Annotated in this window: 45 protein-coding genes and 1 pseudogene (2 of these 46 cut by a window edge); 22 read left to right on the plus strand and 24 right to left on the minus strand. The window is 38.1% G+C overall.

Annotated elements, in window-relative coordinates; all coding sequences use genetic code 11:
• The 4 genes from OLW01_RS18175 to OLW01_RS18190 all read right to left on the minus strand — a co-directional run.
• Positions 1–291 carry the beginning of a family 16 glycosylhydrolase gene (locus OLW01_RS18175; RefSeq protein ID WP_268076919.1) on the minus strand. The gene continues 1017 nt to the left of window position 1, outside the view, so only the first 291 of its 1308 coding nucleotides appear in the window; the start codon lies at positions 289–291; its stop codon lies off the left edge, out of view.
• A gap of 480 nt (positions 292–771) precedes the next feature.
• Entirely contained in the window at positions 772–1809 is a 1038-nt protein-coding gene (locus OLW01_RS18180; protein WP_268076920.1) for a hypothetical protein, read from the minus strand.
• Positions 1810–2191: 382 nt separating this feature from the next.
• Positions 2192–3601: a hypothetical protein gene (locus tag OLW01_RS18185; protein WP_268076921.1), complete on the minus strand. Its 1410-nt coding sequence runs from the start codon at positions 3599–3601 to the stop codon at positions 2192–2194.
• Positions 3602–3718: 117 nt separating this feature from the next.
• Complete coding sequence (locus tag OLW01_RS18190; RefSeq protein WP_268076922.1) at positions 3719–4570, minus strand: DUF2971 domain-containing protein; 852 nt, start codon at positions 4568–4570, stop codon at positions 3719–3721.
• A gap of 602 nt (positions 4571–5172) precedes the next feature.
• Here OLW01_RS18190 and OLW01_RS18195 point away from each other — a divergent pair.
• A pseudogene (locus OLW01_RS18195) lies at positions 5173–5337 on the plus strand (type II toxin-antitoxin system Phd/YefM family antitoxin); the annotation flags it as partial.
• Between the two features lie 66 nt (positions 5338–5403).
• Here the strand turns inward: OLW01_RS18195 and OLW01_RS18200 are convergent.
• The 4 genes from OLW01_RS18200 to OLW01_RS18215 form a co-directional block, all read right to left on the minus strand.
• Positions 5404–7368 carry a sulfatase-like hydrolase/transferase gene (locus tag OLW01_RS18200; RefSeq protein WP_268076923.1) on the minus strand — a complete coding sequence of 655 codons (1965 nt, stop codon included), beginning with the start codon at positions 7366–7368 and terminating at the stop codon, positions 5404–5406.
• Positions 7369–7921: 553 nt separating this feature from the next.
• Entirely contained in the window at positions 7922–10186 is a 2265-nt protein-coding gene (locus OLW01_RS18205) for a right-handed parallel beta-helix repeat-containing protein (RefSeq protein WP_268076924.1), read from the minus strand.
• Positions 10187–10440: 254 nt separating this feature from the next.
• A complete protein-coding gene (locus tag OLW01_RS18210) occupies positions 10441–10992 on the minus strand; it encodes a sugar O-acetyltransferase (RefSeq protein ID WP_326498613.1) in 552 nt (183 codons plus the stop codon).
• A 163-nt stretch (positions 10993–11155) separates the two neighbouring features.
• On the minus strand, positions 11156–12427 hold the full coding sequence (locus tag OLW01_RS18215) for a hypothetical protein (RefSeq protein ID WP_268076925.1): 1272 nt from the start codon (positions 12425–12427) through the stop codon (positions 11156–11158).
• Between the two features lie 542 nt (positions 12428–12969).
• Between OLW01_RS18215 and OLW01_RS18220 the strand changes: the two genes are divergently transcribed.
• From OLW01_RS18220 to msrB, 11 genes are all read left to right on the plus strand, one after another.
• Complete coding sequence (locus OLW01_RS18220; RefSeq protein ID WP_268076926.1) at positions 12970–13641, plus strand: HAD family hydrolase; 672 nt, start codon at positions 12970–12972, stop codon at positions 13639–13641.
• Positions 13642–13716: 75 nt separating this feature from the next.
• A complete protein-coding gene (locus OLW01_RS18225) occupies positions 13717–14673 on the plus strand; it encodes a sugar-binding transcriptional regulator (protein ID WP_268076927.1) in 957 nt (318 codons plus the stop codon).
• A gap of 177 nt (positions 14674–14850) precedes the next feature.
• Positions 14851–16620, plus strand: coding sequence for a purine-cytosine permease family protein (locus tag OLW01_RS18230; protein WP_268076928.1), 1770 nt, complete (start codon positions 14851–14853; stop codon positions 16618–16620).
• 61 nt (positions 16621–16681) lie between these two features.
• Complete coding sequence (locus tag OLW01_RS18235; protein WP_268076929.1) at positions 16682–18223, plus strand: mannitol dehydrogenase family protein; 1542 nt, start codon at positions 16682–16684, stop codon at positions 18221–18223.
• On the plus strand, positions 18223–19149 hold the full coding sequence (locus OLW01_RS18240) for a carbohydrate kinase family protein (protein ID WP_268076930.1): 927 nt from the start codon (positions 18223–18225) through the stop codon (positions 19147–19149). Before OLW01_RS18235 ends, OLW01_RS18240 begins: the two co-directional genes overlap by 1 nt.
• A 288-nt stretch (positions 19150–19437) precedes the next feature.
• The gene (locus OLW01_RS18245; RefSeq protein WP_268076931.1) at positions 19438–20286 is read left to right on the plus strand and encodes a type 2 periplasmic-binding domain-containing protein; all 849 of its coding nucleotides are present in this window, start codon (positions 19438–19440) and stop codon (positions 20284–20286) included.
• A 124-nt stretch (positions 20287–20410) separates the two neighbouring features.
• Positions 20411–21451, plus strand: coding sequence for an XdhC family protein (locus tag OLW01_RS18250; protein WP_268076932.1), 1041 nt, complete (start codon positions 20411–20413; stop codon positions 21449–21451).
• Positions 21451–22041 (plus strand): nucleotidyltransferase family protein, encoded by a 591-nt coding sequence (locus OLW01_RS18255; protein WP_268076933.1) that lies wholly within the window; start codon positions 21451–21453, stop codon positions 22039–22041. The genes OLW01_RS18250 and OLW01_RS18255 overlap by 1 nt, the downstream gene beginning before the upstream one ends.
• A 210-nt stretch (positions 22042–22251) precedes the next feature.
• Positions 22252–23202: an acetoacetate decarboxylase family protein gene (locus OLW01_RS18260; protein ID WP_268076934.1), complete on the plus strand. Its 951-nt coding sequence runs from the start codon at positions 22252–22254 to the stop codon at positions 23200–23202.
• A 17-nt stretch (positions 23203–23219) separates the two neighbouring features.
• The gene (locus OLW01_RS18265) at positions 23220–25409 is read left to right on the plus strand and encodes an NAD(P)-binding protein (RefSeq protein WP_268076935.1); all 2190 of its coding nucleotides are present in this window, start codon (positions 23220–23222) and stop codon (positions 25407–25409) included.
• Between the two features lie 168 nt (positions 25410–25577).
• Positions 25578–26021, plus strand: coding sequence for a peptide-methionine (R)-S-oxide reductase MsrB (gene msrB, locus OLW01_RS18270; RefSeq protein WP_268076936.1), 444 nt, complete (start codon positions 25578–25580; stop codon positions 26019–26021).
• A 142-nt stretch (positions 26022–26163) separates the two neighbouring features.
• Here the strand turns inward: msrB and OLW01_RS18275 are convergent, their stop codons facing one another.
• Both OLW01_RS18275 and proB read right to left on the minus strand, forming a co-directional pair.
• On the minus strand, positions 26164–27414 hold the full coding sequence (locus tag OLW01_RS18275; protein WP_268076937.1) for a glutamate-5-semialdehyde dehydrogenase: 1251 nt from the start codon (positions 27412–27414) through the stop codon (positions 26164–26166).
• 13 nt (positions 27415–27427) lie between these two features.
• Positions 27428–28528 (minus strand): glutamate 5-kinase, encoded by a 1101-nt coding sequence (gene proB, locus OLW01_RS18280; RefSeq protein ID WP_268076938.1) that lies wholly within the window; start codon positions 28526–28528, stop codon positions 27428–27430.
• A 288-nt stretch (positions 28529–28816) separates the two neighbouring features.
• Between proB and OLW01_RS18285 the strand changes: the two genes are divergently transcribed.
• Positions 28817–29971 carry a GAK system CofD-like protein gene (locus OLW01_RS18285; protein WP_268076939.1) on the plus strand — a complete coding sequence of 385 codons (1155 nt, stop codon included), beginning with the start codon at positions 28817–28819 and terminating at the stop codon, positions 29969–29971.
• Positions 29972–30109: 138 nt separating this feature from the next.
• Here OLW01_RS18285 and OLW01_RS18290 read toward each other — a convergent pair whose 3' ends face one another.
• From OLW01_RS18290 to OLW01_RS18325, 8 genes are all read right to left on the minus strand, one after another.
• Entirely contained in the window at positions 30110–30745 is a 636-nt protein-coding gene (locus tag OLW01_RS18290) for a response regulator transcription factor (RefSeq protein WP_268076940.1), read from the minus strand.
• A 9-nt stretch (positions 30746–30754) separates the two neighbouring features.
• Positions 30755–32854: a sensor histidine kinase gene (locus OLW01_RS18295; protein ID WP_268076941.1), complete on the minus strand. Its 2100-nt coding sequence runs from the start codon at positions 32852–32854 to the stop codon at positions 30755–30757.
• 96 nt (positions 32855–32950) lie between these two features.
• On the minus strand, positions 32951–34036 hold the full coding sequence (locus tag OLW01_RS18300) for a glycoside hydrolase family protein (RefSeq protein WP_268076942.1): 1086 nt from the start codon (positions 34034–34036) through the stop codon (positions 32951–32953).
• Between the two features lie 18 nt (positions 34037–34054).
• Positions 34055–35338: an NTP/NDP exchange transporter gene (locus OLW01_RS18305; RefSeq protein ID WP_268076943.1), complete on the minus strand. Its 1284-nt coding sequence runs from the start codon at positions 35336–35338 to the stop codon at positions 34055–34057.
• Between the two features lie 5 nt (positions 35339–35343).
• Entirely contained in the window at positions 35344–36117 is a 774-nt protein-coding gene (locus tag OLW01_RS18310; protein WP_268076944.1) for an SDR family oxidoreductase, read from the minus strand.
• Between the two features lie 709 nt (positions 36118–36826).
• Positions 36827–37738, minus strand: coding sequence for a sensor domain-containing diguanylate cyclase (locus OLW01_RS18315; protein WP_268076945.1), 912 nt, complete (start codon positions 37736–37738; stop codon positions 36827–36829).
• Positions 37739–38844: 1106 nt separating this feature from the next.
• Positions 38845–39537 (minus strand): VIT1/CCC1 transporter family protein, encoded by a 693-nt coding sequence (locus tag OLW01_RS18320; protein WP_268076946.1) that lies wholly within the window; start codon positions 39535–39537, stop codon positions 38845–38847.
• A gap of 325 nt (positions 39538–39862) precedes the next feature.
• Positions 39863–40231, minus strand: a complete 369-nt coding sequence (locus OLW01_RS18325) for a hypothetical protein (RefSeq protein ID WP_268076947.1) — start codon at positions 40229–40231, stop codon at positions 39863–39865.
• A 672-nt stretch (positions 40232–40903) separates the two neighbouring features.
• Between OLW01_RS18325 and OLW01_RS18330 the strand changes: the two genes are divergently transcribed.
• Complete coding sequence (locus OLW01_RS18330) at positions 40904–41449, plus strand: hypothetical protein (protein ID WP_268076948.1); 546 nt, start codon at positions 40904–40906, stop codon at positions 41447–41449.
• Between the two features lie 198 nt (positions 41450–41647).
• On the opposite strand, the gene OLW01_RS18335 is transcribed toward OLW01_RS18330, so the two are convergent.
• The 3 genes from OLW01_RS18335 to speE form a co-directional block, all read right to left on the minus strand.
• Positions 41648–42271: a hypothetical protein gene (locus OLW01_RS18335; protein ID WP_268076949.1), complete on the minus strand. Its 624-nt coding sequence runs from the start codon at positions 42269–42271 to the stop codon at positions 41648–41650.
• 126 nt (positions 42272–42397) lie between these two features.
• Positions 42398–42625: a DUF6429 family protein gene (locus OLW01_RS18340; RefSeq protein WP_268076950.1), complete on the minus strand. Its 228-nt coding sequence runs from the start codon at positions 42623–42625 to the stop codon at positions 42398–42400.
• Between the two features lie 116 nt (positions 42626–42741).
• Positions 42742–43602 carry a polyamine aminopropyltransferase gene (gene speE, locus OLW01_RS18345; RefSeq protein WP_268076951.1) on the minus strand — a complete coding sequence of 287 codons (861 nt, stop codon included), beginning with the start codon at positions 43600–43602 and terminating at the stop codon, positions 42742–42744.
• A 163-nt stretch (positions 43603–43765) separates the two neighbouring features.
• On the opposite strand from speE, the gene speA reads away from it, so the two are divergent.
• The 5 genes from speA (at position 43766) to gloA2 (ending at position 48849) form a co-directional block, all read left to right on the plus strand.
• Complete coding sequence (speA, locus tag OLW01_RS18350; protein ID WP_268077306.1) at positions 43766–45664, plus strand: biosynthetic arginine decarboxylase; 1899 nt, start codon at positions 43766–43768, stop codon at positions 45662–45664.
• Positions 45665–45928: 264 nt separating this feature from the next.
• A complete protein-coding gene (gene rpoH, locus OLW01_RS18355) occupies positions 45929–46792 on the plus strand; it encodes an RNA polymerase sigma factor RpoH (protein ID WP_428980210.1) in 864 nt (287 codons plus the stop codon).
• Positions 46793–46909: 117 nt separating this feature from the next.
• Complete coding sequence (locus OLW01_RS18360) at positions 46910–47155, plus strand: YkgJ family cysteine cluster protein (RefSeq protein WP_268076952.1); 246 nt, start codon at positions 46910–46912, stop codon at positions 47153–47155.
• A gap of 52 nt (positions 47156–47207) precedes the next feature.
• Positions 47208–48386 carry a formate-dependent phosphoribosylglycinamide formyltransferase gene (purT, locus tag OLW01_RS18365; protein ID WP_268076953.1) on the plus strand — a complete coding sequence of 393 codons (1179 nt, stop codon included), beginning with the start codon at positions 47208–47210 and terminating at the stop codon, positions 48384–48386.
• Positions 48387–48459: 73 nt separating this feature from the next.
• Positions 48460–48849 carry an SMU1112c/YaeR family gloxylase I-like metalloprotein gene (gloA2, locus tag OLW01_RS18370; protein WP_268076954.1) on the plus strand — a complete coding sequence of 130 codons (390 nt, stop codon included), beginning with the start codon at positions 48460–48462 and terminating at the stop codon, positions 48847–48849.
• An 8-nt stretch (positions 48850–48857) separates the two neighbouring features.
• Here the strand turns inward: gloA2 and OLW01_RS18375 are convergent, their stop codons facing one another.
• Positions 48858–50816: a sensor domain-containing diguanylate cyclase gene (locus tag OLW01_RS18375; RefSeq protein WP_268076955.1), complete on the minus strand. Its 1959-nt coding sequence runs from the start codon at positions 50814–50816 to the stop codon at positions 48858–48860.
• Positions 50817–51144: 328 nt separating this feature from the next.
• Here OLW01_RS18375 and hpf point away from each other — a divergent pair, with 328 nt between their 5' ends.
• Positions 51145–51501 carry a ribosome hibernation-promoting factor, HPF/YfiA family gene (gene hpf / locus OLW01_RS18380; protein WP_268076956.1) on the plus strand — a complete coding sequence of 119 codons (357 nt, stop codon included), beginning with the start codon at positions 51145–51147 and terminating at the stop codon, positions 51499–51501.
• 191 nt (positions 51502–51692) lie between these two features.
• Positions 51693–52835: an N-acetylglucosamine-6-phosphate deacetylase gene (gene nagA / locus OLW01_RS18385; RefSeq protein ID WP_268076957.1), complete on the plus strand. Its 1143-nt coding sequence runs from the start codon at positions 51693–51695 to the stop codon at positions 52833–52835.
• Positions 52836–52908: 73 nt separating this feature from the next.
• On the opposite strand, the gene OLW01_RS18390 is transcribed toward nagA, so the two are convergent.
• Both OLW01_RS18390 and OLW01_RS18395 read right to left on the minus strand, forming a co-directional pair.
• Positions 52909–53904 (minus strand): SMP-30/gluconolactonase/LRE family protein, encoded by a 996-nt coding sequence (locus OLW01_RS18390; protein WP_268076958.1) that lies wholly within the window; start codon positions 53902–53904, stop codon positions 52909–52911.
• The gene (locus OLW01_RS18395; RefSeq protein WP_268076959.1) at positions 53891–56215 is read right to left on the minus strand and encodes a beta-galactosidase; all 2325 of its coding nucleotides are present in this window, start codon (positions 56213–56215) and stop codon (positions 53891–53893) included. The genes OLW01_RS18390 and OLW01_RS18395 overlap by 14 nt, the downstream gene beginning before the upstream one ends.
• Positions 56216–56521: 306 nt before the next feature.
• On the opposite strand from OLW01_RS18395, the gene OLW01_RS18400 reads away from it, so the two are divergent.
• Positions 56522–57671, plus strand: the 5' end (the start) of a protein-coding gene (locus OLW01_RS18400; protein WP_268076960.1) for a TonB-dependent receptor. It continues 1628 nt past the right edge of the window; the window shows 1150 of its 2778 coding nt (coding positions 1–1150); it begins with the start codon at positions 56522–56524; the stop codon falls past the right edge of the window.

A 57671-nucleotide genomic window follows, 5' to 3' on the forward strand; every position in this document is an offset into this window, starting at 1 on the left:
GCTTTTTAAGTGTAAAACATCCTCTTTCACTTGCGCATTTTCACGCCAGCGACTACTGTAAACCCAAGGGTTTTCCGTTGGGCCATTTTGTGAAATCCAATTTTTATCTAGCTGTTTATCTGGGTAGTTAAATTCGTCCTGCCAAACGAGTTGCCACTTGGACAAATCGATACTTTTTTTACCTTTAAATTCGGTCGAACTAGCCGATTGATTGCCTTGCGTATCTGCATATGTGTTAAATCCAGAGCCAGCGATAACAACAGCAAACGCCATCTTTAAATAAAATTTCATATTTTTCTCGTTCTCATTAGCCAGTAAATTTATTTATATGTTGTTCATTGTGTTTAACTGCTCAAAGTGACACATAAAAATTTTCGTATTTCTGATAAACCTAAACAGGTAAAAATTGAATGGATAAAAATGGTGATAGGTACCGGGCTAAATAGGGCTTGATTGAATTAAAATTGGAGAGAGGAGATTTCATTTGGCTGATGACTACATACCAGCTCCGTTCCGGTAACCTTTCACAAATACCTTAGCATGCGTAGAACTAACGAAACCGACCGTTCAGAGCGTTAACGTCTATTCTTCAAGCACATCATGGTCGGTGTCAGCTTTGAGAGAAAAGCAGATGGTCGATCTAGCTCATTTCTGGACAGAAATGAGTCAGTGAAACTTCTAAATTAGCAAATAATGAATTATCTTAGGTATGGCAATTTATACAGAAGACACAACGAGTGAATACTACATCGGTAGCTTAGTTGTAATAGCCTAATCAACAGGTCGTACTGACACAGGATCGATATTAAGCTTCTTTAGATCAAATGGCCTTATCCTGCTTTCTTCAAATAATTCTATTGCCTTTTTGATTATATACATCTTCCTTTCGTGCTCTAATTGAAACGGACGATTTTTCATGAACAAAGCACACACGATAGACATCACCGTAGAACCAAACTCGATTAATTGCTGTTCACTATAATCTTTCATGTAACGGTTTTTTCTGTAGTTTGCCTCAATTAGCTCCTGACCATTAGGTTGACAAGGTAATTCTTTCATAATTTTCTCTATAGAAAAAAATTCTTCTGAAGCTAACCTATGCTTGAAACCATTGAACTTTGAGTATTGCCCAATTAATTGCTCAAGAACACGGTTCAATAGGCCTTCGACCATTGATAGTTCTAGATTGTCATTCTTAATATTATAGATTGGAATATCAGTACCACTCGCGACTGAGTTCGGTTTTGCCACCATATGTGTATCTTGTAAAAGAATAACCCTATGTATGTTCTTGAACCTTAGCGTATCTCCTGATTTGGCACCTAAAAGTCCACTGATATAGTTGATAAGAATGTCAGGCTCCAGCATCTCAGCAGCTTCATTGATCAAGACAAGCACCCCAGCCGTATCTGGACTCATCGATAAATACTCAATGGTAGAGTTAACCTGCTTGTCAGCCTTGCTGACAACACTCTCTATCTGACGAAAGGCCTTGTTTTCAAATTTTCGAATTAATCGCTCACCATCATCCATTAAGCCAACAACCTTACGAAAATTCAGCTCGCCATAGATACCAGGAAAGTCTGGGCGTTTCATTATCTCATGGAAGTAACTTTCTAACTTTTCTCCTGGATCGCTCTTGATCGTTTTTAGTTCGAGTACGGCTACATCTCTTAATACGTAGTCTGCAATCTGTACTCCTGAAGGAATTTGAACTGTTATATCGTCCAGATCCTTGAAGACTCCGTATTGCTGCATGAAAGACTTGAAGTTAGCTTCACTTGCGAATTTCATGCCTTCTTTTGCCACGATTGTCTCCTTATTCTGAATGCTGAATCGACCAATAATCATTAAACACTATATTGATTAGGGAAGTTTAGTCAAATGATTCTTAGATGAAGTAATATCTCAAATAGCCGAGGGACATAATGGGGCAAAGGCTAGTTATATGTATAAATCGTCGATGGACAACATCGATTCAGAACGAAAACGTGCCTTGTACCAGAAGCGGAAATTGACTGTTGAATTTTAAACGTCGGCTGCCAGGTGAAAAGCTGACGTTTAACCAGCTCAAATTCTGCATATTTTGTAGGTTGGCATGAGCCTTGGCCAATTCCAAAATTTTGTATATTAAATGCCCGACCCAAATTATAGAGCTTGCCTAATAATTATCACTCCTGCGGTTTATTCTTTAAATCAGAATAAGATCTTCAAATACATTAATATTTACTTTGTCTAATAATAAATCAATGTTCATTATATCAGTCGCAAAAAAGTTAGAAAAAATATGCGATTTCTTAGACAATTTACACTCTAATGCACATGATAGTTTTATTTTTAAAGGCCTACTGCTGTTTATTTTATTATAGTGTTTCAAAAGGAATTGATTAAGTTCGTCAGTATTATCGATTTCAGGGTGAAGCAACGCAAATTTTAAAAGGTCATAATCTTTAATCTGTGATGATTTTATTTGACTGATTTTAACCAATTCATTGAGAAATTTAATTGCAAAGCTAGCCTTTTTCTCAGTAGTTATCGCTGTTTTTACAATCCGTCTTTCAATATATTTAAACGTGTCTTGACTATTTTTTTGAGTTTCATGATTTAATTCTAACTGTGGTAGATCAGTCCAACACATTTGCTTTGGTAACAATGAATGAATTAATTCATCATCTATACTTTGAAGCCACAATTTATAACTTTTAAAGCTATTTATTAATGGGTTTGCACGTAAAAAAGTAATAAAATTGCAACGTGCAATATAAGGCCTATTTTCTTCATCTCTTTCAACTGAATTGAAAAGTAAGTGTTCTGAAAGTTGGCTTTGGAAAGCCACTGTGTCGGAATTATCCATGCTCCTAGATACTTCCAACCTTATTTTTTTCCAAGTCGTAGGGTATGATTCTTCTGGATTGCTCGGTAGATCTAACATCTCAAAGCGGCTATGGTGAGCGTCAACCCAAATACGGTAACTGTCTTGGCTCGTAATTCTCAAACCTGCCATGTTCTCATCAATTAAGAATTCTATAAATTCGTCAAATGTGCAAACAATAGATTCTATATCTTCTGTTTGATTTTCTTTGGTCGATACTGACTGCTCTGGATCATTTTTTTCGTCATCTTCATCATCTTCATGGGGCCAACCATATAAATAACCAATTAATACGTCGGATATTCTTTGTTTCTTTTTATTTTTCAGGTTTAATATAGGGCTTTCTATTTGATCAACAGTTTTTATTCCAAAACCTATCATCCTGAGTACTTCTTCATAATTATAATCAATATTATTCAGGTAAGCTTTTAAGTCTCCATCTTCAACGTTATCTTTATCCCCGTTGTAATTTAGTAGTATTCTCTTGTACCTTCGGAGATAAGCGGCTTTCAACCAGAAGTGCCTTTCCAAATAGTCAGCGTGAGGTTTATCTGAAGCAATCCCGTTGCATTCGCTACAAGCTCTTATTAGCGTCTTTTTTACTACTCTGTGTAGGCCATCTTCAAATTTACAATTCAGCGGTGGAACATGATCATCCGTCATTTCAAGGCCCATACGAGCATGCCTGCCACAATATTGGCAAATTGTATTATCTTCGGCTAGAGTCATTGGATAAATCCGCTTATATCCAACGTTGTTTATTTGTCTATAACTCATTAATTAAACTCAAACTCAGTTTTAAATATTTTCATCCCAAAAGTACATAATATGCTTAAACGAATTCACTCATGGATCGTGTTTTATAAAATCTAAACTAAAGCTATCTTTGCAAATGCGAGTGTCCCAGTAATTAGGATTGAAAGGTCCAGCTTCAACTAGTTCAATTATTTTTGTTTTGTCCTCTTCCTTCATATTCATTCCAAAATATATGTCTGATATGTCATCATTTCGAAGAGATAATGAACTCCCATTGTTCTCAAGTTGAAGAGGCCAATTAGGACTGAACATACTCCGGTACTCATCTTCATATTCCCAATTCTTCGCTTTTTTCAAAATAATTGAAAGCAAACTAACAAGATTGGAAAAGACAGGAAATTTAATTGTTGGATAATCATTTGAATAATGGATTTTTCTAGTATTGGTGAAAATACTTTTAGGGTTATCATTAACTTTAAATTTAATGCAGTAACCTGTATGAGAATTAGCATAGTGGGCCCAAAATAAAATATTTTTGTGACTTGTCGTAAAACAACAAACCCTTGTTTGAGAATAAGACTGTTTTAAAGCTGCTTCTAACTTAATTTTGAGTGAGTCATCACCTAGCAAACTTTGAATTGAACTCAATTTTTCATTAAATAAGTTTCCCGATAACGATCTCATGAGTTTTATGTCTTCAATAAACCCGCTTATTTCATCCCAATCGTCCAACCCAGGCCACTTGAGCTTAAACTTAATGTCATGGGGATCATTTAATGATTCAGGAGTTGTATGATATAGCCAGCCATCAGTTAGCATAGCTTTGTGTTTATCTATCGATTCAGGAGTATTTGAAAAAGATAAAAACCGAAAAAGACCATCAAACCCTGATTCATGAGCTGATATGTGGCGTTCTGTAAACTCAATAATTTTGTTATCCATTCTGTCACTGCTAAAACTTTCAACATTAAATTAATGTATCATAATAGCCAACAACACATAATATTATCTTAATCACAAAAGCAGAAACCCAACCACCCAATATTCATCAAAATGCGAAAGATACAAAATATTTCCTAATCGCTCAAAGCGAAGATTTACACCTTACCTTTAGGTTACCACGCAGAGCGTGGGAACCCGCAGCATATGGGGATATATAGGTTGCGTAAATGTCTCCAATTCGCTCATTTGCGACGCTCGACTAAACTCATTTGGGGGCAAAAATGAGCACGCGTAGGTTGGGTCGAGCGAAGCGAATCCCAACACTTTTATTAAATACGCCACAATGTTGGGTGCGCCTCTGGCTTACCACAACCTACAATATATGCAAAATCTGAGTCGCGTAAATGTCTGCTTATCGCCTAACAGCTGACATTGAAAATTAATGAGTAAATTTCCGCAATTGGCACTTTTTTAAAATAAAAATGATGGCTGTTTTTTGTTGTAAATAAAGCTGATAACACATCAACACATGTTCAACCTACTGTACAATTTTGTTTGTTAAAGCTATACATGTCCCATTGAATTTGCAGGTAGAGGTTCTCATGAGAATCGTATCTTTTACCGAAGCAAGAAATAGCCTAAAAGCGGTTTTGGACGGTGTCGTTAATGATGATGATACAACGGTCATTACACGCCGAGATTCTGAAGATGCAGTGGTTATGTCTTTAGACTACTACAACAGCCTTATGGAGACAGTTCACTTAGTTGCGTTGGCAGGTTTGATTGAGTTTTATCAATCAAACCTGCACGTTAGGGTTATTGCATATTTATTTTTAGTGCTTGCAACTAGGGATCTCAAGATTGGCTAATTCTGGTAATTTGCGATCATGAGCGCCTACTGCAAAATCAGAAACATGTGATACGTTAGCTTTCTTCCAATTCACTTCTAACCGGTTATCACCTAAAAAGATATTTTGGGCTTTAATTCTTAACGCGTTCGCAATCTTTGCATAAGCCGGATCGTAAGCAACATTATTACGCTCTTTTGGATCACATTTCATATCGTATAGCGCTAGCTCAACATCTTTTGCTGAAGCGTTAACGGCCCACATAATATTCTCACCGGCGGCATGAGTTACGCCTGGTTTGCCGTTAAACGGACGAATTTTCATTGAAAAGCCAAAACGCTTTGAACGCAAATATACGCGATCTCCCGCAATCTGGTTCAACTCACCTAATACATAATCACGTTTTAGGTCTGGCTGGCGAATCACTTTAGCTAAATCGAACCCATCTAAATAGGGCGTTTGTTTTTCAACATCTATACCCGCTGCTGAATAAATGGTGGGCGCAATATCAACATATTCTACAAAGTCGGTATGTACGGTATTTTTTGGAAAGTGCTCACCTGAAGAGTCGGCCACAATCATAGCGCCATGACCTGATTTATTCCAAGGTGCAAATTTTGCAGAAATCCCTTGTTCACCTAAATGCCAGCCATGATCGCCCACAGTTGCAATAATTATGTATGGGCGATTTGTTTTTTCACTAAATGCTTTAAAATCTTTGATGGCTTTACCAATTAACGAGTCACCATAAGCCGTATACGCATAATAATCTTGAATAATTCTTAACTTTTCTGCTTTGGTTAAATCGTCGACTTTCATTGAGTTATAAAGACTCACCAATTGTTTGGGTAATTTTTCAAGCTCGTCTTTTGAAAACTCCGGAATTTTATACGGGAATTGCTCAAAACGGTCCTGATATGTTTTAGGTGGCAAAACAGGCGTATGCGGAAAATGAAAACTTAAACTGACCATCACGGGTTTTTCATCTTTAGGGCCAATAATTTTATCACCTAACATAGAGGTATATTCTTGGTTCGCATTGCCTAAATAGTTTTGATACGCTTCTAAAATTCGGCCATCTAGGGTTTTATCTTCGGGCATTGGGCTTTCACCCGCCATGATTAAGGTTTTTGAACCACGGGTATAAGAGCGAATAATATCTAACTTTTTATCAACTGGGTTTGGCGCTGAAATATATTTTCCGTTTTTATGATAAAGGAATGAGTCCACCGTTCCGTCGGGAAAATACAAATGTTCGGTGATTGAGATCGGCCGATTACTTTTTGCCCAATTATATTCTGCGGTTTTCCCCCAATCACCAATACCCGCTTTTTCTAGTGCGTAACGTTCAACTTCAAAATCGTAAATTAACGGTGTGCCGCCTTTATCCGGCGAGTTTTTAGTCCGTAAACCCGCTTTGCCTGCTAACATGGTTTGGTAACCATGAGCTCGTAATACTTCTGGAATCATAGGTTTGGCGGTCTGATTTTCACGATGCGCGTATTCAAAACCGTATCGACCACTGTGGTGCGGATATTGACCTGTCGCCATTGAATAACGTGACGGTGAACAACCCGGAGACTGATTATAAGCCAGTGGAAATAACACACCTTCTTTCGCAAGCGCGTCTAAATTAGGTGACTCAACATAACCTAATTCACTTTCTTTTTTGCCGGTTAACGCTTGGTTAACTGCAGCAATTGAGTCGGCGCGTTGGTCATCTGTTAAAATCCATAAAATATTTGGTTTAACTTTAGTATTTTGTGAGGCGTTATTCGGCAGCGCTTTAGCGACATTCATCGCTACTCGGTTAGCCGGAATACGATGCTCGTTAGCTTGCTGAGCGTTTACAGCCACTTGTGGTGAATTTATCGCGGTGCAGCCTAACAGACCGAAAAAGGTGCTCGCTGTAAAACTCCACTTTAATCTCGTTTTTAGTGTTTTATTCATTTTTAATTCAACTCTATTTTTTGATAACTGTTTTTTTAGTTTGTTTTAATCACTGTCGTTAAAAGTTGGACTTATCACCGAGTTTTATTATTTTTTGGGTTGGTAATAACGAATCGAGTTAACGTTCATGCTAGCGACTGCTGTATAATTAAAGCTTGAGGCGTTTTGTGACTACCAAGTGTTATCAAGATCATTATTTAGGTAATCAAATTCATCGTGCCAAACCAATTGCCACCAGCTTAGATCAATTGTTTTTTTCAGTTTTGTCCTTAGAACTGTTTGCATAAGCGTTAAAACCTGAAACAAAAAGAAGGGCTACTCTCGAAATAGCTTTAGGTATGGGGTCATATGCTGTCGCCTTTATTAAAAACGTATTGATATATTAGGTTGTTACCAACAGTTAAAGCTGACACTTAGTTTGAATAATAAAATTATAAAAACTGTTGCGTCCATACACAGCGATGAAAGCAAACATAAAACTGAACATTGTATAAACAGCCAATAAAATAGCATAAGCAGGTGAAGCCATTTACCTCACCTGCCAACAACTATTTTATTGCTCGTCGATAATTGCGTTAACGCCAGCTGTCCATTGCACTGAGCCTCGCTCATAGGCACCTACATCAGGGGCTTCACCCACCACATTTTTATCAAAACCACTAATATCTGCCGCGGCATCAATTAACGCGCTGTCTGGCTTGGGCATAAAATTACCGCCATCAGCATCCATAAAAGGTGATTCACTTGCGATAATATTATTTTTTAAATCATAGGCGGCTGTTTTTAACCAATCAGGTTTGCTTGAATAATTGTTCCACACCCGATTATCTTTTTGCTCATAACCATTCACCCAGGCATCCATCGCATTGCCCGGATTCCATAAGGTGTTGTGATACATATCGTTTTGCCAAGTTGCCCAATTTAATTGCAATCCAGACCAGGTGACATTCCATACTACATTATGGTGTACTAAGTAGCCTTTACTGTTGTTATCTAGGTAAATGCCAGCGGCGCGGCCATCGGCATAATCTGGGCCATAAGCATCATGAAACCAGTTGTGGTGAATACGGGTGTTTTTTAAATCAGCATTGCCAACTGTGTAAAAAACACCACCATCGTTATTGATTAACATGCCGTTTGACACATCGTTATAGGCAACTTCACCGTTTTGACCCGAGTAATAAATGCCGTCTCGGCCAAAATGTGAAATGGTATTTTTTAGGATCTTAACGTTATCCGCACCAGTTCGAATGGCTGATGCATGAATACCGACAGAGTTAAAATAACGCATAACATTGTTTTCAACGATAGAGCCTTCGCCACGTCCACCCCAACCTAAAAGATTAACCGCAACCAATGAACCCTGTTCTAATATATTGCCTTTAATGGTTGCATGATGCGCACTGACCAAAATAGCGCCATCACCCACTTGAGCATCACTATTATCTAATTCATCTAGTCGTTCACGGCCATGCGTTATAATATTGTCAGTCACTTTGGCGTAATGCCCATTAATAACCACACCTGCGCCAAATATGTCAAACGCTCGAACTTCTACATGTTCACCATTAATAATAATGGCATCTTTATGTGTGGCAACTTCCACCGTGTTGTCTGCTGGTTTTTCACCATTAGGGGTTTGTAAATACAAGGTTTCTGTATTGTCGTCGTAGTACCATTCTCTGGCATGATCTAATAAATTTAGTTTGCCAAATACGTACAAACGGCCATAGTTATCGTTACGATATACGCTTGGGTTGTGCGGTGAAAAAGGCCATTTATTAATATCAATTGATTGGTACTGAATTTGACCCGGCTGCTGATCGGTTATTTTACGTGTCCAACTGGTGCCTGAATGCGCGCCTAAATACCATACATAACCACCCGTTAAATCATCGGGTAAGTCAGTTGCTTCTATCACAGAGCCATCACCGCCCTCAATAGGGTGGGCATCAATTGTGAATCTGTCGTTGTCAGTATTGTTTGGCCATCTGGCTAAATCCATTAATTTACTTTGGTAATAAACTTGATTATGAGTATCACCTAAATTCATTTTTATGTTGGCTTTGTAAATATCGCCTTGATGTTGTTCCCAGTTATTAACATATTGAGTGCCTTTTAAATAAACTTTTTCACCATTCGCGGCTTTAAATAAAATAGGCGCTTGTTCAGTACCGTTAGCATCAATTTTTAAAACTTCGTTATAAACCCCACCTCTTACAATACAGGTGTCGCCAGGCTGCATAACCGACTGTGCTTTAGCAAAGGTTTTAAAAGGGTTTTCTTTTGAACCGTCGTTTGTATCATCGCCTTGCAATGAAACATAAAACGCGTTTTCAGGGGCAGGTGCCGGGCAACCTTGCTGTGCTACGATGCCTTTTTCTTGCGGACAAAGATCGTCGGCATTTACAATACCGTCATAATCATCATCTTTTGGATAAGGGCAACCTGCTAATACTTCGGGGCCTTTTTGCTCAATACAGTCGTCGTTATCGTCGATTATGCCGTCTAAATCTGTATCTTTTTGTGCAATAACGGGACAACCATTGTTGTCGGCACTGCCGACTTGTTCTGGGCAGTCATCTAGCCTATCGACCACTTCATCTTGATCGGTATCTTTGTCTGGACACCCATTGTTGGCAGCAATGCCAGCTTCATCAGGGCAAAGATCGTCTGGGTTAGCAATGCCATCATTGTCGTTATCAGTTACGGTTACAGGTGTATCATCCGTTGAATCACTTCCGGAGCCTGAGCCACCACATCCCATTAAAATCATCATGCTGAATAAACCCAGCGCGATTTGCTTTTTATATAACAAAACCCTTCCCCTTTAATTAAAAATAACCAACAATACAATGAAAACTGTTAACAATATATCAAATTTACTTATAGTTAACAATTTTCATATTCGATGGTTGTATTCACAATTAAAGGGAAGCGTTATAACAAAGAGGCTGTGAAAAAAATATATCGCTTCTCCATCACATTTTTAACCTCAACTCGAGTTAAGGTTTAAGATTAAAAATTAAAAGTTAAGTAAAAATGTTTCATTAAAAACCGATCACCTACTCGTCACACCCTTTTAATAACTTTGGCTGGATTACCTGCAATAACCACATTGTCACCAAAACTTTTTGTGACCACAGCACCTGCGCCTACCACAACATTATTACCCAAACTAACACCCGGATTAATCACAGCGTTACCGCCTATCCAGCAATTATTGCCTATATTAACGGGTTTCGCTGATTCAATGCCTTTAGCTCGCTCAACTGGATCAATAGGATGTGTTGCTGTGTAAATCCCAACTTGAGGTGCAATAAAACAATTATCTCCAATACGAACTTCGGCTACGTCCAAAATCACACAGTTAAAATTCGCATAGAAATGATTGCCTACGTGAATGTTACTGCCGTAGTCGCAATTAAAGGTGGGTTCAATGTATAAATCTTTGCCTGTACTACCGAATAGATTTTTAAGCAGTTTTTTACGTGCACCTAATTTGCGGACACTCGTTTGGTTGAAGGTTTCTAATAAAATTCGAGCATCAAAACGCATTTTAATCAAGGTTTTATCCATAGGATTATAAGATTGCCCGGATAACATTTTTTCTAATTCAGTCATGATACCTCACTCAAATAAATTCAATTTTTTTGATGATAAAGCAAATTAAATTTAATACCAGTCGACATACCATAGCCCATTTACACAACCCACTTAGCAAATTAACGTTACCGCTTTACTTTTACTAAATGGGCTTAATGTGTGTGGGCTTAATCCAACAACATTAGTCAAATAAAACAGATATTTCTGCGGTGATACCATTCCAATCAGAACCGATCTGGCCTGCCGAAGACGCACCTTCTGTTTGCTTAACATATTCTGTTTTCAATAAAGTATTATCCGCAACCCACCAGCCAAGCCCCAGCTGTAAACGATTTAAGTCTTTATCACCTGAAATATTATCGCTTTTATTGGTAATTGAGCTGTAACGAGTCGCCAAATAAACACTATTTGGCGTTAAGTAATGTGTCGCTTCTATTGCGTAATATTGAATTTGGCTTTCTATCTCTTGATAAGCAACCGCTTGGCTAGCAACGGTTTGTTTACCGGTATTATCAACAAAACTATAATCGTCTTTGGCAACGCCTGCCCAAGCTCTTAATAAGGTATCGTCGCTTATTTGATATTGCGCATTTATTTGTAAAATATTGGCGTTAAGTCCCGGTAATAAACCTGCATGCGTATCACGAGAATTTGCACCTGATGCTGCAAAATTATAGTTGTCGCCATCACCCTGAATAAGTCCGGCCGTTTGGATTTCTGTAAATGGACGATTTGATACCTGATCACCTAAATCGCTTGCAAACCAACCTATCCCTAAATCTAATCCAAAATTGGTATTAAACGAGCCGCGGCCAAATACGTTATAACCCCGGTCATTTGCATAATCTTCAAAAAAAGTAGGAACTGAAATACCTACATCGGCATTAATTTGAGTAATAACCGAGTTTGATATTTTTTGTGACCATAAGGTTTGAATGCCAGACTCAGCCGTTACAAAATCGATTGGTGAATTGCCAATTAACGGGTTTGTTTGGACGGCTGCCCCATCTGAATATCCTCGGTAATCAAATACAGTTGAAACAATATTACCTGCTCTGAAAAGCCATTTAGTATCTTCTGTTTCCTGGCCTGCTAACCCCAATATATCAAGGTCGATGTAACCTAAATCTTGTGAAATTTCAAATTGGTCATCTGATCCAAAGTCATTGGGTTCTTCCCCTAAATCGACATAAGCGGTTACATAATCATTAATTTTAACCGCCAACTCTAGATTAAACCTAAGCCGCTGAAAACCTGAATCCATTGCTACATTATCACTTGCAAAGGCGCCAGCATCGGCCTCTATCGATTGGAAACCTTGCATCAGCATCACTTTAGCATCCACTCTACCATCAAAAAATTCTGCGGCGTTTAGCTGACTCGTTAGCCCTATCGCAACAAGACTGGCTGAAAATAATGTACGGGTTGATTGAATTAATTTAATTGTGGTCATCATTGTATCCTAATATTTATCGGCGATTATTTAGCAATTGATAGCTAAGGCGTTTAGCTCAACTTGTTGCTCAACCTCAACATGAGCATAAGCCCAAAACGTGAGCATATTCCCAAACAAAATAAGAATCGTCAACACTTATTATTCACAAAAATTTTACACAATGATAAATAAACATGATTTTTTAAAATTAATTCATATAGTTATCAGCGAAAAATTATTTCAAATTATTTTTTGCTTTAACTCTCCCTCAATACAAAGCTAAGTCGGCGATCAGCGTCCACACTTAGATCAACAACAAACAAAGTCGTCAGACAGCAGATCATATTTATCACATTTTATATAAGGGTAAGGCATTGATCAGTAATATTTTTTATTACGTTTGTTGCTTGTAGGTATCTTTTTTGTTTAAAAAATGCACGTTAAAGATTGACATCTCAAAGCGGAGGTGGGATTATGCTCACATCATGAGCTTGTGCTCAAATATTGGCAAATACCAAAAGGGTGTTGTTTAATTAAAATTTTCAGTAAAAGGTAACCGAATGAACAACAATATTGATTTAATTATTTTTGATTGCGATGGCGTGTTAATTGACAGTGAAATCATTAGCGCCACTGTATTAATTGATAAATTATTAACCGTAGGTATTACAATTGATATTGACTATGTTCAACGACACTTTTTAGGTTGTAGCTTTAGCTCTGTTAAAGACATGATACATGATCAGTTTAATGTAACGCTCGCTAATTCATTTGAATACGAATATCGAATTGCACTATTAGAAGAGTTTGATAAGAGCTTACAAACAACTGAAGGTATTAAAACAATATTAAATCAATTAACAGTACCTTTTTGTTTAGCCACCAGCAGTAGCCCCAAACGCACTGAAACGGCGTTAAATATTGTGGGTTTAACCTCTTACTTTTCACAACGCATTTTTACTGCAGCAGAAGTGATTAACGGCAAACCAGCACCCGATTTATTTTTGCACGCAGCTAACAAAATGAAAGTAAAACCTGAAAACTGCTTAGTTATTGAAGACAGTATGGCCGGCGTAACAGCCGCTTTAGCAGCTGGCATGAAAGTAATTCATTACAAAGGCGGGCTGCATATGAGTGATGAAGAACATGCTGTATCAAAGGCTTATCCTGAGGTTGAAGTTATGCGCCACTGGAACGAATTCACAAAATTACAGCCGACTTTAAGCAACTAAAATTTTCAACAAATTGATCGTTAATACGGCTAAATATAACTCGAAAGCCACCACATTATTGAGATAGGCATTCAAATGGATAATAAATCAAATTCAGAATTAAAACGTTTAGAAAGTGCGGCTCGTGCTGCTTGGCTCTATTACGTTGCTAAAAATACCCAAGACGAAATAGCTCAAAAATTAGAAGTTTCTCGTCAATCAGCTCAGCGTTTAGTCGCCCTAGCTGTGAGTGAGGGGTTAATTAAAGTGCGTTTAGATCACCCAATTACTCAATGTATGGAATTAGCACAACAACTAAAAGAAAAATTCAATTTGCTTGAATGTGAAGTTGTGCCCAGTGATCCGGCAGATCCCAGCTCCAACCATGGTTTAGCCCAATCGGGTGCCGCGGTATTAGAACGCTATTTAAAATCAGAAACCCCAAAAACCTTGGCTTTTGGGACCGGCAGAGCATTAAAAGCTTGTATTGATGAGTTGCCTACAATGCAATGCTCTCAACACAAACTTATTTCGCTTTTAGGAAATATGATGGCTGATGGCTCAGCTTCGGCTTTTGATATTGTGGTGACTATGGCAAATAGAGTCAACGCAAAACATTATCCTATGCCTTTACCTGTCATTGCATCATCGGTTGATGAAAAGCAAATATTACACAGCTTACAACCCGTAAAAAGCATTTTCAGTCTCATTGACCAAGCTGACGCAACCTTTGTTGGAATTGGTCAAATCACAGAGCAGTCACCCTTATTATTAGACGGTTTTATTAGTGATTCAGACCTGAAGACGGTTAAAAATGATGGTGCTGTGGGCGAAATTACAAGTTGGTTATATGACGAACATGGTCAACTTCTTAATAACGAAACCAACGATAAAGTAGTGAGTTATCCACTAAGCAATAATGCGACAAAACCAGTGTACGGCATTGCAGCAGGTACAGACAAAGTGGCAGCCATTAATGCTGCTTTAAAAGGTAAGTTAATAAATTCTTTGATTACAAACGAGTATACCGCTAAAGCTATCCTCAATATGTGATCAGATTAAACGCAAACAGGCACTAAATAACTTAAATCTTGTGAGTAGTAGATTAAGTTAAATACCTGTTTTTAAATTAATTTAAATTGTTAACTTTTAACTACTATCAATTTATTATATTTAAGACAATCACCTTAACACTATTTTATTGTGTTAGTGAGAGTAAGGAAGGCAAACATGGCCGATATACAAAGTAATACATCATTCAATCAAATTAACGAAGAGCAAATGCCAGTCGCAAAAAATAAATTGCATGGCTGGAAACATTTTGCTGGCTTATATGCTGGTGAACATGTTGCCGCAACTGAGTTTGTCATTGGCGCAACGTTTGTTGCTTTAGGCGCTGCGACCAAAGATATTTTATTGGGTTTACTCATTGGTAACTTATTGGCCATGTGCTCTTGGTGGCTTTTAACGGCGCCGATTGCCGTTGAAACTCGCTTAAGTTTATATAATTACCTCAATAAAATTGCAGGTAACTCAATGACTAAACTTTATAACTGGGCAAATGTGATCATTTTTTCAGTTATATCGGCGGCCATGATCACAGTGTCTTCCACGGCTGTCAGGTTTTTGTTTGATATACCCGCACAGCTTAACTGGTACCCCAATAGTTTATGGTTTGTCGCTATCGTACTGGCGGTTGGATCAATTGTGGTGTTAGTGGCTATGTTTGGTTTTTCTACTGTGGCTGATTTTTCTAAAGTTTGTGCACCTTGGCTATTTGTCATTTTTATTGCGGGTTCTTTCACCTTATTTCCAGCGTTGTCAAACCATGTATTAGGGTCAACTACATTAACAGGCTGGAGCGATTTTATAACCATAGGCGATAGTTCCATTTGGACAGGGATAAACGGCGATGGTGAAAAAGGCATAGGTTTATTAGAAGTCATTGGCTTTGCTTGGGCTGCTAACTCTATCACCCATTTTGGCTTAATTGATATGGCTATATTCCGTTTTGCTAAACGTAAAAGCTATGGTTTGTTTTCTGGCGTTGGTATGTTTTTTGGACATTATTTAGCTTGGATTTCAGCTGGTATTATGGGGGCAGGTGTAGCAGTACTACTTAAAACAACCATTACCCAATTAGATCCGGGCGATGTCGCTTATCACGCCTTAGGTTTAACTGGCTTTGTCATCATTATTATTGCTGGCTGGACAACCGCTAATGCAAATTTATACCGTGCTGGTTTAGCGGCACAATCAATTTTTGTAAATCATTCGCGTGAAAAAACCACAGCGGTAGTGGGTGTCGTTACGGTTATTATTGCTTGTTTCCCGTTTGTATTTTCACAAATGCTGCCATTATTAACTTATGCTGGTTTATTAGTGGTTCCTGTAGGCGGTATTGTATTTGCTGAACATGTTTTATTTCCAAAAATTGGGCTAACTCGCTACTGGGCTAAATATCAAAATATTTCGCGTAGTGTGCCTGCAATTGCGTCTTGGGCATTGGCTTTAATATTTGGTTTTGGTTTAAACGCATTAGATGTTATGTCGTTTTATTACTTATTTATACCGACTTGGTTCTTCACTATTGTTGTTTACACACTATTAGCGAAAAAATATGGTGCAGACAAAGATTACACCCGCGAAATTGCAGCTGAAGAGCTAGAACACCAAAAAATTATCGCGTTTCAAACTGAGCAAGCCCGCCACGATACAGTTGCGGTAGCTGACACCAGCGTATTCAGCAAAGTATTAAACGCAGTCTCAACTCTTTCTTTATTAGTGATTACAGCGTTTGCTTGTCAGGTCATGTTTTTTAGCTCAAGCATGCAAATGTATGACGAGAATAAAGCACAGTTTGAGTTTTACTGTTTCATATTCACCATTATTTATTTTGCCAGTTCGTATGTTGCTTTAAAGCGTCAAAAAGCACTTAACAATGATTCAGCAAAACCTGTATTAAATAATGATGAAACCAATACTCGTGCAACCGACTAGTCAGCCACACAGGCTAGTCCAGTATAACCTTTAGGTAACCCTATTTTGTAAGGCCAAAAACATGACTATTTCAAATTACGATACGCAAAGCCAACGCTTAAACCAATTAACCTTGGCTAATTTACCTAGCGAGATTGATGTGCCAACTTATGATCGCAGCCAATTAAAAGCGGGTATTGTTCACATTGGCGTAGGTGGTTTCCATCGCGCGCACCAAGCGGTCTACATTAACGAATTGCTAAAAACACCAGGCTCTGAGCAATGGGCAATTTGTGGTGTTGGTTTGTTTGAAAATAACCGAGCGCTCAATGATATTTTAGCCGAGCAAGACTATTTATACTCGCTTGTAGTGCGCCATCCAAATGGCCAAATTGATAATAAAGTGATAGGCTCTATGATCGATTTTATCTTGGCGCCGGACAATCAGCAAAGCGTAATCGACAAGCTAGCGCATCCAGATACCAAAATTGTCTCGTTAACGATTACTGAAGGCGGTTACAATTTACACCCTGCAACTGGCGAGTTTGATTTTGAAAACCAAGATATTTTACATGATATTCAAAATCCAAATATGCCAAAAACGGCATTTGGTTATATAACGGCCGGCTTAAAGCAACGTAAAAATGCAGGTTTACCTGCATTTACGGTGCAATCTTGCGACAATATTCAGCACAATGGCGCCGTTGCCCGTAAGATGCTACTGACATTTGCAAAACAGCAAGATCCAGACTTAAGCCAATGGATTGCCGATAATGTTGCGTTTCCTAACGCAATGGTTGACCGTATTACCCCTATTACGACAGATGCAGATAAAGCACATGTTGCCACTACATTTAACTTAAATGATGAATGGCCAATTACCTGTGAATCCTTTGCACAATGGGTAATTGAAGATAACTTTAGCAATGGCCGACCTAATTGGAATTTAGTCGGGGCTCAATTTGTAAAAGATGTCACCCCATTTGAAAAAATGAAAATTCGCTTATTAAATGCGGGTCATTCAGTGTTAGGTTTGTTGGGGTCTATTTATGATTATAACACTATAGATGAAACGGTTAGCGATAAAGATTTTGCCGAGTATTTACGCGCATTTATGGATTTAGAGGTGACGCCTTTACTGGATGAATTAGATGGAATTAATTTAACGCAATATAAAGACACGTTAATAGAAAGGTTTTCAAACCCAAATATTAAAGATAGTCTGTCGCGCATTTGCTCAGAAAGCTCAGCAAAATTACCTAAATTTTTAATTGCCACCATTAACGAAAATTTAGCCGCTGGACGAGATAGCTCACTCGCGATCTTAGTTATAGCCACTTGGTGTTTATATAGCGATAAACAAGTCAATCAAGCGAATGTTAAATTAAATATCCAAGACGCTATGCACAGCGAGCTGGCTAAATTTGCTCAACAAACTAAAAACGACAAATTTGCCTTTTTACAAATAAATAGCTTATTTGGCAACCTACATAAGCAAGAAAGCTTTAGCCAAATTTATGCCAACGCAATTGACGCTTTATATTCAGAGAACAGCGATATAAAAAGCATAATGAAAAAGACATTAGCACAAAAAGATAACCAAACAACACCGGAGAAAATATAATGAACAGCTTATTTGTTGATAACAAACCGACAAACCAAATTGCTATTAGTTGTTTCGGTGAAATTTTATGGGACTGTTTTGGGGAAGATAAACGGGTCGGCGGCGCGCCTCTTAATGTCTGTCTCAGGCTCAATTCACTTGGCATAAAAGCTCAAATGTTAAGTGCTGTAGGTGCCGACAAATTAGGCGAAAATCTTCTTGAAAAACTGACTGACAGAGAAGTAAGCACTGACTTTATTACCATAAACCCAAACAAAAAGACCAGCACGGTTGAAGTAACCCTAGATGAAAGAGGCTGCGCTTCATATGAAATTGTTGCTGATACGGCATGGGATAATATAGAGCTAACAACCGAGCTAACGGACCAAGTTAAGTCGTCAGATATTTTTGTGTTTGGCAGTTTAATTGGCCGTGAAGCGGTATCGTTAAATACGTTAAAACAGTTAGTTCAGCTTGCTAAATTTAAAGTTTTCGATGTTAACTTACGTAAGCCACATTACGATTTAGCCACACTTATTGAGCTAATGAAATCAGCTGATTTTATTAAATTAAACGATGATGAATTATACGAAATAGCTCAAGCGATGGGGTCAAAATTTCACTCACTTGAGCAAAACCTTGAGTTTATTGCTGAACAAACTAATACCTCGTATTTATGCGTCACTAAAGGCCGCCACGGGGCATTACTTAAAATTAATAACCAAAATTATTACAATTCGGGTTTTTTAATTAAGGTAGTGGATACGGTAGGTGCAGGCGATTCATTTTTGGGTTCATTGTTATATCAATTATGTAATACAACGGATGCGCAATATGCAGTCAATTTTGCATGCGCCGTAGGTGCAATGGTGGCTGAGCATCACGGTGCAACACCAGAGTTATCGTTGCAAGATATTCAGCAGTTTATGAACCCAGAGATGGGATGATCTTGGGTTAACCAGCAAATAACGTCTTAATTTTTAAGCGTTATTTGTCTAAGCAAAAATCTTTAATTGAATATGACAACACCCGTGCGCCCTATATTTAATAATCGTTCTGATCTTACCTTAAAATTTTTTATTTATTTCACTCAACAAACAGCTGAATTAAATCAAATTTTAGTTTACCCTACCTATAATTTACATATTAGTAACATTTTATAAATTTCTAGCAAAATTTAATTTAATTAACCTAAAAATACCTTTGTAAATCGTCACAATATAAAGAGATACGCTATGCAAAAATTATGGTTCATATTACTTTTCAGTTTTGTATTAAAAACTCAAGCTGCCACAATAGAACTTAAAGTAAATAACGCTGAATCTATTAATAATCAATACCAACTTGCTCTGTTAAAAGAAGCGCTGAAACGCGATCCAAATAATCAATACACAGTTGTCCCAAATAAAACCACTTTTAATGAAGGGCAAATGATTGAATATATAAATTCAGGTAATTTAGATGTGATGTGGAGCGGTACAAAAAAAGAATATGAAACCATTCTACACCCTATCCGTATTCCACTGTTTAAAGGATTATTAGGACACCGCTTATTTATTATCCGAGAAAATGATCAGGCCAAATTTAATAATATTAAGACTAAATCTGATTTAAAACAATATAAGCTGGGGCAAGGTCGTCAGTGGTCTGACACCAAAGTGTTAGAGGCGGCAAATTTAAATGTAATATCAACTTTAAAATATGAAAACTTATTTTATATGCTTGAAGGAAGCCGTTTTGATATGTTCCCACGAGGCGTCCATGAACCATTTGCTGAGGTTGAAAACCACCCAGATTTACCGCTTACCGTTGAAAAAAACTTGCTGCTCATTTATCCACTCGCTGCTTACTTTTTTGTTGCTAAAGATAACCAAAAACTGGCTAATGTAATTGAATCAGGGTTAATGAAAATGATTGATGATGGTTCATTTGACGACTTTTTTTATAGCCATCCACTCGTTAAAAAATCACTTAAACACGCGCAGCTAGCAAACCGAACTGTCATTAAAATAGATAACCCCAATATGTCAGCCAAAACCCCTTATGATAATAAAAAGCTTTGGTTCAAAATTGGTCAAAGATAAATCCAAGCCGGTGAGTATTGGCATTTAATAGGTTAAATTTTATATTTTAATGTTAGTTAATTATGTTTACTATAATCGCAATAAAAATTCGTTAAATGTTTTCAATTAACAAAAGTGTTAAATAATGCATCATCATGTTCATAAAATATTACCCTGCTGGGCTCAACAAAAAAAAGAGCTCAGTTGGGCACTAGCCAGCATTGTTGAAATATCAGGATCGTCGTACCGAAAGCCTGGCGCTATGATGTTAATTAATGAACAAGGTAAAAGCCTTGGTATACTCAGTGGCGGCTGCCTTGAAGCGGATGTAATTTTACAAGCCCAAAAAGCAATGCACCTTAACAAAAACCGACTAATTGAATATGATACATACGATGATGGTGAATATAATTTAATGCAATTTTTAGGTTGTGGTGGCGCAATAAGTGTTTTTATCCAACCATTAAAAAAATCAAATAACTATCAAAATTTAGAGTTATTGTTAGCAGGATTAAATGCTAATAAATCAATGTATTATTGTATTAACTATAAACAAACGAATAGTACTAACGAGTGCGTTGAGTCGCATGACTCAATTAACGAGCGCGCCACGCATAACAACAACCAAGTCGGCTTTCATTATAACCCCAGTCCACATATTGCTATATTTGGAGCGGGTTTAGATGCAATACCACTGGTTAATATAATGCACATATTAGGCTGGCGTGTGAGTCTATATGATACCCGCTCAACTCATGTCAACTCAAAGTTATTTTCAAATGAAACCCATATTATTAAAACACCATTTGAGCAGATTAACTTACCCGAAATCCATGCTGGTATTGTAATGGGACATAATCTTAATTTTGATGCTCAGGCGCTATCATTATTACAATCATCCAGTGCTACCTATATTGGCTTACTTGGCCCTAAACATAGACAAGAAAAAGTGATCAGTTTAATGTCAGCGCCACTGTTGAAAAAGCTTTATGGACCGATTGGACTTAATATTGGTGGTGAATTGCCAGAAGAAATAGCGCTTTCTATCGTGGCTCAAATTCAAGCAGTACTTAATAATAGATGTAAGAACAACAAGTGCGAAAGCCAAGAATACGAGAACAGCAAATACGATAACAACAAGCACGAGCAAAAATTGAGTGAACATCATCAGGTATTAAACACCTGATGATTCATCTTGTGTTATTAGCAGCTGGGCAAGCCAGTCGATTTGGTCAAATTAAACAAATTGCTACTTATCAGCAAAAGCCAATTGTTCAGTATCAAATAGAAAAACTATTACCCCTCAAGTTACCCATAATACTGATACTGGGGTATCAGCAACAACAAATATTAAATGCCATTCCCGCTCAGCTCAAAGCGCAAATAAACATTGTTTATAATTCTAAATGGCACACGGGTATGGCTAGTTCGCTTGGCACGGCCGTAAAGTTTGCGCAGTTAAACACCCGCGCCCAAGCTTTACTTTTTATGCCGCTTGATCTCGTTAGGGTCACACAAACAGATATTAGAAAATTAGTTGAAACTTACCAAAAACATCCAGAGCTTATCTGCTGCTCGTGCTTTAAAGATATCAAAACAAGCCCGGCAATATTCCCTAAACGTTATTTCTCTCAAATTTCAAATTTGTCTGGCGATAAAGGTGCAATGCGTTTAATTAAAAACGCCCAAGACTACCAGATAACCACCATGCCCAATGCAGAATTTGATGTTGATACACCAGAGATGCTCGCCTACTTAAATGAACTTAAGTCATAGCAGGCAATCATTTTATCCCTCCCGATTTTTACTTAGCTTAAAAATCAACCAAACAAAGCTACAATAACAACTAAAAATACGTTATAAACGTAGCTAGCATTAAACTCGATTTAATTGATTTATAACCGATTAAGCAGCGGTTATTAAATTCAATTAATATCTATCTCACCATTAAAAATTAAAATGAATTAACAATAATAAAGAGGATTTATGAGTACTAACGCTAATTTATATGCACGGTTTCCGGGCCAAGTGGTGGCAGCACCGCCTTGCAGAATGCTTAACGCAAATATGTATGGTTTTTTTGTTAAAGGTGATACAACTAAAATTCAAACCTATTTAGACCAAACCTTAAACCAAGTGAAGTCAGCGACAATAAGTTTTAAAGCTTTGTCGGCTTACTGCATGTTAACATTTACAGATATCGAAAATATTAAACCAACTGGCCAGCCTTATTGTAACCAGGGTTGGTTTCAAGAAACCGACGTTATTATTTGGCTACCTGTCGCGCAAATGGATGGCGATGATATTAAACATATCTATTGGTATCCGGCTTTTATCTGTGTTAACAATGTTTATGCATTAATTAATGGCCGTGAAATTTGGGGATTTAATAAATATTTATGTGATTACCAAATGCCAGAAACTGGCGCTCAACCCAACTTTTTTAATATAACGCTTGATGCGTTTAAAACCTTTTCACCCGATACCAAAATGTCGCCTTGTGAATTATTTAATGTAAAACAGGTCAGCACTCAATCTGAAAAAGAGCTTGGCGGTGTTGCCGAATTAATCAAAGAAGGGTTCGAGATTTTAAAAGACCATGATGACTTTGCTCATTTTGATCTCGATATCTTAAAACAGTTGCTTTCAAATCTATTCCACCCGCAAATCGATCAATTATTATTTAAACAATTTCCTGACGGCACCGCGACCAATGCTGTTTATCAAGCCGTTTGCCACTCACCATCCGTCATTCAAAAAATACATGGCATTAAACTCTACTTTCACACATTTGAGTTTACCTTAAGCCAAGTCGACATGTTTCCGCTAGAGCAAATGTTTGGTATTAAAGTAGGTACTCAAACGCCGTTATTGCCTTTTAATGTGCGATTCGACTTTAATCAAGATGAAGCTATTTTGATTGCCGAAAACAAATAAAAAATCAGGGAAAAGCAATGCAACAAAAAGAAAAAATAGCCATTATTGGCGGCGGTGTGTCGGCGATGACATCGGCGTTTTATTTAACTCAAACACCAAACTGGCAAGATAAATACGATATTACCGTCTATCAATTAGGTTGGCGCTTGGGAGGTAAAGGTGCCAGTGGTCGTAACCCTGAATATGGAAATAGAGTACAAGAACATGGTTTACACATTTGGTTTGGGTTTTACGCTAATGCATTTAAAACCATTCAGCAAGCTTATAAATTATGGGAGCGTCCCGCAGGTTCGCCTTTAGCCACATGGGATGAAGCTTTTAAACCACATAACTTTATTGTGCTAGAGGAGCTTATTAACGGGAAATGGGAAAGCTGGCCGATTGAGTTTCCTAATGTGCCGGGGAATCCTGCAATAGGTAATGAAGAAATTGATATTTGGGACATTGTAAAAATGGCCTATTATTGGATAAAACAAGTGCTGGGTGAGTTGGATAAAAAATCTAATAATATTAAACAAACCCATGATTTAAAGTGCCGTGAAGATGCACCCAAAGACACGTTTAAGCATTTTGCCAATGAGTTACATGAAGATATTGAAGACTGGTTTAATGACCTTGAGCATTCGTTAAGCTATGCTTTGGATAGAGTTGAAAACCTTGTCAATAAAGTACCTGCCAAAGCTAAATATCAACGCCAGCATCATCATGATTTACTCCATTATTTATTAACCAAATTAAAAGCTTGGCTAGTCGATGAATTTACTGACCTATTAAATGACAACACTGAAATACGCCGTTTATTTATCATGGCTGATTTAGGGTTAACCATACTAATTGGCATGCTTGAAGACAAGGTGTTAACGGATGGTTTTGATGTTATTAATAATTATGATTACCGTGAATGGTTAACTAAACATGGTGCTAATCAAGAATTTACAGTTAACTCAGCACCAGTGCGTGGCTTTTACGATTTAGTGTTTGCATATGAAAACGGCAATTTTGATAAACCTAATGTTGAAGCCGGTACTATCATCCGCGCTATGATGCGCATTGCCTTGCTCTACAAAGGGGGCGTGATGTGGAAAATGCAAGCTGGGATGGGCGATACTATTTTTAGCCCGTTTTACGAAGTGTTGCAAAAACAAGGCGTAAAATTTGAATTTTTCTCTCAGGTTGATGAGTTAATACCTGATTGCGGGACAATTTCACAAATTAATATAACCCAACAAGTTGACCTAGCGCCGGGCGTATCTAGCTATAATCCCCTTATCCCGGTGAATAATTTACCTTGCTGGCCCAGTCACCCTAAATATGAATTATTAGATCCGGTTCAAGCTTCTTTACTACAGCAAAATAATATTAATTTAGAATCGTTTTGGTCTGAGTGGCCACAAATTTATCAACAGCATTATGGCAAGCCTTTACCTACAAAAACACTGACCAAAGGCATTGATTTTGACCGCGTTATTTTAGGGGTTTCAGTGGCTTCACTTGAATATATTTGTCCAAAATTATTGGCTCAAGATCCAAACTTAAAACGCACCAGTGAAAAAGTCAAAACCGTTGCCACCCAAGCGTATCAAGTATGGACCAATAAAACGTTACCCGAATTAGGCTGGACAAATATGCCCCAAGGCCAAGACCCGGTGATGAGCGGCTTTACCGAACCTTATGATACTTGGGCTGCCATGAATCAATTGCTCGTTAGAGAAGATGCTTGGAAACCGGGCATTGAAGCTAAAAATATCGCCTATTTTTGCAGTGCATTGCCAGTTGAACATTATCCACCTAAAACTAACCATCAATTTCCAAAACGTATGGCAGAACAAGCGAAACAAGGCGCTATCGCACAATTAAAAAATAACATTTATTGGCTATGGCCTAATGCAGCACAAGCAGGCGAGTTTGATTGGCAAGTTCTGCTGAGCAAAAACCCAGCGTTATTAGGTGAAGCCCGTTTTGATGAACAATACTGGCGCAGTAACATTGATCCATCTGAGCGCTATGTGCTTTCTGTCAAAAATAGCACCCAATACCGGTTAGCCACAGATGGAACTATTTTTGATAATTTGTACCTAACTGGCGATTGGATTAAAACAGGCTTAAATGCAGGTTGCGTTGAAGCTGCCACAATGGCAGGTATGCAAACCTCACGTGCCATTTGTGGTTTGCCCAAAAAAATTGTTGGAGAGTCTGATTTTAGTTAAATCATTTTTTATTTGCTAACTTTGTTTTACGGGTATTAACTAAGCTCTGTTAGCTGAGCTGAGGTAATTTTTTTAATACCCTTAGCGGTTAATTTATATGCCGCTAATACAGGAACCCAAAATAGGCCCATTTTGGGTATTGTTTCAATTCACAATTAAGGAAGAAATATGCTGACATGGCAAAACATTTTACTTTTTAGTGCAGATGGTAATCCCAATCCCCCTTATCGTGTTGAAAAAACAGATGAGCAATGGCGCGAATTGTTAAATGACGAAGCTTATTTTGTGACTCGTAAAAAAGGCACTGAGCGCCCATTTAGCAACGATTCTTGCACTTTATTTGAGCCCGGACGTTATCATTGTGTGTGTTGTGATAATTTATTATTTGATGCAAATGAAAAATTTGATAGTGGTACAGGTTGGCCATCTTTTACACAACCGGCGACCGAAAATGCCATTGCGTACAACTCTGATGAGAGTCATGGTATGCAGCGTATAGAAACCTTATGCAATGTTTGTGATGCCCATTTGGGGCATGTTTTTCCAGACGGCCCGCCCCCATCCAATTTACGCTATTGTATAAATGCAGCATCGCTTAAAAAAGCAGAATAAAATGATGAGCTCTAGCTTGCGCTTAAACAAAAAAGCCACTTGCCTGACGTAAGCAGACAAGTGGCTTTATTTTATATGGCTTGAATTTGAGTTAAGCCGGATCTAAACCTAAGCCAAATCCAAATCCAAATAACCCTTAACCTTAACTTCGAATTTGGCCGTTACCCATTACAACAAATTTTTGGGTGGTTAAACTCTCTAACCCCATAGGCCCATAAGCGTGTAATTTTGAAGTTGATATGCCAATTTCAGCACCTAAACCCAGTTGCCCACCATCTGAAAAGCGCGATGAAGCGTTAACCATAACCACAGCACTATTTACACGGCGTACAAACTCGTTGGCTCGCGCATAATCTTTAGTACAAATAACTTCTGTATGGCCTGAGCTGTATTGCTCTAAATGCTCAATACTCGCGTCAAAATCATCTACCACTTTAACCGCAATTTCTAATGCTAAATATTCTGCATCCCAATCTTCAGTTGTTGCTGCTTCTGCATTTTCAAAATAACCAATACTGCGCTCACAAGCATGAATTTTAACCCCTTTTTCGGCCATCGCTTTTGCAGCCAAAGGTAAAAATTGCTCAGCAATTTCTTGATTTACTAATAATGTTTCAAGTGAGTTACACACGCCTGTGCGCTGGGTTTTACCATTTAGTAATAAATCTAAACCCATTTGAATATCAGCACCAGCATCAACATAAAGGTGACAAACCCCTTTAAAATGCTGAATAACAGGTATGCGGCTGTTTTCAGTTACAAACCGAATTAAACCTTCGCCGCCACGTGGAATAATTAAATCAATATCGTCAGATAAGGTCATTAATTCATTCATGACTGCTCTGTCTGTGTCTGGCACAACACAAATCGCATTGGGGTCTATATTTTGTTCAACCAAAGCTTCGTGCAAACATTTAGCTATTACTAAGTTAGAATACAAAGCTTCTTTACCACCGCGTAACACAACCGCATTACCCGATTTTAAGCACAAAGCGGCTGCTTCTGCCGTTACATTTGGGCGTGATTCATAAATCATTGCAATAACGCCTAACGGAATACGCATTTTACCTACTTGCATACCATTTGGACGCGCTTTCATATCGGCAATCGCGCCAACTGGATCAGGCAGTTGGGTCACTTCTGTCAAGGCATTCGCCAAATCTTGAATGCGCTCTGGTGTTAAACGTAATCTGTCGATCATCGCATCGGTTAAGCCATTTTCTTTACCAGCTACTAAATCGCGCTCATTTTCTTCTAAAATTAAATCGGTACGTTCAACTAATTTCGCCGCCATGGCTGATAACGCAGCATCTTTTTGCGCGGTACTTAAGTTGGCAACTGAAAAAGATGCTTTACGTGCATCTTTTGCCATTTTTGCAATTGAAAAACTCATTTAGTCTGACCCTTTATAAAATCACGAGATCGTCTCGGTGAATAATAACATCACTTGGACAATACCCTAATATATCGACAATTTGTTGGCTTTGTTTGCCTTTAATTTTACTTAATTCAATACTGCTATACTGGCTTATGCCTTTTGCAATAAGCTGACCGCCAATATTGAATAAATTAACAGCATCCCCTTTATGAAAAACACCCTCAATTTGGGTAATGCCTATACTTAACAATGAAGCACCTTTATTTAATACCGCTTTTTCTGCGCCGGCATCTAACACAATTTGGCCTTGCGATTTTAATGTATATTGCAGCCAATGCTTGCGTGCTTTTTTAGGGCTGGCTTGACGTTTAAACCAAGTGCCTTGCTGCTCACCTTGCAGTAATTTATCAAACACCAGTCCTTTTCGACCATTTACAATTAAGGTATGCACGCCATTGAAAGTCGCTTTTTCAGCGGCTTCTATTTTAGTTCGCATGCCACCTGTCGCAATTTTATTGCTGGTGCCACCGGCAAGTGAGTAAATGCTCGCGTCTACTAAATCAACGGTATTTAACAGCTGAGCATCTGGGTTTGATCTCGGGTCAGCTGTATATAAACCATCTATGTCACTGCATATCATTAAAAAATCAGCGTCTGATACCTGAGAGACCATAGCCGCTAAGTTATCGTTATCGCCTACTTTTAGCTCTTGTGTCGCAACTGAATCGTTTTCATTTACAATGGGTAAAATACCATTGTTAAGTAATTCACGAATGGTATTTTTGATATTGACGTAACGTCTGCGATCGGCTAAATCGTCATGAGTAATTAAAATTTGAGCGCAAGGAAAATCAAAAAAACGTGCCCAATTAGCCATCATTCGAGTTTGCCCAACAGCTGCCATTGCTTGTTTTTCAGCAATTGAAGGCACTTCGCCATGGTTAATTAAACCACGGCCAGCTGCAACACTACCACTTGAAACAATAATAACTTCTTTGCCTTGCTGGCGACATTCTGAAATATAACGCGCTATGGGTAATAAAAATTGTCCGCTACAATCTTTACCTTCAGGTGCAATAAGCGCACTACCAACTTTTATAACGGCACGATGCCAACCAAACAAACCCATGGGTGATATATCTCAATGTTAATAACGGAATAAAAAGAACTTGCCATTATATACCCAAGTGCCCTGTAAATGCGAGTTTGAAAAGCGAATCTAAAGCATCAAAAAATAATAATAGCCCACTCGGCACAACGTTAATTTGTGATCAACTTAGCAGGTTTTTTCAATATTTAATGCTATTATCATTACAGATTGTAATGTTTAAATGCTTATGGGGCTTAAATACGCAGTAAGGTCTAACCCACCCAGCGATATGATAAAGCTAACAACAAAGCGACAAGGCCTGAATTTATGTTATCTGATATTGCTTTACAGCCCAAAGCAGAGCTTGGGCCGGCCATTTTATTTTTTAGCGGCGGATCTGCACTGGCAAAGTTAAGCAAAACGATTAAACAATATACGCATCATAGCATCCATTTAGTAACCACTTTTGATTCTGGCGGCTGTTCAGCTCAACTTAGACAGCATTTCGATATGCCTGCGATTGGCGATATTCGCAACCGTTTGCTGGCACTAGCAAATGACCAACAGCCAAGCGTTAACTCAGCGATAAAACTATTAAAGTTAAGATTTCCAACCAATCAATCCCAAGCACAATTAAAAACTAAATTGTGCTCCATTATAAATCGACAAATGCCGCACTTTAGAAAAATGTCGAGCCAGTGCCAAAATAGCATCTGCCAAAATTTACGCCATTTTTATTCTGTCATGCCACCCAACTTTAGCTTAAAAGGCTCCAGCATTGGTAATTTATGCATTGCAGGCGGTTATTTATTGGGCAATAAAAATCTACAGCCTGTCATTGAGGAATTAACTCAATGTTTAGATATTAAAGGCCAAGTAAAACCTATTATTGATGAGCTATATCATTTAGTGGCTGAACTGTCAGATGGTCGATACGTAACCGGCCAACATTTAATTACCGGCAAAGAAGTTGCGCCGATAAAACAAAAAATTCAACAAGTGTTTTTATCCGCCAGCGAAGACAACACGTTTCCAGTCACACCCAATATAAAACCCGAAATTCAATACAGTATTAATAGCGCTGATTTAATTTGCTATCCACCGGGTAGCTTTTATTCTAGTATTTTAGCCAATTTATTACCCCAGGGCGTAGGAAGTAGCATTGCAAACGCCAAATGCAACAAAGTTTACATTCCTAATTTAGGTGTAGATCCTGAGCAATACGCCATGAGTGTAATGGATACCATTCAATCACTCCTTAGTTATCTTAAATCGGGCTGTGATATTAATACCCCTTACCAAAATCTTCTTAATTATATTGTATTGGACGATCAGCTTAGTCAGTGCCTTAGTTTTAATGAAGAAGCTTTATTAGCCAGTCATGGAATTAATTTAATCCGCGCTAATTTAGTATCTGCCGACTCAGCGCCTTATTACGACAATCATAAATTATCAGAATTGTTGGTTTCGTTAGCTAAATAATTTATTGGATGAGTAGCTTGTGGCTATAGGTGGCTGTCATTTATTGTTTTCACCTATCCATGGGGCTGTATACAAGGAGTTTAACGCAGTTCCCGTGAAAAAGGCCGTTTAAAACCTATTCATTAAAACGAATTGAGGTTAACTAATAATCCCGTTTCTTAGTGCTTTGGCAACTGCGCCCGACTGTGACTGCACTTGCAACTTGGAGTAAATTCTCGCCAAGTAAGTCGACACCGTACTGTGGGAAATATCTAGATTACGAGCGATTTCTTTTACACTGCAGCCTTGCGACAATTGCTCAAGCACTTCAATTTCGCGGGCAGCCAAATGGAATTCAAGTTCAGGTGTCGCTTTGCGAATGTTTTGTAAAACAATTTTGGCAATCTCAGGGCTAAGCACTGAGCCACCGTTGATAACATCCTGTAAGTTCTTCACGATTTGTTCACTACTGGCAGATTTTAATAAATAGCCTGCCGCACCTGCATCTATTGCTTCTAATACCTTTTCTTTTTCACTAAATACAGTAAGCACCACAATCACTAAATCAGGGTGAGTTTGGCGAAGTTGAATAATACCCTGCACGCCTCCCATACGCGGTAACCCTAAATCCATTAATATGACATCTGGTTGTGGGGTATTGGCCAAAGTTTCAAATAATTCAATACATGATGGAAACGCTCTACACTGGGCAATACTCGGATCATGAGTTAATACTTTAACCAAGGTTCGGCGGTAACTCGCGTCATCTTCCACCACCCAAACATTAATAGCCATTATTTACCTCTAATTTGACGTTTGATAACGATCACCAAGCTGCAGGCTCAAGGTGTTTAATTCAATTTTTAGTTCAATGCGAACACCTTTGTTTATCTCAGCTGCTATTTTTAAATCGGCAGACAGCTCTTCAGCACGTGCTTGCAGGTTTTTTAAGCCCCATCCGTCGCAACTATCGTGGGCGTTAAAGCCACAACCATTGTCCTCTATTATAATGATTAAAAAGCCGTGCTCGCAGCGGGCAATTAAACTTAACTTGCTGGCTTCTGAGTGCCTTGCACAGTTATTAATAACCTCTTTAAAAAACAGCGATAAATGCTTTTTCACTGCGGTCGACACTTTAATTTTTGGGCAATTTTCTGGTAACCTTTGTTCAACTTCTACGTTGCGCAAAACTCGCTGCGCCCGCTCAAATAAAGATTGCAATAACTCGGGCAACTGGCATGAATCGCCTTTGCTATGCCAAACAATTTCCCGCAAGGATGCATTAGCTTCACGCGCCATCAGGGACAATTCATCTAACTCATTTTTGAGCATCTCACTCGATTCAGTACGACCTAGCGCTAACGAATCGGCCAATAATGTAATGCCACCTAAACTGCTACCCACTTCGTCGTGTAAATCTCGGTTAATTCGCTCAGAATGTTTGATTAATAAACGGTTGCGCTGCGATTTTTGATAAAATAGCACCACAAAAAGCAACAACAAAAACAACAACACTAAACCCGCAATTACTAAGCGTGATAAAAGCCACTGCCAATATGAGTGAGCCGCAGTTAGTTCATTTTTTACTTGCTGCAACTGTTGGTCTAATGGCCTACGTTGCGCCAACCCTTTTAACCATTGTTGCTCGGTTAAAATTTTTCGTCCCCAGGTATAACCATCTAATAAACGTCCAAGCTGAACATTAGCGTCAGCGGGTAGGCCCTTGGTGGTAATTTTAGCGTTTTGGATAAGCTGTCCATCTTGCGCAAAGATTGCAATTTCACCGAGCCCCAAAATCCATTGGTGATTAAGCTGTTGCAGCTCACCCATTTCAACACGAATAAATTGCGTTGGCCCATCAGTTTTTACTGAATATAAAGTGCCAAACTGTTCACCCCTGCTGGTCGGCATTAGCGGCTGTATTTGGCTAAAATCTGCAGCATTGGCCACCGACACTTGAATGTTCGCTGGAAAAGCAAAATCGGGTAACAACAAGTTACCGCTTGGTTTGGCAGGCCAAATATCAATTTTTTCAATATTACGGGCATCAGGTAATTCAATCATCAGCTCGACTTTGTGCTTAACATTGTTGTCACTAGCTGCCGACACCAAAAAATCGGCTTGATTTGTTTGTTGTTCGCTAATGGCAAAACCTAAACTCGTGTGCTGATCAATTAAATAATCTGTATTCCACTTAACGGTTTGGTTAAAACTACCTTGTACCGAAAGCTGAGTATTGGCTTGTTGGACTAAATTTATGCTTACGCCAGTTTTTGGATCTTTGGCCCAAATAAACACTTCACCTAGAGCAAAATGTGAACTTGATTTATCTGTTGCATGCGCTGGCACCAAAATGCGCAACTGCTCAGCGTGCTGATTTAAGTTATCGAAAAATACCGGGTATGAATCTGGATTTGGAAAATCCTGCGCTAACCAATTGACGATTGGTTTGTTGTGTTGGTCTGCAACTGTCTCCACTTTAAACCGGGTAGGAAAAGCATATGAACCACCGTAAGGTTTAAGTGGGTTAAATGCCGGCACCAGCGTGAGCGCTTCTAACAGGTAGCTTTTGTCAAAAGTAAATTCTATTACATGATAAGTGTCGGCACTTGTATCGGATAACGCCAACGCTGAATGGTAACCCAAGCGATTATCAGAAATAATTGGGCAATGCCTTGGCAGCTGAGCAATTTGCCAAGTGAGTTGAGATTCTATTTTTTTAAGTTGTTCGATTCGAGTAACAGGCCAACTCGATAAATTAAGTTTAGATTTCTTTTGTTCGTTAAGCCATTGTTGCTGGTTTACAGGATCGACTGAATCGGCGTAGCACATGACAGTAGCGCTCACCAAAACATTTATTACTATAACAACAACCACGGTTGCCCAACGGCTTGTAAAAATCATTTAGCGCCTAAAAAGTTAATCCAACCATAAAAATAAGGGCAGCAAAATTAGCAACTGCCCATGTGTCTATTACGCAAAACACTGATTAGCAGTGAGCTAATCGGTTTTTAATGGAATAAACAACGAATGTGTATCGCCATTTTTTAAAAATATTCCAGCGGTCATCACCGCAGGTTTACCATCCTCTAAGTATATGCCCATGCGCTCGTAGCGATGCACTTCAACCGTTTTACCATCCGTTGTTGTGTACTCTTTATCTGCAACTTTGTAGTGTTTAGCCCGCTGCCAATTTAAGCCATCAGTTGAAGTGAGCATGCCCATATAACCAAACGCATGATACAAATTATAATAGCGTTTACGCTTTGCATCGTACCAAACTTCAGGATCTTCCGAATTATAATTAGCGACCACAGGTTTAGATTGCATTTTCCAAGGGCCTAATGGATTATCAGCCAATAATACCGCTTGCATTCTGATGATTTCATTCGGCTTTTGATCAGGTTGATCGCCACGAATAATCATTAAATATCCACCGTCAGGGCGTTTGGTCACAGAAACATTATTTGATTGATTGGCAATAGGTAGTTGTGGTTCAAACAAAGGTCGACTAAAGCGCTTCCAAGGCCCTTCAATATTATCCGCAACCGCAACACCAATACGTTGATTTGAGCGTAACATGCCTCTTAGGTTATCTGGCTTCCATTTACCATGACGCACTTCATCAAGTTGCGCTTGCGTTAAATCCATAATACCTGAGTTGGTCGACATGTAATAAAGATAATATTTACCGTCAAATTTATACACTTTTGTGCAGTGCACTGTGTATTGGTCCCAATAACCGTCCCCTCGCCCACCCAAAACTTCTTGAACTTTTTTCCACGGGCCTGTTGGGCTATCTGACACAGCACGTGACACAATGCCGTCTGTTAACCATGAATAAAACCCATGTTCTTTCGGCATTTGATCGTAAAACAAATGATATTTCCCATCGTCCCCTTTTACTATGGTTGAACCCCAGTTGTAGTAGTCTTTATCATAAAAAATATTGTCTTTTGACACTGGCTGCATAGCCGCAGTTAAATCATAGGTATCTGTGTCTTTGGCTTTAACAGCGGCAGACACAACCGTTATCGCCAAAGCAGCCCATACGCCCCATATACTTTTATAATTTATGTGTTTCATATTTATTCTCCCGCTAAACTAGGCAGCATCGGTCGCGCTGGTATAGCCCAGTTCTTGTTTTTCTACTTGTTCATGTTTTTTACCAATGTATGCGCCAACTAGTCCCCATGCGAGCGCAACCACAGCACCAAAAATAATTTTTTCGGCGGTGCTAAACCCTAAATAACCATCGCCAATAAAGGCTATAGTCCAAATCCAAAACACATCGCCACCGCGGTAAATTGCAATATCGATAATAGGTTTGCTTTTAAAACGAGCTTCTTTATCTACCGACGTAAACAAAACTTCTCGGGCAGGTCGAACAATTGCATAATTGCCAGCTCTACGTACAACCACTAAAACCAGTACAAACAACACCACTGGGTTTGCGCTTAACAACAGCATCAATCCAGCTATGGCAAAAGGCACAAAAGATAAACTGGCAGATATACCAAATTTTTGGAAAATTCGATTAGAAACAAACAACCCCAACAATATGGTTAAACAGTTAGTTAGCAGCTCGATACTGCCTAGCATTTGTTGTCTTTCTGCGCGGTCAAACGCAGCTAATACGTCGCTTTGCGTTGTGTAAAAAAATGCACTCACTCCGGTCATTAAAAAGATAAAGCTGGCTAACCCGATCAATTTTTTGTTTGCAAATAGCTCTTTTAAGCCAGAAAACGGATTAGTTTGCAGCTGCTCTGAATCGCTATTATTGGCACCAATTGAATCAAAGTGGCGATTCAATACCGCGATAATTGGCAAACTTAATAATAAAACGACACTTGTTACCACCAGCACGTTTTCGATGCTCATAGTTTCAGACAACAAAATAACCGTTAATGGGCCTAATATTGCACCCGCACTGGCGCCCGTATTGATAAAACTAAAAGTGCGTTTACTTTGCGATTTAGAATAATGTTGCGATACAAAACTCCAAAATACCGAGATATGAAACAAGCTAAACACACTGCTCCATACATAAAAAACTTTACCTAAAAAATTAACATCAACGCCAAATTTATAGGCTGAGAAAATCGCCATAAAACTGGCTGCAAAGGCAATAAACACACAAGGTACCAATTTTCGAATGGTTATTTTTGCAGCGCAAAAGTTGTAAACCATAACGGCTATGGTTGCGAATATAAAAGTATAAGTCCATTGAGTTGCTCGGCTTACATCTCCCCAATCGCTCGGCAGTGCATCGCGCACTGGCTTTAAAATCATGTAAGACGTCATCAGCAAAAATATAAACAAAAAAGACAATAAAGCACCTTTTGTTTCTTCAGGTTCAATATTGGTTAAACGATTAAATAAATTCATAATAATTACCATTTAATTGAAAAGCCTGAATAACCCACAAAAGTACCAGTGTCTTGCATAGATAAACCTTTAATTACTTCTTTGGCTTTACCCATTGAAAACTCTGGCTCTAACTGAGCGTTTTCACCGCCCATATCGGTTTTGTTATGCCCTGGTGCAAGCGCAACAACCGCAATATTGAATTGCTGCAGGTCTTTTGACATATCAATAGTTATCTTATTCAGTGCGGTTTTGGTTGGGTCGTACGAATATATGCCATTCACTTTTGGACGGTTAACAATGCCACCGTGTGAGGAAATATTAACCACCTTTTTAACCTTGCTGGTAGATAATATAAGGTTAGGCAACAGCGCTCGTGTCACCATAAACGGGCCAACAGTGTTTACATTATAGGTTAGTAAAAAGTCGTGTCGGCTAGTGTTTTTAAACGATTCAAACCCGCGATCTAAATGAGCGATGTAACCTGCATTATTAACCACAATATCGATAGGTGTGTCTTTTAACGTCAGCGCCATCTGTTCGATAGAAGTATCGTCAGTAACATCAAGCTGGACAACTTTAGCGCCCAACGCCTTGAGCTCGTGCGCTTTTTCAGGTTTACGTGCGGTGCCAATTACTTGATAACCATCGGCAATAAAATGTTGCGATAGTGCAAAACCTAAACCTCGGTTCGCACCGGTTATAAGTACCGTGCCGTTAATTTTGTCTGCACTATATGCAAAAGCTGAGTTTAATAGCGTTAACGCTAATAGATATTTAATTAATTTTGTCATTTTCATGTAACCACGCTTTAATAATTGTTAACTTTATGTGGTTATCAATTTTATAGAGGAACTAAATTAACGATAGTCGGTTAAATCAATGACAAAGAATTAGTTTGATATTTAAAGTGATGTCCAGCGGCTTCGTATTTCAAGCTGAAATTTCATGTTCTATATTTAATTAGCGACAACGCCAAATAAACAATAATTCGTCAGGCAAGTCGTTTTTGACAATTTTAGCTGACTCAAACTTGGTTTGATTTGTTTGTATGGCTTACGTTGATTTAAACGTGCTTCAAATCATTCCCCGTGTGACCACCTCATTATCTTCAATTAGCTGATTGGATAGGTTAGACAATCAGACAACACCAGCGGGAATTTATACCAAGCAAGATCCCCAATATTATTAACTGACTCGGTCTAACAGATGAAACCTGGCTTGAATTTGCCAATGCCATTGAAAATAGTTTCAATCAGTCTGTTGGGTAGGCATATCCATTACAATAATATCAATGACGGCCACTTTTACAAATTCACAGCTATTTTTGGATTAAACTATTACAAACCAAGCGAAATCAATTAAAGTACTCAATACAAACAAACAGCAAGTAACCAAAAAACACAAAACAACGAATTCAATTCAAAGCTAAATTATCTGACATTACCTATAGCGCTTTGTTTTTATTTATTTTTATAGATGGCTGTCATTGGTTATTCTGTATAAATTCTAACTCTCAACCTTATTTCTACCACTGTCTTTTGCTTTATATAGCATGCTATCCGCTTTACCTATTAATTCAATTTCTCCATTTTTCGAATTCGGTACCATTTCAGCCAAACCAATGCTTGCTGTCAAATAATCCTCTGTTGGTGAATTTATATTTTGAATATTAAGCTCGGTGATCTTGTGTAATAACTGATCTGATAGCTGTTTAGCCTGCGCAAGTGATGTGTCTCCCCACACAAGAACAAACTCTTCACCACCATACCGTGCACAAATATCACCAGGTCTATTAGCGAACTCTTTGAGTAATTCTCCAACTCTAATCAGACAATCATCACCATATTGATGACCGTAATCATCATTTAGTAATTTAAAATTATCTAGATCCAATATAGCCAAACAAATTGTTTTTTTAAGCCTGTAACACCTTCGCCATTCTTCATGAAGAAAATTGTCAAATGTTCTGCGATTTGAAATTTGAGTAAGACCGTCTAATCTAGCTTGTTTTTTAACTTCATCTTCTGCTAATTTTCTTTCAGTAATATTCTGGTGAGAAATAACAAAGTAGTTATCTCCAAGAATTTGAAAAGAAGAGATACGCATCATAAACCAACGCTTTTCAGCAGGACTATGACAAGGGTATTCGAGGTAAAAGTTTTCTTCCTTCTTGCTTATAACATTCCGAATTCCACTTCCTGCGTGTGTTGCAAATTCATCCCCTAATGCCGACGCCTTGTCACACTCGTTTATATAGTTCACTCCTCTCCAGTCATAGTCAATAAGACAGGCGTTATTGCTTCCGAATGCTATCCAGCTTTTATTCACATATTGTATTTCACCCGTTTCATCAATAACAACAATATGATCCGTTATTGAGTCAAGAACTAAGCTTAAAAATTCAAACGAATTATTCATTCCCGACTACCAAATTATTAGGTATTTGCATAATAGCCTGCCTAACCAAAAAAGTGTTGACATGGCTTTTTGCATTGCTTGAAAAACTGTGAAAGCTAATCATTACCCGAGTTTATACTCTTGTTATATGGATTTTAATCGTACGCAGCTCTGATATTAAACCTAAACTTATAATGATTAAAGGTATGTTTGTTGTAACAGGGTTAAACGCTTCGACTAGATAGATGGGTATGAATTTAACAACGTAGAGTAACAAACCGATCAAGGCCGGAATATTGAGCTTAAATAAGAGTTAGGCAACAATAAAAAGTGAACATAACAATCCCCAAAATAACCTCTTCAATACCTGCTGTAAAAATAATTAACATTGAACTTTTATCATCATAGTCCACTGGTGCAGTTGCCAAAAATTTTGGGTAAATCCAACTTAATACGATCGTGAATCTATATGCTTGTAGAGGTTCAAACTAACCACCTTTGGCCCATAGTCATGCTAGAACGACTCATTACTAAGCAGCCCCTGCTCAGATCAGGGCGTGCGTAATAACCACATCCGGCTCTACAATTTTCTCTTCGCTCATGTAAATCACCAGCCGCTAATACCAATCGAGTAAATTAGCATAGCGATTTGCTAGCCCGTAGTGACTAATAAAGGGTTAATTTCTTCAGGCTTACGGCTGAATTTGGGAATAACACCATGATTGGATAGGTTAAAAAACCAGGCAACACCAGCAGGACTTTATACCAAGCAAAATCCCCAATATTATTAATTGACTCGGTCTAACAGATGAAACCTGGCTTGAATTTTCCAATGCAATTGACAGTCGTTTTAGCCATTCGGTTGGGCAGGCATATCAATTACAACAATATCAATGACGGCCATTTTTACAAATTCACAGCTATTTTTGGATTAAACTATTACAAACCAAGCGAAATCAATTAAAGGGAGCAATATAAACAAACAGCAAGTAACCAAAACCCACAAAACAACGAACTCAAAGCTAAATTATCTGACATTACCTATAGCGCTTTGTTTTTATTTATTTTTATAGATGGCTGTTACTGATTGTTTGTAATTGCACTTATTATCCGAATTTAGGGATTGTTTAGCTTGTAACTACATCAAATATTCGACCAACAACAGCCGTTAGTGTCATTGCAAGGGCGCCCCAGAAGGTAACTCTGATAGCACCCACAATTATTGATGCGCCGCCTACTCGCGCCGCAGTAGCACCAAGAATAACAAGAAACATCAGAGAAAACGCTGCGACCACAGGTATAAGTAGCTTACCTTGTACAAACCATGCCACTACTAATGGAAGTGCAGCACCAACTGTAAAAGCACCAGCCGAAGAGAGCGCCGCTTGAACTGGCTGAGCGCTAATACTCTCCGTGATACCAATATCATCTCTGGCATGAGCGCCAAGGGCATCATGAGCCATCAGCTGCTCAGCAACATGTTTAGCTAGCATTGGCTCAAGTCCTCTGCCTTCGTATATCTTAGCGAGCTCTTCTTTCTCAGACTCAAAGTTCTGTTCTAACGATTTTTTCTCAATTGCGAGATCCGCATTTTCAGTATCTAACTGCGAACTAACCGAAACATATTCACCAGCGGCCATCGACATCGCGCCTGCAACTAAACCTGCAGCTCCAGCGAGCAGAATATCTTCATGAGCAGTGTTTGCAGCCGCAACACCAATAATAAGGCTTGCTGTAGAGACAATTCCATCATTTGCACCAAGTACTGCTGCGCGTAACCACCCTACGCGATGTGATCTATGTATTTCGCTATGAACCATAAAACTTCTCGTTGATTGTTTTTACACTACGCCTGCCTACCAGCAATAGGTTGGCGTGATTTTTTGTGATGTAACAAAACTAATGGCAACCATTTCTAAAAATACTAATTTACAACAACTTACTGATTGATTGAATTATATTTTCACTTTGTGATTTAATAAATAAATTTTCATTTATTTATATTTAGGTGGCTGTCACTGATTACCTGCCATAATTGCGTGTGTTACAAAGGTAACCGTGATCTTAAATTCGATGCTTAAAGACGGGTTTTATGGAAAACGCCAAAACCTAAATTTAGTGATTGACGTCATCATCTTGTTAGCATTAAATAAGCGTTACTTGTTCCTGCTTTTTAGTTACTGGCTTTTTCTTTTTATTGAGTATTAAAATTTTACTTTTTGACCTGTAAGAGTATTCAGATTCTGGATAAGCTTTGATTAGGTATAAGTGTTGGCCTAAAGCTTCTTGGTACCTTTGTTCTTTTTCTAAACAAATTGCTCTCAAATAGGTTATTTCAGCTCTAAGTTCGGGTGTCGTATCTGAGTGATTTTCTGCACTTCTCAACTTTTTATATGCCAACATGCAATTGTTTTCTTCAATTGCATTGTAAGCTCCGATCATTGCCCCTTTTTGAGCAATAGAGCACCCACTCAGATAAGTTAATATCCCAAGTGCTAAAAACCATTTATTCATATTAAATTTTCCAATGTTAATGCCTGCATTTGAGGCCAACAATACTAATGACAGCCATTTTTAAAAATACTAATTTACAACAACTTGCTGATTGATTGAATTATTTTTTCACTTTGTGATTTAACAAATAAGTTTTCATTTATTTAGGTGACGGTCATTGATTACACTGCCTTTATTTTTAAAGATAAATTGAGTGACTAATGACAAACCACACAAAAAAATCACCTACGATAAAATAGTTAAAAACGCGTTAAATTTATCCTAAGTAATTGATTTTATTGTTTTCTATAGGTGGCTTTCATTGATTGTATTGCTTTGTTTTTAACACTGAAATTCCCGCCAATAGCTCAGTTTTTTGGTTTTTAATTCGCAGTTTAAAGCGCACTAATGTGCAAACTGCCAAGCAACAGGAAAAATCAAAGGGTTATTTATAAATGATTCTCTAAATGCTATAAATAACCTTTGTTTTAAGCGTTGAGTTTGTAGAAAAACTCTCTGGTAATTTACAGGTTTAATTTTTGTATGATAAATAGACTAAAAACGCGTTTCTACGTAAAATCTGATAGGCTTCACCATTGATTCGGTGAATTTTTTGACGTAGCGAACGATAATTTTTTAAGGGCGAGGTTTTTCTACAGTCTCGTTAGGTTTATTCTCAGGTTGGGAGTCTCGTTGGAGTATTTTAATAGTTTTACTAAAAGTGATATAACCGCGATATCATCTGTTGTGATTGCGTTTCTAGCTTTATTTTTAACTATATGGCAAGGGCTTGTTGTTAAAAAACATAATCGACTTAGTTTACAACCTATTCTTCGGTTTGCTTCTGAAGTTGCGGTTTCTAAAAAAGGGTTGGTTTTTAGTATAAGTAATCATGGTGTTGGCCCTGCAATTATTTCTTCATTATATTATGTCGTAAAAGGAAAACGATACGAGATTGTTAATATAAATAGTTTTTCTGAATTAAGAGTTAATCTAGGGTTAACTGATTTTGATTTCTCACTTTTAGGGCACCCAAAAATTAAAAACGCTGTAATACCTGCAGGTGAGAACACAATAATATTTAAGTTTGCGAATCTAGATGGAACAGATTTAACTGATAGCGAATTAAATAAAACTATTGTTCATTCACTTCCTAAATTTGGGGTGGATTATACTTGTACTTACGGAAAAAAATATTCTCAAGAATGGTCTTGGGAGCCTGTTGAAAATTTGGTTTAAAAATAAACCTATCCTTATTTATTATGAGTTTTTAATTGATTTGATAAGACTTCCAATTTGTTCCATTACATCAAAGGTGCTTGGTAGTTTCTCTGGATCGGACAGGACACCACTAAATATCAGGCTTTCAAACTTTTCTAGTGCTCCTGCATCTTCCTTTTTGATCTCAGACGAATACTCGGTGTAATTTTGAATAAACTAACACATAGTCTGCCTTAACTCAATTTGCATGATCTGTGCCTTTACAGACCTGTGATTCAAAAGTATTACTCGGAAGAAGTAGATCAAAATAACTTCGATGGAAATCAATGGCAGCAATACCATAAGGTGAGCAAGGCCAAGCTTTTCTGCATCGATCATTCCTGTGATGGACAGAATTATCTCAGTGGCAAGAGGAACTACGATCATTACTCCCATACAAACTAATGACATGAACAACCAGAAGGATTCTTTTTTCTTCTTCTCTGCTAGGCCAGAGAAACCTTCGTAGAGTCCGACAAAATTAAAGCCAGTCTTATACTGAACTAACTTATCCCTTAGAGCGTTTACTGCGGTTTCTTTTTCTTGTATTTCTTCACCCCATTTGGATTTTAAATTTTCTGCTTCTAACTTTTTTTCTTCAAAGTCCTTAAATACGCCGATATTTGCATCATTTATAAATTCTTTAGCAATGTTGGCTGGCATTACATAGGAGGCGTATATAATTTGAGATCTTACGTCATCATCAATTCCATCAGTATCATGCTGAATTTTATTTTTTATGGATCCCAGCTCCATACTAAGTTCTTTTCCCGCACCAACAAGAAAGTCGAATTCACACAAGAACCTGTACGCCATTGAATTGACGGTAATTTAAGCCAATTAGCATACTTGATGCAACTTTATTTTTTAGACGCCGCTGCGTTTACCAAACCAACTAAAATTTATTACACATACCCCGTTTATTGCTTATTTTTTTACAAACAGCTTATGAAACAGCGCTTCTGATTTTTTAAGTCCTTCATCTGTCAACACAACAGATTTAGCTTTACCAACGGGATCACAAATTAACCCTTTTTCATATAATCTATTCGTTACTTCCCAATCAATTTGTTTCCATGCTCGAACGTGATCATGCAATGTAAGATACATTAACGCTAAGGCTGCTTCGTCTATTTTATCTTCATCAATATCCATCATTAACTCCTAATCCCAAAAGGGATACTAAAGAAACTGTAACTAATAATGACTAACATCAAATTAACTAACACAATAGCTAAAAATCGCTGGTAGTGCTTGATTCTAAGGCTCTACTATAGCGCTAATGCCCGTTTTAAAAAATTAGGTAATTGCATGCCGGCTAAATGTATTGCCGGGTTATAATATTCAAGTTTATCTGACAATAAATTTGCATCGGTTTGGCGAAAGGACCCAAATGGCTCAGCTTTTCGAGCTAAAGTACAAGACCACATGCCACTCGGATAAATAGGCTGCGGAAATAAAAAGCTTTGCAAATCGTCAAATCCAGCTAAGCGCATTGCATCTCGCATTTCTTTGATTAAAGCTTGATGCAAAATGGGGGATTGGCTTTGCTGCACTAAAATACCGCCCGGGCGCAATGCGTCTAAACAATTACGATAAAACGCATGATTAAATAAACCTTCTCCAGGCCCTATTGGATCGGTCGAGTCGACAATAATTACATCAAATGAAGCAGGCTTTGCCAATTGCATAAACTGAATGCCGTCGGTAAATTCAAGCTTAGCGCGCGGATCTTGGTTGCTTTCGCATAGCTGCGGAAAATAGTGCTGTGCCATTTCAGTAACAAGTGCGTCAATATCAACTTGGTGTACAGACTCAACCGAGTCATGCTTTAGCACTTGATTTAAAATTCCGCAATCGCCTCCCCCGATCACCACTACATTTTTCGGTTGCTCGTGGGTGAATAATGCAGGGTGAGTCATCATCTCATGGTACAAAAAATTGTCACGTGTGCTGAGCATAGTGCAACCATCAATGACCATTAAATAACCAAAATCTGTGGTTTCGTATATTTCGATTTTTTGAAATCTTGATTGCTTTTCAACAATTTTATGTTTAATCCTGAGTGAAATTGCCGTACCCGTATGATCACATTGCTCAGTAAACCAATTGGGTGAAGATAAATCTGACATATGAACCTCAAAAAATGATTTAAAATTAATTTTATTGCTGTATTTATCTGACTAATTCGCAGTCTGAATTCAGTTAATAATGCACTATAAAGATAAATCATTAGCAGCAAATAAAATTTACTATTACACTAGCTTTATTTGTTCAATGGACGCTGAATTTAATATGGCAGACGATTTAATTTCACACGCAAAACAAGTATATAATATCGCAAACTGGAGCGACGGTTATTTTGACATAAATGAGCAAGGCTGTTTAATTGCTCAACCTAAAAATCAGCTTAAAACACAAGTCAATTTATCTCAAATAATAGGCGAATTAAAACAAGCGGGTTTGCGCTTACCTGTTTTATTACGTTTTACTGATATTTTACGCGATAGAGTTTGGTCATTAAACGAAGCTTTCGATGAAGCAATAAACCTTTATAAATATAAAGGTCAATATACCACTGTATATCCTATAAAAGTTAACCAACAATACAGCGTGGTTGAACAATTATTAAAATCAGAGCCCCAAATAGGCTTAGAAGCAGGCAGCAAGCCTGAATTGCTTGCCATTTTAGGCGCAACCAATAAACCATTAAAAATTGTTTGTAATGGCTATAAAGACACAGAGTTTTTAGAATTATCTATTATTGCCAAGCAAATGGGCCATCAAGTTTTTGTCGTGATTGAAAAACTATCTGAACTTAAAACCTTTTTGCAACTTGCCAAGCAATATAAAACAGCGCCAAATATTGGTATCCGCATTCGTCTTAACTCTGTGGGTAAAGGCAAATGGCAAAATTCGGGCGGCGAAAAAGGCAAATTTGGTTTAACCTCAAGCCAATTACTCAAAGCTATCGAGTTGCTTAAAGTAAATAATCAAACTAATTTATTTCAGTTAATTCATTTTCATATTGGCTCGCAAATTGCCAATATACGTGACATTCAAATCGCGATTAAAGAATGTGCCCGCTATTATACTGAGTTAAAGCAACTTGGGTTAAACATTACAACACTCGATGTTGGTGGCGGTTTAGGCGTAGATTACGAAGGCAGCGGCAGTCGCAGCCAGTGTTCAATGAATTACGATATGCAAGAGTATGCCCGCAATATTGTTTCAGGTATTGTTGACGTGTGCTTAGAAGCTGGCATAGAGCAACCCGATATTATCACGGAATCTGGCCGAGCCATCACAGCTCATCACGCTGTTTTAGTGACTAATGTAATTGATATTGAAACGCCTGCTAAACCTTTTGAAGGAATTGAACAGCTGCCGCCCCTATCAGACGATGCGCCAATAGAAAGCCAAAATATTTATAAGCTCAATTATCATGTCACTGAGCGCCTTGCTTTAGAGTGCTATCACGATACGATTCAATATTTTAGCGATGCCCAGCAAAAATTTGTACTTGGGTTAATCAATTTAAATCAATGGGCGGAACTTGAAGTTGTGTACTTTACAACTTTGCATCATATAAAACAGCATTTAAACTCAAATGCGCGCGCGCACCGTGAGATTAAAGAAGAACTAAATGAAAAATTAGCTAGCAAGCTATTTTGCAATTTCTCGCTGTTTCAATCGTTACCAGACGCTTGGGGAATTGATCAAATATTTCCGGTTGTGCCATTAGAAAACTTAAATAAGCCCTTAGCGATGCGCGCTATTATTCAAGATATTACTTGTGATTCTGATGGCCAGTTAAAACAATATGCCGATGGGATGGGGGTAGAGTCTAGTTTACCACTGCCTCAATATAAACCTGATACCTCAGATGAATATTTGCTAGGCATGTTTATGGTAGGCGCTTACCAAGAGATTTTAGGTGATATGCACAATTTATTTGGCGATACTGACTCAGCTCACATCGAATTTGATGCTCAAGGCAATTGGCACATTAATCATATGTTGCAAGGCGACAGTGCTGAATCTGCATTAGCGACTGTGCATTTTCAAAAAGATATTTTATTAGAAAACTATCAAGCTCAATTAAACAATACCCGTTTAGCTGGCGAGCTTAAGGACCAATATTATATCAAACTCAAATCAGGATTAGAGGGTTACACCTACTTCGAAGATTAACTTCTCAACCGGTAATTAGACAGGCTTCACATATTAAAATAAAGATCCTGTCTAAATAAACATCAAGCTGCTATAAAAACCGACATCATGCTGAAATTTTCCCATATTTAATAAAAAATTCATTAAATATGGCGATTTTTTATATGAACTTATTTGACATTTAGCACTCAATATTGGAGAGTGCTAAACATGCTTAGCACTCTTCTTAATAGACTGCTAAATTAATTAATAAAGATTCATTGTTTAACTGAAATGGAGCTCATCATGGCGAATATGTCTGCATCTACAGCTTTGGTATTATCACCACAGATTGGTAGTTTAGATGCGTACATCCAGACTGTAAATAGCATCTCAGTGTTAAAAGCTGATGAAGAAAAAAGTCTGGCTGAGCGTTTATTTAACGACGGTGATTTAGACGCGGCACAACAACTTATTATGTCGCACTTGCGTTTTGTTGTGCATATCGCAAAAAGTTATTCTGGTTACGGTTTACCTCAAGCCGATTTAATTCAGGAAGGTAACATAGGTTTAATGAAAGCAGTTCGTCGCTTTGACCCTGCGGTTGGCGTGCGTTTGGTTTCATTTGCTGTGCACTGGATTAAAGCCGAAATTCATGAATATGTACTTAAAAATTGGCGCATCGTAAAAGTAGCAACCACTAAAGCTCAACGTAAATTATTTTTTAATTTACGTAAATCTAAAAAGCGTTTAGGTTGGTTTAATAATGCCGAAGTGGATAAAGTAGCTGATACGTTAGGTGTTAGTCGACGTGAAGTATTAGAAATGGAATCTCGAATGAGTAACCAAGATCAGGCATTTGATCTAGGTAATGACGATGACGAGAATTCAAATTTTGCACCCGCTCAATTTTTACAAGATACCCATTCAGACGTAGCACAAGAAGTAGAAAGCGATCAGTGGGAAAGCCACGCAAATAACCGCTTATTAAATGCGATTTCAACGCTAGATGAGCGCAGCCAAGATATTATTAAGGCTCGCTGGTTAGATGACGGTAATAAAATTACGTTACAAGAGTTAGCCGCTAAATATAGCGTTTCTGCTGAGCGCGTTCGCCAATTAGAAGCCAACGCAATGAAAAAACTGAAAAACGCAATGGGCGAATTATAAGTTTTTTGTTGACAAAAAATCATATTTTCAAAAATAAAAATAGCCAGCATGTCTGGCTATTTTTATTTTTGGCGCTAAACTGCCGTTCAATTTTAGTAACCCCGATAAGATTATAATATGCAATGTCGTCTCGGTTGCGGCGCATGCTGCATTGCCCCCTCTATCAGTTCGTCTATTCCTGGTATGCCAAACGGAAAGCCAGCTGGTGAGCGCTGTATTCAGCTAGATGATAATAATCTTTGCAAAATTTTTAACCAACCAGAGCGACCTAAAGTCTGTCGTGAATTTACCGCGGAAGTCGATTTTTGTGGCGATTCATCAGCACAAGCTTTGTATATTATTAGTTCAATTGAAAATACATAATTAATTCACACATTCAACCGCCTACACTGATCAGGCAATAGAGGAATTATTAATGATAGGAACAGCGACACGAAAAAACGCTACTAAAGTAATGATGCTAGGCTGCGGTGAGCTCGGCAAAGAAGTGGTGATTGAATTACAACGTATGGGCGTTGAGGTTATTGCGGTTGATAGATACGAAGGCGCCCCTGCCATGCAAGTGGCTCATCGCCATTATGTTATCAATATGCTAGATGGCGATGCACTAAGACAATTAATAGAAAACGAAAAACCTGATTTAGTTGTGCCTGAAATTGAAGCCATTGCAACCCAAACGTTGGCCGATTTAGAATCTCAAGGGTTTAATATTGTACCTAGCGCAAAAGCAACCCAGCTCACCATGAACCGAGAAGGCATTCGCCGGTTAGCCGCCGAAACTTTATCTGTAAAAACCTCAAGCTATGAGTTTGCCGATAATTTTGATGACTTTAACCAAGCAGTTTTACGCATTGGCATGCCTTGTGTAATCAAACCTATTATGAGCTCATCGGGTAAAGGCCAATCAATCATCAAATCCGAAAGTGATATTCAAGCCTCTTGGCAGTACGCTCAAGAAGGTGGCCGAGCAGGCAAAGGCAAAGTCATTATTGAAGGTTTTGTCGATTTTGATTACGAAATTACTCTACTCACTATTCACGCAGTAGACGGCATTCATTTTTGCCAACCAATTGGTCACCGACAAGAAGATGGCGATTATCGTGAATCATGGCAACCAGCAGCCATGAGTGACACAGCGCTTAAAAATGCACAAATAATGGCAGAAAAAGTTGTAAAAGCGTTGGGCGGTTACGGATTATTTGGCGTTGAAATGTTTGTAAAAGGCGATGAAGTTATTTTTAGTGAAGTATCGCCTCGTCCGCATGATACTGGGCTAGTTACTTTAATTTCTCAAGATTTATCTGAGTTTGCACTTCATGTCAGAGCAATTTTGGGCTTACCTATTGTGCAAATAAACCAGTTTGGTCCTAGCGCATCCGCCGTTATTTTACGAGAAGGACAGTCTGATAATATTCGTTTTTCAGGAGTAGAAGCGGCTTTATCTGAGCCCAATACGCAGATTCGCCTATTTGGAAAACCTGAAATCAGTGGTAGAAGACGGCTCGGGGTAATTTTAAATCGCGCAAACAACATAGACAATGCAATTAATAATGCAATTGCCAGTGCCGCCAAAGTACAAACGCATTTTGAATAAATAACCCCATACTCAATAAGCCAATCATAAATAATTTTATTGGTTTATTGAGCCAAATGCTAAAGGTGACTATATGCTACAACTCAAGGCCATTCATCATGTGGCGATTATTTGTTCTGATTACCAACAGTCAAAAGCTTTTTATACACAAATATTAGGCTTACCCATTATTAAAGAAACTTACCGTGAATCTCGCAATTCATACAAGCTAGACTTATCAATTAACGAGCACAGTCAAATTGAGTTATTTTCTTTTCCAAACCCACCAGAGCGCCCTTCAAGCCCAGAAGCACAAGGGTTACGCCATTTAGCCTTTGTAGTAGACGATGTTGCTCAAACAAAGCAAACTTTAGAGTTGCAAGGAATCGAGGTTGAGCCCATTAGAGTGGATGAAATAACAGGTAAAAAATTTACTTTTTTTAAAGACCCCGACAATTTACCGTTAGAACTTTACCAAGCTTAAAATAAGTACTAGGCGTTATTGTTATTATCCGCAGCGTCTGGTTGATAATAACAATAACCAGACATAGATTTTTTAGCGCTATACATCGCCTTGTCTGCCGCTCTAGTGAGTTCTACTGTGTTTTGACCATCTTGTGGGTAAATACATATTCCAACGCTACAGCTAATTTCAAGCGCAATTCCGCTCGTAAAATAAGGCTCGGATATGTGTAAATTTATTTTGTCTGCAATCACATGAATGTTGTTAATCTCTTCTAAATCTTCAATAATCACCACAAACTCATCTCCACCTAAGCGAGCAATCGTATCATTGTCTCGAATACACAAAATGAGCCGCTGCGCGACTTGTTTTAGCAGCTGATCTCCAACATCGTGCCCGTATTGGTCATTAACAGGCTTAAATTTATCTAGGTCGATAAATAAAAGTGCGCATTGAGTTTCTAACCGCTGAGCGCGTGTCAAAGCTTGGTTCAAACGATACTGATATAAAGAACGATTTGCTAATCCGGTTAAATAGTCGTAGTGAGCCATATTTTGAAGCTTTTTTTCAAACACTTTACGTGCGCTAATATCAGTAAAACTCGCCACCAAATATTCAATGTTACTGACATCATCTTTGGCTGTCGTGATCGCAAGCCGAACTGGAATTAGATGATCGTTTTTATCTAATATATTAGTATCACCAGCCCAATGCCCTTTTTCTTTTGTTGAGATTCTAATGTCAGTTTGCAATTGTTCCGTTAGCCCTAAACAACTAAAAAAATGCGAACTCTCTAAAAGTTCGGCTTTAGAGTAGCTTGTCATTATGCTGTATGCTTGATTTGAATCAACAACATTTTCTTCCAAATCTAAAATGACTAAACCATCACGGCTGCTCTCTAATACGGTTGCGGCTAAGCGCATTTTTTCTTCCGCCTGCATTTGAACCGTTTGATCAACTAAAACCGCAATGCCTCTGTCAACGTAACCACAAAGCTGCACAGCGCTAATATAAACAGGTATTCGATTGCCACTTTTATCGACAAATACTTTGCTAAAAGGCCGGCAATAGCCATCTTTTCGAATTTCGTCTAATGCACGGGCATCTGTTGTATAACAGTCAGGTGGCGTCATAGACTTCCAATTTAATTGACCGTTTTGTAATTCTTGCTGGCTATAGCCAACCATTTGTAAAAACGCTTGATTGGCACCAGTAATAGAGCCATCTTCTTTCCAATCCAGTATGCCCAATAACTCAGATTGGTATAAGCTTTGATATTTATTTTCAGTAATAACTAAGGCTTTTTCGGTTTGCTCAAATAAAAATAAAATCCGCCGCGCTAACGCTAAAATACATACAAACAAAATCACTAAAATAATAAAAATTGCATTAGTTGTGGTGGCTTTTACCCATCGCGCGCCTTCGCCCAATACTGTTGAAAAATCTTTTTCAACTTGCTCCAGTTCCGCATCTAGCGACTGTAATCTATTTAATAGTCTTGGTTTATTCAACACCTCCTGATTGAGTTTAGCTTGCTGTATTTGTTGGCCAAAAGCTTTTAGTTCAGCCAATTTTACATCGCCTAAATCCCAATATTTAATTGCTTTTTTAAGATATTCCATATTTCTAAAATACTTAAAAAAATAAATCATCCCATTAACATCATCAGGATGATTACCCGATTGAATAAAACCATGCCTTGCTTCTACAAAATTAAACGGTGTTTGCAACATTGCATGCTTGGCAATTTTATCGCCTTCGTTTTTATTTAACTCAGTTAAAAATGCCTGATAGTCTGTTTGATCAGAATACAAAATGTATAAATTTAAATGATAGACTGCTTTTTTTTGCGCTTTCGCCCATAACCCTTCACCGTATACATAACTTCGCACACTATTTAATATCTCAGCCTGTATTATCCCTAATCCAAACACAAGTATGCTTAACAGCATACTTAAACCAACCAAACCTTTGATTTGAGTTTTCATTTTTAGGCGACCCGTTTTAGGCCATTGTTTTAGGCTGAAGAACTTAGTAATCAATTTAAACATTCGCTTTTGGCCACTACTAAATTAAGAATATGAAAGCGCGCTGTTAACTATTGGATGCATTTCGCTAAATAAGATGAATTAATTTTTATTTAGAATTACTTGATTTAACGACAGCTAACAACTTTAATTTTAATACTAGGACAAAATAACAACCTAGCACTTGTATTTTTTAAATTTAGCCCAATTATTATAGTTAAGTAACTTATAAAGTTACTAAAATAGCTCCACGCACTAAAGAAAATTCAAAATTGATTAAGGATTAACCATGAAAATAAAACTTTCAGGTCACCACGTAGAAATCAGTGATAGTGTAAGAGAACATATTGACGAAAAGTTTGCTAAAATAGCCAGCCATTTCCCTTCTCTCATTTCAGCCGATGTGATTATAACCAAACAACATGGCGAATTTACTGTCGAATCTATTACAACTTATGAAGGCGCTCGCATCGCAACATCAGGTTCAGATAGTATAATGTATCCAGCTATTAGCAAATCAGTGAAAAAATTAGATGCCGCCCTTAAACATAGAAAAGGTCAGCTAAAAGGTGATATACATAAAAAACCAGAGGTCACTACCCCAGAAATTGCACACGAAATTATTCAAGAAATGAATCTAAGCTAAAACTAACTGTTTAATTTTAACCATAAAAAACGAAGATTAACTTTCGTTTTTTATGGTTTTTTACAATAACCCCTAAACCCGCTTTCAATTGCATAAATGTAGTTAACGAATATTCCCACTGTACCAGTCGAGTTTTGTTATCGCTCTAAAGCACCCGATGATTTAACTAAAACAACTCGGACCCAATAACGATGCAAAAATTTTCCCCCACACAATTATTCGACGGCCAGCAATTTATTAACAACCCAGTGGTCCATGTTGAAAATGGCGTTGTTACAGCCATAGAAACTAACCAAAATTCATCTTCAGCAACTCAACTTAACGGTTTGCTTGCACCCGGTTTTATTGATACCCAAGTCAATGGTGGCGGCGGCTTATTGTTTAACAACGCGCCTGAGTTAACGACATTAATTGCGATGAGTTATGCCCATAGCCAATTTGGCAGCACAGCTATTATACCCACATTAATTACTGATGATATTCAAGTAATGCTAAAAGCCGCAGACTCAGTATCGCAAGCGATTGCACAATCAGTACCGGGCATATTAGGTATCCATTTTGAAGGGCCTCATTTATCGCAACCAAAAAAAGGCGTTCATCCAGCTCAATATATTAGAGAAATATCAGCCGCGGAATGGTCTATTTTTGAGCGTCAAGATTTAGGCATAAAAATGATAACACTGGCGCCAGAGCAAGTATCTAGCGAGTCAATTACACGCTTAAAAACTCTAGGTTGGATTGTCTGTTTAGGGCATTCAAATGCAAGCTTTCAAGAAACACAAACGGCTATAGCAGCTGGTGCAAGCGGATTTACTCATTTATTTAACGCCATGTCAGCATTAACCAGCCGAGAGCCAGGTATGGTTGGCGCAGCGCTCGTGGAAGATGAAGCTTACTGTGGTATTATTATTGATCACCATCATGTACACCCTGCTGTGGTTAATATGGCCTACCGGCTAAAAACAGCTGAAAAACTCGTCTTAGTAACTGATGCAATGGCATTAATCGGCAGTGAGCAAACAAAGTTTGAATTATTCGGAGAAAAAATCACCTTACAGCAAGATAAATTAACGATTTCAACAGGGCAACTTGCAGGCTCTCATTTATCAATGCAACAAGCTGTAAAAAACTGCGTTCAAGATTTAAAACTACCTTTAAATGATGTACTCAAAATGGCTAGTTTAACGCCTGCTCAATGGCTAAAGAAAGCGCCTGAGTTAGGTTGCATTAAGGTAGGCAGCAAAGCTAACTGGGTGTTGTTAGATGACAATTTAACGGTATGCGAAACTTGGTTAAATGGTTGTCGCCGTAGCAAAGCTTTTAATCGGTATTAGCCAATTCGTAATTTATTTATTGATTAATAAGCAGGCAACGCGAGCTTAGCCAGCGTTACCTATTCGGTCTAAATTATAACTTTAAATCTAACGCCAACAATTGCTGATGTGCCGTAATGTAAAGTCGAGATTGTTCTGTATTAAATGCTAAATTAGCCGCTATACTTGGCAGTTTAATTTTAGCTAATAAAGTCGCCTCGGCATCAAATAACCAAATGCCTTCAGGCCCTGTCGCAAAAATAACACCAGACTGATGCATTTTTAATCCATCAGGCAAACCTTGAGCTGCATCTAAAACGGGCTGAGTTTGATAAAACAATTTTTTATTGGTTAATTGGCCATCAGGTTTAACATCATATTGATACCAAGCAGGGTGGTTGGGATCTGAGACAGCAACATATAAATGGCGCTGATCATTTGATAGTGTAATGCCGTTTGGGTATTTTAAGTTGTCATCCTGCAAATTCAGAAATCCACCTGAAGTAAGTGCATACACACCTTGAAATAATAGTTCTTTCTTAGGATCGTCTAACTGCTTTGGTAGCCCGTAAGGGGGATCGGTAAAATACAAAGTGCCGTTATCATGCAAAGTAACATCATTTGGGCTATTTAATTTTTTGCCTCGATAATCCGCTGATAAGGTTTGATAGTTAGCTTCTGGCGTTAATAAATCGGCATTCATTTTAACAACATGGCGACGTCTTGATTGCATTAAAATAAGTTGGTCTTGGTGATCAATCAACAAACCATTTGAGTAACCACTATCTGATAAATATTCAGATACGCCTTTACCTACTTGATATTTAAATACTTTATGATTTGGTATGTCTGAAAATAATAAAAATTGGTGTGTATCAGACCAAACCGGCCCCTCAACCCAACTAAATCCTGTTTCTAACACTTTAATGCCGGCATTAATATCCAGTACGTTTAGTGCTTTTTGATGATAAATTTCATAAATTCCTTGCTTAAGTGGAGGCTGCATTTTGTCACTGTTTGAACAAGCAATTAAAAAGCCGATAGCGAGTAAAATAATACTCGCTTTTGCCCCTAACCTATTTTTTTTCATTTTGCTTAAACCTACGTTGATAAATTTGTTTATTAACGGTTTTGGCTGCATCTACCAAAGGCTGATACGGAATGTCTGTCACACTGACAAAACCGACATTATAATTTTCACCGTCATACGCTCTACCTGTTAATGGCGAATCGATATATTGAAACCAATGTGCCCCCACCAAATAAGGATTATCGATCACACTATACAAATACGCTTGATATTTTTTACCCCGATCAGCTTGTGATTCGGCGTGAATTAAACCCGGATTTAACAGCCCAGAATCTAAAGCGCCATTATGAAATTCACCGATAATACTCGGTTTATCTATCGCTTCTAAAAAGTCCCAATGCTTTTTATGGATCACTTCTTTATAGTAGTTATAACTCACCACATCTGCATATTCAGCGGCAGAAGCGCGAACCTCTGGCGTCATCCCCCAATCCGCAAATCTAACGCCCATATATAAATGATTTGGTAGATGCGTTTTAACCGCACCGCGAACAACCGCAAAATATTGATCGCTGTAATGGCGTGATAAATCAGATAAATCTTTTTCTACATTTGCATTAAATTGGGTTAGCTTTACGCCTTTTTCAAAGGCTTGCCAAGATTGAATTTGTGTCCCCCATGCTTGATTTAAAGCAGTAACATTTTGATACTTTGCTTTTATCAACTGGGTAAATTCAGCTTTTGTTGGGCTCGTTTTACCATTCATTGCCAGCCCGTTAATCGCAATACCGTAACGGCTTTGAATAGAGCCTTCTGAGCCCCAGCTTTTTTCATTATCAATAAAAATGCCTACACACCAAGGACTGTTTTGTACCTCTGAAGCAATTTTTTTAGCTGTGACTAACGCTCTTTGTTTAAAAACAGGATCAAAAGGATCAGGTAACGGACTCCAATAATCATTGCCGCTGGTAATGGTTTTAAAATCACCAATAATCCAACCATTTGCGAAATATGGAATTCTGTCTAATTGGTAATAACTCGGATCAACCCAATTCCCAAATGAGGTAAACCCCCAAGTTAACATGCGATCGACCGTGGTTTCACGCCACTTTTTCAAATAAACGTTGGGATCATGGCTTTGATATTTACGCGCTAAATTAGCGCGGTAAAAACTATAAGTTTCACCTTTTTCAACCGCACCCGTGTGCACTTCTCGTCGATAGCCAAAATGTTTACCAAGTGGCTCATCATAATCCGGTAACCAGTTAAACATATTTGCGCGTAACTCTGACGATACATACCGGCTTGGCCATGCCGATTTAGGCGCTGTATTTAAACCTAAAGAGTCTTCAGGGGTAAAATCACCGGCTGAACGAGGAGTAATATAGTTAGAGTCAAAATCGTACCCTGTGATGGTAGAAGTATTCGCCATGCGTACATTTGCGATACCATTTGAAAAGAACAAATACCCCTGAGGGTCAACTAACGTCCACTTTCCTTGATATTTTTGTGTTCTAAAATAACCTGTGGCTTCAAGTTGTGGACCGTCCTTCCAACCACTAAATTTAGATCGACCAGCAAGTGGACGATCAATTAGCTGCGATTGCTCTTTAGCTGATATGGCACGTAATGCTTCAGTTGAGTCAATTTTGTTAACAAAGTCGACTTTGTCATTTTGACCAAACTTATCCACTAATCCAGCTAAATAAGCTTTATCAACGTCTTTAGGAGTAATGAGTCTTAAGTTGTCTAAAAAGATCTGTTTATCTTCAACTACGCCCCGCACGTTGAATACAATGCTTTCAACTTGAGTTAAATCAATATTTTTTACCCCCCAACGCCAAATTACAGGGGTATAATCAGTCTGCCAAGTGTTCGGGTTTGAACGAATGCCTGTTTCAATGTCTAAATCATCGCCTTTTAATTCAATAAAATAGGTTTTATCAGACTTAGCTGAGACCACAACACTGCGATTATGAGTTTGACCACTGGTATCTTTTACGGTGACATAAAAATGGATAGAATCCGATTTAGGGTTTTCAATGTCTAATGCAAATGCAAATTTGCCCATATCAGCCCAATTCCAAGGTGTATCAGGTTTAAACTCAAATCCAGAGACATAATGGTCAACTGAATTGAGATCTATCTGAATTTTATGGTTTTGTTTATCTTTTACGATTTTGGCATCAGCCTGATCCATCTTTAACATCGTGGGTATTTTATTGTCTGAATCTAAGCGTTCAAAATCCAATAGCATCGTTTCTGCAGATGAGTTTTCTGATGATGTCTGTGATTCTGTTTGCTCAGAATCGACACACGCATTTAAGCTTGCCATAAACAATAAGGCGCTATAAATTTGATTGTATTTCATGGTTATATCCAACCTGTAATAATATGTGTTTTCTCTTTATAAATGACGTGCATATTCAACTCACTATTGAATTTCGCCTTGTCCGTCAATATTAGGCCCTTTGAGTTGCACAATTTTGCCAATAACAATCCAGCCAAATACCACACAAACAAACTAAGCCAACACAAACCAACACAATCCATTATTCATATTTCATTGTCAACAATTAACTTGACTAGCATCTAGCTTGTATATAGATTGTAAATTGTTAGCACTCTAATTTAAGTGGTATAGGGTAAATATATACAACTAATAAAAGGTGAGACAATGATCAGCAATAGGTTCAAGTTAAACTCAGTATTGATGACTATTCTGGCCGCTTCAAGTGGTCAACTTAATGCTCAAACCCAAGAAGGAGCCGAAACAGAAGTTATAAACGTAAAAGGCATTAGAAGCTCACTAAGTAAAGCGACATCAATTAAGCGAGATTCATTTGGTGTAGTCGATGCCATATCCGCTGAAGATATAGGTAAGTTTCCGGATACTAATTTAGCTGAGTCATTACAACGTATTACAGGGGTTTCAATTGACCGTTCAAACAATGAAGGTAACCAAGTTACCGTTCGAGGGTTTGGGCCAAGTTTTAATTTAGTGACCTTAAACAATCGCCAAATGCCTAATTCTTCGGCATTAGAAGATGCCGGTATCGATCGAAGCTTTAATTTCAAAGAAATTGCAGCTGAAACGGTATCAAGCGTCGAAGTATATAAAACAGGTAAAGCCAATGTGAGTTCAGGTGGGATTGGCGCAACCATTAATATTAAAACGGCAAGGCCGTTTGACAGACCTGGATTTAATGCCCATGCCAGTGTAAAAGCTGTAATGGATACCAGTGTGGATGACGGCACAGGTAACAAAGTTACGCCTGAAATATCAGGCTCAATTAGCAATACATTTTTAGACGAAAAATTAGGGTTATTAGTCTCAGCTTCACACTCTAAGCGGGATAGTCATACCGACCGAATTGGGACCCAAAATGGTTGGAGCCGAAATTTTCCAAGCTTTGCCGACGGCTCTTCACCTGATACCAGTGCCATCAACACAGACAATAATCCTACTGCTGAAACTTGGAAAGTGCCAACCGTTGATCTTGATAATTCAGATACTGAACGTGAACGCCAAAATGCACAATTAGTATTGCAGTACGCCCTAACCGACTCTTTGATTGCCACGGCTGATTACACTATGTCTAGGTTTGACGAAAAAACCAATATGAATCGAATGAGTTTCTGGTTTGATAATGTGCAATCTGGCACGGCTGATGTTAACGGCACCATAATAAATCCAAGCCGAGCCAACGATGAACTTAATTTTTGGGCATGGCAGTATGCATTTAAAACCGAAAATGATTCTTACGGGTTAAATTTAGAATGGTTGGCAACTGATACCTTAAAGTTTGAGTTAGATATGCACGACT

Source organism: Catenovulum adriaticum (genome assembly GCF_026725475.1).
GTDB lineage: Bacteria > Pseudomonadota > Gammaproteobacteria > Enterobacterales > Alteromonadaceae > Catenovulum > Catenovulum adriaticum.

Bases quoted from the DNA above. Each gene is read 5' to 3' on its own strand.
- OLW01_RS18185 (WP_268076921.1), bottom strand. From the start codon at position 3,601: ATGACTCTAGCCGAAGATAATACAATTTGCCAATATTGTGGCAGGCAT.
- OLW01_RS18190 (WP_268076922.1), bottom strand. From the start codon at position 4,570: ATGGATAACAAAATTATTGAGTTTACAGAACGCCACATATCAGCTCAT.
- OLW01_RS18200 (WP_268076923.1), bottom strand. From the start codon at position 7,368: ATGAATAAAACACTAAAAACGAGATTAAAGTGGAGTTTTACAGCGAGC.
- OLW01_RS18210 (WP_326498613.1), bottom strand. From the start codon at position 10,992: ATGACTGAATTAGAAAAAATGTTATCCGGGCAATCTTATAATCCTATG.
- OLW01_RS18215 (WP_268076925.1), bottom strand. From the start codon at position 12,427: ATGACCACAATTAAATTAATTCAATCAACCCGTACATTATTTTCAGCC.
- OLW01_RS18220 (WP_268076926.1), top strand. From the start codon at position 12,970: ATGAACAACAATATTGATTTAATTATTTTTGATTGCGATGGCGTGTTA.
- OLW01_RS18225 (WP_268076927.1), top strand. From the start codon at position 13,717: ATGGATAATAAATCAAATTCAGAATTAAAACGTTTAGAAAGTGCGGCT.
- OLW01_RS18230 (WP_268076928.1), top strand. From the start codon at position 14,851: ATGGCCGATATACAAAGTAATACATCATTCAATCAAATTAACGAAGAG.
- OLW01_RS18235 (WP_268076929.1), top strand. From the start codon at position 16,682: ATGACTATTTCAAATTACGATACGCAAAGCCAACGCTTAAACCAATTA.
- OLW01_RS18240 (WP_268076930.1), top strand. From the start codon at position 18,223: ATGAACAGCTTATTTGTTGATAACAAACCGACAAACCAAATTGCTATT.
- OLW01_RS18245 (WP_268076931.1), top strand. From the start codon at position 19,438: ATGCAAAAATTATGGTTCATATTACTTTTCAGTTTTGTATTAAAAACT.
- OLW01_RS18250 (WP_268076932.1), top strand. From the start codon at position 20,411: ATGCATCATCATGTTCATAAAATATTACCCTGCTGGGCTCAACAAAAA.
- OLW01_RS18255 (WP_268076933.1), top strand. From the start codon at position 21,451: ATGATTCATCTTGTGTTATTAGCAGCTGGGCAAGCCAGTCGATTTGGT.
- OLW01_RS18260 (WP_268076934.1), top strand. From the start codon at position 22,252: ATGAGTACTAACGCTAATTTATATGCACGGTTTCCGGGCCAAGTGGTG.
- OLW01_RS18265 (WP_268076935.1), top strand. From the start codon at position 23,220: ATGCAACAAAAAGAAAAAATAGCCATTATTGGCGGCGGTGTGTCGGCG.
- msrB (WP_268076936.1), top strand. From the start codon at position 25,578: ATGCTGACATGGCAAAACATTTTACTTTTTAGTGCAGATGGTAATCCC.
- OLW01_RS18275 (WP_268076937.1), bottom strand. From the start codon at position 27,414: ATGAGTTTTTCAATTGCAAAAATGGCAAAAGATGCACGTAAAGCATCT.
- proB (WP_268076938.1), bottom strand. From the start codon at position 28,528: ATGGGTTTGTTTGGTTGGCATCGTGCCGTTATAAAAGTTGGTAGTGCG.
- OLW01_RS18285 (WP_268076939.1), top strand. From the start codon at position 28,817: ATGTTATCTGATATTGCTTTACAGCCCAAAGCAGAGCTTGGGCCGGCC.
- OLW01_RS18290 (WP_268076940.1), bottom strand. From the start codon at position 30,745: ATGGCTATTAATGTTTGGGTGGTGGAAGATGACGCGAGTTACCGCCGA.
- OLW01_RS18295 (WP_268076941.1), bottom strand. From the start codon at position 32,854: ATGATTTTTACAAGCCGTTGGGCAACCGTGGTTGTTGTTATAGTAATA.
- OLW01_RS18300 (WP_268076942.1), bottom strand. From the start codon at position 34,036: ATGAAACACATAAATTATAAAAGTATATGGGGCGTATGGGCTGCTTTG.
- OLW01_RS18305 (WP_268076943.1), bottom strand. From the start codon at position 35,338: ATGAATTTATTTAATCGTTTAACCAATATTGAACCTGAAGAAACAAAA.
- OLW01_RS18310 (WP_268076944.1), bottom strand. From the start codon at position 36,117: ATGAAAATGACAAAATTAATTAAATATCTATTAGCGTTAACGCTATTA.
- OLW01_RS18315 (WP_268076945.1), bottom strand. From the start codon at position 37,738: ATGAATAATTCGTTTGAATTTTTAAGCTTAGTTCTTGACTCAATAACG.
- OLW01_RS18320 (WP_268076946.1), bottom strand. From the start codon at position 39,537: ATGGTTCATAGCGAAATACATAGATCACATCGCGTAGGGTGGTTACGC.
- OLW01_RS18325 (WP_268076947.1), bottom strand. From the start codon at position 40,231: ATGAATAAATGGTTTTTAGCACTTGGGATATTAACTTATCTGAGTGGG.
- OLW01_RS18340 (WP_268076950.1), bottom strand. From the start codon at position 42,625: ATGGATATTGATGAAGATAAAATAGACGAAGCAGCCTTAGCGTTAATG.
- speE (WP_268076951.1), bottom strand. From the start codon at position 43,602: ATGTCAGATTTATCTTCACCCAATTGGTTTACTGAGCAATGTGATCAT.
- speA (WP_268077306.1), top strand. From the start codon at position 43,766: ATGGCAGACGATTTAATTTCACACGCAAAACAAGTATATAATATCGCA.
- rpoH (WP_428980210.1), top strand. From the start codon at position 45,929: ATGGCGAATATGTCTGCATCTACAGCTTTGGTATTATCACCACAGATT.
- OLW01_RS18360 (WP_268076952.1), top strand. From the start codon at position 46,910: ATGCAATGTCGTCTCGGTTGCGGCGCATGCTGCATTGCCCCCTCTATC.
- purT (WP_268076953.1), top strand. From the start codon at position 47,208: ATGATAGGAACAGCGACACGAAAAAACGCTACTAAAGTAATGATGCTA.
- gloA2 (WP_268076954.1), top strand. From the start codon at position 48,460: ATGCTACAACTCAAGGCCATTCATCATGTGGCGATTATTTGTTCTGAT.
- OLW01_RS18375 (WP_268076955.1), bottom strand. From the start codon at position 50,816: ATGAAAACTCAAATCAAAGGTTTGGTTGGTTTAAGTATGCTGTTAAGC.
- hpf (WP_268076956.1), top strand. From the start codon at position 51,145: ATGAAAATAAAACTTTCAGGTCACCACGTAGAAATCAGTGATAGTGTA.
- nagA (WP_268076957.1), top strand. From the start codon at position 51,693: ATGCAAAAATTTTCCCCCACACAATTATTCGACGGCCAGCAATTTATT.
- OLW01_RS18390 (WP_268076958.1), bottom strand. From the start codon at position 53,904: ATGAAAAAAAATAGGTTAGGGGCAAAAGCGAGTATTATTTTACTCGCT.
- OLW01_RS18395 (WP_268076959.1), bottom strand. From the start codon at position 56,215: ATGAAATACAATCAAATTTATAGCGCCTTATTGTTTATGGCAAGCTTA.